Source organism: Streptomyces flavofungini (genome assembly GCF_030388665.1).
In the GTDB taxonomy this organism is placed as follows: Bacteria; Actinomycetota; Actinomycetes; order Streptomycetales; family Streptomycetaceae; genus Streptomyces; species Streptomyces flavofungini_A.
Window position 1 is genome coordinate 5,749,960 of the sequence record NZ_CP128846.1, and the last position, 57,671, is coordinate 5,807,630.

General features: G+C 72.3%; 45 protein-coding genes, 1 other RNA gene and 2 pseudogenes (2 of these 48 only partly in view). 33 read left to right on the forward strand and 15 right to left on the reverse strand.

Going from position 1 to position 57,671, the window contains the following annotated elements; all coding sequences use genetic code 11:
- The 8 genes and pseudogenes from QUY26_RS24350 to QUY26_RS41205 all read right to left on the reverse strand — a co-directional run.
- On the reverse strand, positions 1-1,150 hold the 5' end (the start) of the coding sequence (locus QUY26_RS24350; protein WP_289950149.1) for a stealth conserved region 3 domain-containing protein. 1,745 nt of this gene lie to the left of the window's left edge; only the first 1,150 of its 2,895 coding nucleotides appear in the window; it begins with the start codon at positions 1,148-1,150; the stop codon falls past the left edge of the window.
- A 46-nt stretch (positions 1,151-1,196) separates the two neighbouring features.
- On the reverse strand, positions 1,197-2,207 hold the full coding sequence (locus QUY26_RS24355; RefSeq protein ID WP_289950151.1) for a hypothetical protein: 1,011 nt from the start codon (positions 2,205-2,207) through the stop codon (positions 1,197-1,199).
- 173 nt (positions 2,208-2,380) lie between these two features.
- Complete coding sequence (locus QUY26_RS24360) at positions 2,381-3,352, reverse strand: class I SAM-dependent methyltransferase (RefSeq protein WP_289950152.1); 972 nt, start codon at positions 3,350-3,352, stop codon at positions 2,381-2,383.
- Between the two features lie 149 nt (positions 3,353-3,501).
- Positions 3,502-4,407, reverse strand: a complete 906-nt coding sequence (locus QUY26_RS24365) for a carbohydrate ABC transporter permease (RefSeq protein ID WP_289950156.1) — start codon at positions 4,405-4,407, stop codon at positions 3,502-3,504.
- Positions 4,404-5,786 (reverse strand): carbohydrate ABC transporter permease, encoded by a 1,383-nt coding sequence (locus QUY26_RS24370; RefSeq protein ID WP_289950158.1) that lies wholly within the window; start codon positions 5,784-5,786, stop codon positions 4,404-4,406. Before QUY26_RS24370 ends, QUY26_RS24365 begins: the two co-directional genes overlap by 4 nt.
- Before the next feature lie 7 nt (positions 5,787-5,793).
- Positions 5,794-7,206: an ABC transporter substrate-binding protein gene (locus QUY26_RS24375; protein WP_289950161.1), complete on the reverse strand. Its 1,413-nt coding sequence runs from the start codon at positions 7,204-7,206 to the stop codon at positions 5,794-5,796.
- A gap of 654 nt (positions 7,207-7,860) precedes the next feature.
- Entirely contained in the window at positions 7,861-11,121 is a 3,261-nt protein-coding gene (locus tag QUY26_RS24380; RefSeq protein WP_436840525.1) for an FtsK/SpoIIIE domain-containing protein, read from the reverse strand.
- Between the two features lie 831 nt (positions 11,122-11,952).
- Positions 11,953-12,471: pseudogene (locus QUY26_RS41205) on the reverse strand (FHA domain-containing protein); the annotation flags it as partial.
- Positions 12,472-13,087: 616 nt separating this feature from the next.
- On the opposite strand from QUY26_RS41205, the gene QUY26_RS24385 reads away from it, so the two are divergent.
- The 4 genes from QUY26_RS24385 to QUY26_RS24400 all read left to right on the forward strand — a co-directional run bounded on the left by QUY26_RS24385 (position 13,088) and on the right by QUY26_RS24400 (position 18,304).
- Positions 13,088-14,710: a serine/threonine-protein kinase gene (locus QUY26_RS24385; protein WP_289950167.1), complete on the forward strand. Its 1,623-nt coding sequence runs from the start codon at positions 13,088-13,090 to the stop codon at positions 14,708-14,710.
- Positions 14,711-14,869: 159 nt separating this feature from the next.
- A complete protein-coding gene (locus QUY26_RS24390) occupies positions 14,870-16,105 on the forward strand; it encodes a serine/threonine-protein kinase (protein WP_289950169.1) in 1,236 nt (411 codons plus the stop codon).
- Between the two features lie 55 nt (positions 16,106-16,160).
- A complete protein-coding gene (prfB, locus tag QUY26_RS24395) occupies positions 16,161-17,267 on the forward strand; it encodes a peptide chain release factor 2 (protein WP_289950170.1) in 1,107 nt (368 codons plus the stop codon).
- 359 nt (positions 17,268-17,626) lie between these two features.
- Entirely contained in the window at positions 17,627-18,304 is a 678-nt protein-coding gene (locus QUY26_RS24400; protein ID WP_289950171.1) for a hypothetical protein, read from the forward strand.
- 286 nt (positions 18,305-18,590) lie between these two features.
- On the opposite strand, the gene QUY26_RS24405 is transcribed toward QUY26_RS24400, so the two are convergent.
- The gene (locus tag QUY26_RS24405; RefSeq protein ID WP_030358418.1) at positions 18,591-18,782 is read right to left on the reverse strand and encodes a hypothetical protein; all 192 of its coding nucleotides are present in this window, start codon (positions 18,780-18,782) and stop codon (positions 18,591-18,593) included.
- Positions 18,783-19,068: 286 nt separating this feature from the next.
- Between QUY26_RS24405 and ftsE the strand changes: the two genes are divergently transcribed.
- From ftsE to dacB, 6 genes are all read left to right on the forward strand, one after another.
- Entirely contained in the window at positions 19,069-19,758 is a 690-nt protein-coding gene (ftsE, locus tag QUY26_RS24410) for a cell division ATP-binding protein FtsE (RefSeq protein ID WP_016644946.1), read from the forward strand.
- Between the two features lie 67 nt (positions 19,759-19,825).
- Complete coding sequence (gene ftsX, locus QUY26_RS24415; protein WP_289950181.1) at positions 19,826-20,743, forward strand: permease-like cell division protein FtsX; 918 nt, start codon at positions 19,826-19,828, stop codon at positions 20,741-20,743.
- Between the two features lie 100 nt (positions 20,744-20,843).
- Positions 20,844-22,052 carry a S41 family peptidase gene (locus tag QUY26_RS24420; RefSeq protein WP_289950183.1) on the forward strand — a complete coding sequence of 403 codons (1,209 nt, stop codon included), beginning with the start codon at positions 20,844-20,846 and terminating at the stop codon, positions 22,050-22,052.
- Positions 22,053-22,070: 18 nt separating this feature from the next.
- Positions 22,071-22,592 carry an SsrA-binding protein SmpB gene (gene smpB / locus QUY26_RS24425; RefSeq protein WP_289950185.1) on the forward strand — a complete coding sequence of 174 codons (522 nt, stop codon included), beginning with the start codon at positions 22,071-22,073 and terminating at the stop codon, positions 22,590-22,592.
- 135 nt (positions 22,593-22,727) lie between these two features.
- Positions 22,728-23,097, forward strand: a transfer-messenger RNA (tmRNA) gene (ssrA, locus tag QUY26_RS24430).
- Positions 23,098-23,288: 191 nt separating this feature from the next.
- Positions 23,289-24,890, forward strand: a complete 1,602-nt coding sequence (gene dacB / locus QUY26_RS24435; protein WP_436840395.1) for a D-alanyl-D-alanine carboxypeptidase/D-alanyl-D-alanine endopeptidase — start codon at positions 23,289-23,291, stop codon at positions 24,888-24,890.
- Here the strand turns inward: dacB and QUY26_RS24440 are convergent.
- Positions 24,814-26,226 (reverse strand): MFS transporter, encoded by a 1,413-nt coding sequence (locus tag QUY26_RS24440; RefSeq protein WP_289950188.1) that lies wholly within the window; start codon positions 26,224-26,226, stop codon positions 24,814-24,816. The genes dacB and QUY26_RS24440 overlap by 77 nt on opposite strands.
- Before the next feature lie 83 nt (positions 26,227-26,309).
- Here QUY26_RS24440 and QUY26_RS24445 point away from each other — a divergent pair, with 83 nt between their 5' ends.
- From QUY26_RS24445 to QUY26_RS24460, 4 genes are all read left to right on the forward strand, one after another.
- A complete protein-coding gene (locus tag QUY26_RS24445; RefSeq protein ID WP_289950191.1) occupies positions 26,310-27,311 on the forward strand; it encodes a LysR family transcriptional regulator in 1,002 nt (333 codons plus the stop codon).
- 485 nt (positions 27,312-27,796) lie between these two features.
- The gene (locus QUY26_RS24450) at positions 27,797-28,435 is read left to right on the forward strand and encodes a hypothetical protein (RefSeq protein ID WP_289950193.1); all 639 of its coding nucleotides are present in this window, start codon (positions 27,797-27,799) and stop codon (positions 28,433-28,435) included.
- A gap of 197 nt (positions 28,436-28,632) precedes the next feature.
- Positions 28,633-30,801: a polysaccharide deacetylase family protein gene (locus QUY26_RS24455; protein WP_289950195.1), complete on the forward strand. Its 2,169-nt coding sequence runs from the start codon at positions 28,633-28,635 to the stop codon at positions 30,799-30,801.
- 43 nt (positions 30,802-30,844) lie between these two features.
- Positions 30,845-31,705 carry a hypothetical protein gene (locus tag QUY26_RS24460; RefSeq protein WP_289950196.1) on the forward strand — a complete coding sequence of 287 codons (861 nt, stop codon included), beginning with the start codon at positions 30,845-30,847 and terminating at the stop codon, positions 31,703-31,705.
- 389 nt (positions 31,706-32,094) lie between these two features.
- On the opposite strand, the pseudogene QUY26_RS41210 reads toward QUY26_RS24460, so the two are convergent.
- A pseudogene (locus QUY26_RS41210) lies at positions 32,095-32,487 on the reverse strand (ATP-binding protein); the annotation flags it as partial.
- 361 nt (positions 32,488-32,848) lie between these two features.
- On the opposite strand from QUY26_RS41210, the gene QUY26_RS24470 reads away from it, so the two are divergent.
- The 4 genes from QUY26_RS24470 to QUY26_RS24485 all read left to right on the forward strand — a co-directional run bounded on the left by QUY26_RS24470 (position 32,849) and on the right by QUY26_RS24485 (position 36,689).
- The gene (locus tag QUY26_RS24470) at positions 32,849-33,502 is read left to right on the forward strand and encodes a hypothetical protein (RefSeq protein WP_289950199.1); all 654 of its coding nucleotides are present in this window, start codon (positions 32,849-32,851) and stop codon (positions 33,500-33,502) included.
- The gene (locus tag QUY26_RS24475; protein WP_289950201.1) at positions 33,499-34,542 is read left to right on the forward strand and encodes a hypothetical protein; all 1,044 of its coding nucleotides are present in this window, start codon (positions 33,499-33,501) and stop codon (positions 34,540-34,542) included. Before QUY26_RS24470 ends, QUY26_RS24475 begins: the two co-directional genes overlap by 4 nt.
- A gap of 73 nt (positions 34,543-34,615) precedes the next feature.
- Positions 34,616-35,399 (forward strand): IS5 family transposase gene (locus tag QUY26_RS24480; RefSeq protein ID WP_436840517.1). Its coding sequence is split into 2 segments (ribosomal slippage): positions 34,616-34,950 and positions 34,949-35,399, totalling 786 coding nucleotides; the frame shifts between segments, so codons are not numbered across the junction.
- Between the two features lie 576 nt (positions 35,400-35,975).
- Positions 35,976-36,689: a hypothetical protein gene (locus tag QUY26_RS24485; RefSeq protein ID WP_289950204.1), complete on the forward strand. Its 714-nt coding sequence runs from the start codon at positions 35,976-35,978 to the stop codon at positions 36,687-36,689.
- Between the two features lie 25 nt (positions 36,690-36,714).
- Here the strand turns inward: QUY26_RS24485 and QUY26_RS24490 are convergent, their stop codons facing one another.
- Positions 36,715-36,837, reverse strand: coding sequence for a hypothetical protein (locus QUY26_RS24490; protein ID WP_289950205.1), 123 nt, complete (start codon positions 36,835-36,837; stop codon positions 36,715-36,717).
- 446 nt (positions 36,838-37,283) lie between these two features.
- Between QUY26_RS24490 and QUY26_RS24500 the strand changes: the two genes are divergently transcribed.
- The 3 genes from QUY26_RS24500 (at position 37,284) to QUY26_RS24510 (ending at position 41,068) form a co-directional block, all read left to right on the forward strand.
- Positions 37,284-38,252 (forward strand): hypothetical protein, encoded by a 969-nt coding sequence (locus QUY26_RS24500; RefSeq protein WP_289950206.1) that lies wholly within the window; start codon positions 37,284-37,286, stop codon positions 38,250-38,252.
- Positions 38,253-38,408: 156 nt separating this feature from the next.
- The gene (locus QUY26_RS24505; RefSeq protein ID WP_289950207.1) at positions 38,409-39,788 is read left to right on the forward strand and encodes a nitrate/nitrite transporter; all 1,380 of its coding nucleotides are present in this window, start codon (positions 38,409-38,411) and stop codon (positions 39,786-39,788) included.
- 140 nt (positions 39,789-39,928) lie between these two features.
- Positions 39,929-41,068, forward strand: a complete 1,140-nt coding sequence (locus QUY26_RS24510) for a uroporphyrinogen-III synthase (protein WP_289950212.1) — start codon at positions 39,929-39,931, stop codon at positions 41,066-41,068.
- On the opposite strand, the gene QUY26_RS24515 is transcribed toward QUY26_RS24510, so the two are convergent.
- The gene (locus QUY26_RS24515; RefSeq protein WP_289950213.1) at positions 41,020-41,619 is read right to left on the reverse strand and encodes an anthrone oxygenase family protein; all 600 of its coding nucleotides are present in this window, start codon (positions 41,617-41,619) and stop codon (positions 41,020-41,022) included. The two genes, QUY26_RS24510 and QUY26_RS24515, sit on opposite strands and share 49 nt — an antisense overlap.
- Positions 41,620-41,785: 166 nt before the next feature.
- On the opposite strand from QUY26_RS24515, the gene QUY26_RS24520 reads away from it, so the two are divergent.
- The 6 genes from QUY26_RS24520 to QUY26_RS24545 all read left to right on the forward strand — a co-directional run bounded on the left by QUY26_RS24520 (position 41,786) and on the right by QUY26_RS24545 (position 49,265).
- Positions 41,786-42,400, forward strand: a complete 615-nt coding sequence (locus QUY26_RS24520; RefSeq protein ID WP_436840396.1) for a CGNR zinc finger domain-containing protein — start codon at positions 41,786-41,788, stop codon at positions 42,398-42,400.
- Between the two features lie 234 nt (positions 42,401-42,634).
- Complete coding sequence (locus QUY26_RS24525) at positions 42,635-43,252, forward strand: sigma-70 family RNA polymerase sigma factor (RefSeq protein ID WP_289950216.1); 618 nt, start codon at positions 42,635-42,637, stop codon at positions 43,250-43,252.
- On the forward strand, positions 43,249-44,181 hold the full coding sequence (locus QUY26_RS24530; protein ID WP_289950219.1) for an anti-sigma factor family protein: 933 nt from the start codon (positions 43,249-43,251) through the stop codon (positions 44,179-44,181). The genes QUY26_RS24525 and QUY26_RS24530 overlap by 4 nt, the downstream gene beginning before the upstream one ends.
- A gap of 111 nt (positions 44,182-44,292) precedes the next feature.
- Positions 44,293-46,728, forward strand: a complete 2,436-nt coding sequence (locus QUY26_RS24535) for a HelD family protein (protein WP_289950221.1) — start codon at positions 44,293-44,295, stop codon at positions 46,726-46,728.
- A 426-nt stretch (positions 46,729-47,154) separates the two neighbouring features.
- Entirely contained in the window at positions 47,155-48,585 is a 1,431-nt protein-coding gene (locus tag QUY26_RS24540) for an NAD-dependent malic enzyme (RefSeq protein ID WP_289950223.1), read from the forward strand.
- A gap of 398 nt (positions 48,586-48,983) precedes the next feature.
- Positions 48,984-49,265: an HU family DNA-binding protein gene (locus QUY26_RS24545; protein WP_016645140.1), complete on the forward strand. Its 282-nt coding sequence runs from the start codon at positions 48,984-48,986 to the stop codon at positions 49,263-49,265.
- Positions 49,266-49,387: 122 nt separating this feature from the next.
- On the opposite strand, the gene murA is transcribed toward QUY26_RS24545, so the two are convergent.
- Entirely contained in the window at positions 49,388-50,743 is a 1,356-nt protein-coding gene (gene murA / locus QUY26_RS24550) for a UDP-N-acetylglucosamine 1-carboxyvinyltransferase (RefSeq protein ID WP_289950236.1), read from the reverse strand.
- A gap of 253 nt (positions 50,744-50,996) precedes the next feature.
- Here murA and QUY26_RS24555 point away from each other — a divergent pair, with 253 nt between their 5' ends.
- The gene (locus QUY26_RS24555; RefSeq protein WP_190113989.1) at positions 50,997-51,557 is read left to right on the forward strand and encodes a YqgE/AlgH family protein; all 561 of its coding nucleotides are present in this window, start codon (positions 50,997-50,999) and stop codon (positions 51,555-51,557) included.
- Positions 51,558-51,755: 198 nt separating this feature from the next.
- Here QUY26_RS24555 and QUY26_RS24560 read toward each other — a convergent pair whose 3' ends face one another.
- On the reverse strand, positions 51,756-52,628 hold the full coding sequence (locus QUY26_RS24560) for a LysR family transcriptional regulator (protein WP_289950240.1): 873 nt from the start codon (positions 52,626-52,628) through the stop codon (positions 51,756-51,758).
- 116 nt (positions 52,629-52,744) lie between these two features.
- Between QUY26_RS24560 and QUY26_RS24565 the strand changes: the two genes are divergently transcribed.
- The 5 genes from QUY26_RS24565 to QUY26_RS24585 form a co-directional block, all read left to right on the forward strand.
- Entirely contained in the window at positions 52,745-53,962 is a 1,218-nt protein-coding gene (locus QUY26_RS24565) for an MFS transporter (RefSeq protein WP_289950242.1), read from the forward strand.
- Entirely contained in the window at positions 53,949-54,245 is a 297-nt protein-coding gene (locus QUY26_RS24570) for a DUF3039 domain-containing protein (protein ID WP_033263869.1), read from the forward strand. The genes QUY26_RS24565 and QUY26_RS24570 overlap by 14 nt, the downstream gene beginning before the upstream one ends.
- 185 nt (positions 54,246-54,430) lie before the next feature.
- Positions 54,431-56,056, forward strand: a complete 1,626-nt coding sequence (locus tag QUY26_RS24575; RefSeq protein ID WP_289950247.1) for a beta-N-acetylhexosaminidase — start codon at positions 54,431-54,433, stop codon at positions 56,054-56,056.
- 298 nt (positions 56,057-56,354) lie between these two features.
- A complete protein-coding gene (locus tag QUY26_RS24580) occupies positions 56,355-57,257 on the forward strand; it encodes an FAD binding domain-containing protein (RefSeq protein ID WP_289950249.1) in 903 nt (300 codons plus the stop codon).
- Positions 57,254-57,671: the 5' portion of a 2Fe-2S iron-sulfur cluster-binding protein gene (locus tag QUY26_RS24585; RefSeq protein ID WP_289950250.1), read on the forward strand. The gene runs 2,111 nt beyond the window's last position; 418 of the gene's 2,529 nt are visible here — the first part of the coding sequence; its start codon is at positions 57,254-57,256; the stop codon falls past the right edge of the window. Before QUY26_RS24580 ends, QUY26_RS24585 begins: the two co-directional genes overlap by 4 nt.

The window sequence follows — 57,671 nt, forward strand, 5'->3', positions numbered from 1 at the left end:
GCGTGTACAGCTCCTCCCACAGCGCCGTCACGCCGGCCGAGGAGAACCGCTCGTACACCCCTGCTCTCGCCGCCCGCGCACAGCGGCGCCGCAGCGCGTCGTCGGACATCAACTCATCCATGGCTGCGGCGAGTTCATCGATCTCGCCGGGCGGCACCAGGAGCCCGTCCACCCGGTGCCTGACGATCTCCGCGGGGCCCGTGAGCACGTCGTACGCCACCACCGGCACCCCGGCCGCGAGGGCTTCGAGGAGCACCAGCGGGAACGCCTCGTTGTGTCCGGCCGTCATCAGGGACAGGCCCGCCGTCGCCCACTCGGACGCCATGTCCTGGCAGGGGCCGAGGAGTTCCACCCGGTCCTGGAGCCCGAAGGCGTCCACCAGGCGGCGCAGGCTCTGCTCGCGGTGACCGCCGCCGAAGATCCGCAGGCTCCACTCCGGGTGCGCCTCCGCGACCCGCGCGAACGCCCGCACGGCGTGGTCGACGCGCTTCTCGCCGGTCAGCCGCGCCGCCATCACGATGACCTTGCTCTCGCCGTCGGCGCGCGGCCGGAACCCGTCGGGCACGGCGTTGGGGATCACGGCGAGTTCCGGCGCGGTCGCGCCCAGGGACTCCGCGATCCAGTCCCGGGTCCGCCCGGTCAGCGTCACCAGGGCGTCCAGGCGCGGCGCGTGCAGCAGCAGCGGCTCGCCGGAGCGGCCCCGGCGCTGGGTCGGGCGGTGCTCCGCGTGGACGGTCACCACGCGCGGCGGCACGAGGCCGACGGCGGCGGCGAGCAGCGCGGGCGTCGTCGTCACCAGGACGTCCGTGTCGAGGGTGCTGAGAGCCGCCGTCAGCTCGACGTCCGACAGGCGGTCGAACGCCGACTCCCAGGCGGGCTCGATGAGTTCGCTCGGCAGCGCGGCGAGCGTCCGGCACGCCGCCTCGTCGAGCCGGGAGCCGCGCACCGGCCGCTCCGGCGTCACCGTGCGGTCCACCAGATACCGCACGGGCAGCTGCCGCGCCTCGGGGAAGAACGGCTCGGGGCGGGTGCGGAAGACGGACACGACCTCGACGTCGTGCCGCTCGGCGAGGTGCAGCGCCTGGGTGTACGTGGCCAGCTCGGTGCCGCCCATCTCGTCGCCCCAGCCGAGCAGATAGGTGATCTTCAAGGGGTCTCCTCGCCGAGTCTCACGCGGTGGTGGCGGTGCGGGCGCTTCATGCGGTCTCCTTCGTGATGTCCAGGCAGGTCACGGCGAAGGCGCCGGACGCGGTCAGATGCGGGTGCGCGCGCACCAGGCGGCCTCCGGGCAGCGCGACCAGGCGGAACGGCGTGGGGAACGCCGCCGGCAGATCGCGTACGTCGGTCAGGCGCCGCCCGAGGCCGAGCTCGCCCACGCGGAACTCCCACACCCACTGGCCGGGGTCGGCGCCCGCCATCGCGTCGAGCGGCAGCGCGAAGCTGAACCGGTCGCCGTCCCAGGCGAGTTCGACGGGTGCGACGAGGCCGTCACGGCGCCGCACGGCCCGCGCGGCCCACCCCGCGAGGACCCGCTCCCGGGGCCCGGCGACGACCCGCCCGTACACCGTGATCCCGTCCCCGCGCGGCACGAACCGCACCAGCTCCGCCCGCGGCCGCGACCGTGTGACCTGCACGGCGGCCCGCCCGCCGCGGCAGCGCACGACCCGGATCAGGGTGCCGGTGCGGGGGTTGGGCGCGTGCGGCGCGGTGGGGCCCGGCGGCGGGGCGCCGCCTTCGGCGAGGGCGAGCCCACGACGGCGTACGCGGCCGTCGGCGCCGCTCGTCGCGACGGCGAGCCGCCAGACGCCCTCGCTCAGGAGGGGGGCGGGGGTGGCGGGGGCGCCCTGAGGGCCGGCCGCGGAGGGGGCTTCCAGGGCGTCGCGCAGGGTCACCGTCGCCGTCAGGAGCGGACGGCCGTCGGTGTCGCGCTCGACGGCGAGCGGGACGCGGAAGCGGCGGTGGCCGCGGCTGATCAGGAGCTCGGCCGCCCGCAGGTCGGGGACGGGCGCGGCGAGCGCGAGGTTGAGGGTGCGGCTGCCCCGCAGCGACAGGTGTGCGGGCGGGGGCAGCAGCGCCGTGGGCCCGGTGCCCCGCCCGGCGGTGGCCCGCTCCAGGCGGAAGCGGGCGGTGCGGGCGAGGGCGGTGAGGCGGCGGGCGTGCGGGGTGAGGGGGCCGAGGGCGGGTCGGCGTGCGGGGTGGTGGCGCATTGCCCCACTTTGCCGCTATTCACCCAGAATTCATCGGTACGGCACGCGTCGGGTGCCTGACCGGGGCCGTGCGGCGGGTCCGGGGCGCCCGGCACCCGTCGGGGTGAACGGCCGGGACCGGGTGCTCGCCCCGGCGCGTGGGCCGGGCCCGCGCACGGGAACCGGGCCGTGCGTCAGGACCGGCGGCTCAGGAACGAGACGAGGCCCCGGCCCTTGGGACGCCGGTTGTCGCCGCCGCGCCGGGCGGGCTTGCCCGGCGGCTCCTTGACGGCCGTGGCCTGCGCGGCGCCCTTGCCCTGCGCGGAGGTGGCCGACGCGGCTCCGGAGGCCTCTGCCGCCTGCCCCGGCACGGCCGCGGCGTGCCGTGACACCGGATGCGCGGGCATCCGCGCCTTCCCGCCGCTGATGCGGATCATCGGCTGCCCCGCGACCTCCTCGGCCCCGTGCCACATGTCGTCGCGGCCCTCCAGGAACGCCTTCAGTTCCCCGTGCACCTCGTCGTAGGCGCCCCACGTCCCGTAGAACTTGGTCGCCGTGATGCACAGCGGCTTGAGGCCGGTCGTGGCGACCGCGCCCCAGGTGGCGGCCGCGACGCCGGGGCAGTGCTCGGCGCGGAAGTCGTCCAGGACGACGATCCCGTCCCGGCGGAGCAGGCGCCGGGCGGCGGCGATGTCGGCGTGGACGTGCTCGTACAGGTGCGAGGCGTCGATGTGGACGAAGCGGCAGCTGTCCGCGCGGACGTGCGCGGTGATGGCGGACGACGGCGCCTGCACGACGGTGGGCAGCTCGTCGTGGAAGGAGCGGTAGTTGGCCTCGAAGGCGCGCCGGGTGAGCGTCGCGTACGAGCGGTTCATCTCCTTGGAGTTGGCGTCGTCGGGTGCGGGGGAGTCGAAGAGGTCACAGACCGTGAAGGTCTCGCCGGGGCGCAGGAAACCACCCATGAAGATCGCGCTCTTGCCGAGGTAGACCCCGAGTTCGAGCAGGTCACCGGGTTCCTCCCGGTCCCGCTGGCGATTCAGGAACCAGTCGAAGAGGACCTGGTCGGCGGGGTGGAACCAGCCCTTCACGGCGGAGAGGTCGGTCGGGAGCGGCAGGTCGTCCAATTCCTGGGCGGACGTCGGTACGGAAGCGGAGGCTTCGGGCATGTCAGGTCCTGGAGTCGGGGGCAGTGCGCCGCGCTCGACCGTAGTGGCCATGATCCGCCGGACACCACAACCGGCACGGCACGCCGCCGAAGCGGCACGACACGCCCCCGACTCCTTGGGTCCCCTTTCCCCCGGGCGTCACCCGCCCGTCATTTGACGGCACCCGCCATGACGCCGGAGACGAACTGACGCTGGAAGGCGAAGAACACCGCCAGCGGGATGACCATGGAGATGAACGCGCCCGGCGCCAGGATCTGCACGTTGTCGCCGAAGAACCGCACCTGCTGCTGCAGCGCCACCGTGATCGGCGGGTTGCCCGCGTCCGCGAAGATCAACGCGATCAGCATGTCGTTCCACACCCACAGGAACTGGAAGATGCCGAGCGAGGCGATCGCGGGCGCGCCGAGCGGCAGCACCACGCGCAGGAAGAGCCGCAGCTCACCGGCCCCGTCGAGCCGGGCCGCCTCCAGGAGCTCGCGCGGGATCTCCGCGAAGAAGTTCCGCAGCAGGAAGATCGCGAACGGCAGGCCGAAGGCGGTGTGGAAGAGCACCACACCCGTCGTCGACTCGAAGATCCCGATCTCGCCGAACAGCTTCGCCACCGGCAGCAGCGCCACCTGCACCGGCACCACGAGCAGGCCCACCACGCCGAGGAACCACCAGTCGCGGCCCGGGAACTCCATCCACGCGAACGCGTAGCCCGCGAGCGAGCCGATCACCACGACGAGCAGCGTCGCCGGCACCGTGATCGCCAGGCTCGTCAGGATCGAGTCGGTGATCGTCTCGTCCTTGAGCAGGTTGGAGTAGTTCTCGAAGGTCAGCTGCGAGGGCTTGGAGAAGACCTTCCACCAGCCGCTCTCGCTCATGTCCTGCGTCGTCCGCAGCGAGCCGAGCATGAGGCCGAGCGTCGGCACCAGCCAGAACAGGCCCACCACGACGAGGAAGACCCGCAGCACACCGCCGCTGACGACCGCGGCGATCCGCCCGCCGAGGGACTGCTCGGCCTTCACGACCTGGACGGGGGACGCCTTGGCCGTCTCACTGCTCGTGGTCATCGCCGCGCCTCCCGCCGCATCCTGCGCATGTTGAACAACATCACCGGAATCACCAGCAGGAACAGCAGCACTGCGATCGCGCTCGCCACGCCCGCGTCCCGGTCGCCGAACGCCGAGTTGTACAGCTGCACCGCGAGGACGTTCGCCTCGTCCTTCGACGAGCCCGGCGGGATCACGAAGACCAGGTCGAAGATCTTCATCACGTTGATCATCAGCGTGACCACGACGACCGCGAGCACCGGCGCGAGCAGCGGCACCGTCACACGACGGAACACCTGCCACTCATTGGCCCCGTCCACGCGCGCCGCCTCCAGGAGCTCACGCGGCACGCTCGCGAGCCCGGCCGCGATCAGGACCATCGCGAACCCGGCCCACATCCAGATGTAGCTGCCGATGATGGCGGGCGTGATCAGGGACGGGCCGAGCCAGTCCACGCCGTTGTACGGCTCACGGAAGTTCGACGCCGGATAGCGCAGTTGAGCCCCGTCGGCCTCCTTGGGCAGGCTGAACGTGCCGTCCGCCGCGGCCTTCGTCGAGGCCACCACCTCGCCGCCCTTGACCGCCTCGATCTTGATGCCGGGGTAGCCGAACTCCGTGGCGTCCGGCGCGTTCAGCTTCCCCCGGCCCTTGCCGCGGGTGAAGTCCTGCCAGGCCGTGCCGGTGACCTTGCCCGGGTCGGCCGCCGCGGCCTTCGCTGACTTGGCGTCGTCGGGCATCTGGTCCGGCGGCACACCGGTGAGCGGCAGCGCCACCGGCTCGCCCGCCCGCACCGGCTCCTTGGTGATGAAGGCGCCGCCGCCCGCCGGCTCCAGCGGGGAGCGGGCGCCGGGGTGGCCCCGGGGGAAGTTCGAGGACTCGGCGAACGTGTCGTGAACGCCCACCCACACGGCGTTCGCGACACCCCGGTCGGGGTCCGAGTCGTACACGAGCCGGAAGATGATGCCCGCCGCCAGCATCGAGATCACCATCGGCATGAAGATGATGAGCTTGAACGCCGTTCCCCAGCGCACCCGTTCGGTGAGGACCGCGAAGATCAGGCCGAGCGCCGTGGTCAGCGCCGGGGCCGCGACCAGCCAGATCGCGTTGTTCTTGACGGCGGTGCGGATCCCGTCGTCGGAGAACATCGTCTCGTAGTTGTCGAGACCGGTGAAGTCACCGGCCTTGTCGAAGAAGCTGCGCCCGACCGAGTAGCCGATCGGATAGAGCACGAGCGCGCCGAGCAGGACGAGGGCGGGCAGCAGGAAGAGGACCGCGACCGTCTTGCGGGTACCGGTGACGCTCCTGCGGGGACCGGCCGGGTGCCGGCCGGTCGTGGAGGTGTGCGGCGTCGCCTCGGCCGGGGGCACCGCCGCGGTGCCCCCGGCATCCGGGTTCGTCATCGCCCGGTCAGCTGTTCTTGTACGCCTTGGCCGCCGCGTCCTCCAGCGTCTGCTGGGTGCCCGCGACGTTCTTCGGGTTCTTCAGGAAGTCCTGCAGCGCCTTCCACTCGCCCTTGCCGGGCGTGCCGCCGAAGGACTGCGGGGCCTGGTCCGACATGTCGAAGCGGATGTCGTCGCCCGCCTTGATCAGGGCGTCGGCGATGCCGCGCTGCACGTCGTTCGGGTACGCCTTCAGGTCCAGGGCCTTGTTCGGCGACACGAAACCGCCCGCCTCGGCCCAGATCTTCGCGGCTTCGGGAGTGGCCAGGAACGTGAGCAGGGCCTGCGCGCCCTTGCTGTCCTTCAGCGCCACGGCCGCGTCACCGCCGACGACGGCCGGCGACTCGTCCCCGACCGCCGGGAACGGGAACACCTTCGCGTCCGTGCCCACCTCGGCCTTGGTCTCCGCGATCGACAGGGACACCATGTCGCCCTCGAAGACCATGCCCGCCTTCGGCTGGTCGCCGCCGGTGAAGGTCTGCTTCACGGACGCGGGGAACTCCGTCTGCAGGGCGCCGTCCGCGCCCCCGGCGATGAACCCCTTCTTGCCGAAGAGTTCACCGAGCGTCGTCAGGGCGGCCTTGACGGACGGATCCGTCCACTTGATCTTGTGCTGGGCGAGCTGGTCGTACTTCTCCGGACCCGCCTGCGAGAGGTAGATGTTCTCGAACCAGTCGGTCAGGGTCCACGCCTCCGCGCCGGCGACGGACATCGGCGTGACGCCCGAGTCGTACACCGTCTGCGACGTCTTCATGAACTCCTTCCAGGTCTTGGGCTCCTGGACGCCGGCGTTCTCGAAGACCTTGGTGTTGTACCAGACCAGCGACTTGTTGGCGGCCTTGAAGTACACGCCGTACTGCTTGCCGTCCACCGCCCCGAGGTCCTGCCAGCCCTGCGCGTAGTTCTTGTCGAGCTGCTTCTGCGCCTCCGGCCCGACCGGCTTGGCCCACTTGTTCGCCACGGCCTGCTCGATCGCGCCGACCTGCGGCAGCATCGCCACGTCCGGCGGCTGGCCGCCCGCCACCTTCGACTCCAGGAAGCTGATGATGGGGTCCTGAGCCGGTACGAACGACACCTCGGCGCCCGTACGCTTCTCGAACTCGTCCAGGACCTTGAGGAACACCTTCCGCTCGGCGCCGCCCCAGACCGCGGCCACCGACACCTTCTCGCCGTCCAGCTTGGGCAGTTGCACGGTGGCCGCGCTCTCCTTGCCGCCACCGCCTGCCTTGTCGTCATCCTTGTCCTTGTCGTCGCCCCCGCAGGCGCTGAGCCCCAGAGCGAGGGCGCCGACGGCGGCGGAGGCGACTATCTTTGCGGCCGCCCCACGCGTGCGACGAGCGCGACGTGTGTTCGGTGTGCGTGTACGAAGAGTGCTGCGCATCACTGCCCCGTTCTCTTCCCCGACAGGTCCCGTTGCGTCTGTCTACGCCCGCGCGGTCAGGGGCGGCAAGATGGTCTACGGCGTCAAGTCGGTGATCGTAATGGCGTTGTGACGTGCCGTCATCTGGCGTGGGCGCCCTTTCGGACGAGGCCCGCCGGGGCTTGCGCCCGCCTTTGCCCCGGCTGCTCCCGCCCGGCCGCCACACCTTCCGTCCCACCGCCACGGCGTGGGTTTCCCCACCCGCCTCGCCTGTGACTGCGGGGCGCGGCTTGCCCTGGCGGGTGGTGGGTGGCGGGGCCGCGTCGTCTGCGCGGCACGCGGGCCAGCGCCTGCCGCCCCGTCGCAGCACGGTGGCTCTCCCACCCGCCCGCCCGCGAGCGTGGGGCGCGGCGTGCCGCAACCGCTGTGGGCAATCGTTCCGCAGGGCGGAACGGGTGGGCACAGCCCCAGGCCGACGGCGCCCGCGACGCGAGGGGGTTCCTTGTCCGGCCCCGGCCCCATGGCCCGCCGTGGGGCCGTCGGGCCCTCCGGTGGGCGATGGGGGAGGGGCGCGGCCGGGCCGAGGGCGTCTGTGAGGTGGGGGCCTTGTCCGGCCCCCGGCCCGGTGGCTCCCTGCGTCGGCCCGGGTCGGCCTCACCGCAAGGAGGGTCGGCCTCACAGCAAGGAAGGGACCCGTTCCGCCGACACCGAGCGCGCCGCGCGCTCCAGCGCGCTGGCGAGCAGGGCCAGGTCCGTCGGCCCGTTCCCCAGCTCCCGCACGGGCCTCCGCGCCGGCGGATCCCCCATCCGCTCCCACTCGACCGGCACCACCGTGGGCCGCAGCGTCGCGGTCCGCGGAATCCGCCCGGTCACCCGCCCGGCCTGGAAGGCGGTCCCCCGCCCGTCCGGGCCCCGCAGCACGCCCCGCCCGGGAGCCGGATCGTCCGCCCCGCCCCCGACCGCGTCGAGCGTGACCAGGAGCCCGGCCCGCCGCCCCACCTCCGAGGCCCCGGCCCGCTCGCCCCGCGCCACCGCGACCAAGTGCACCCCGAGCCGCTCCCCGTCCCGGGCGACCGCCTCCAGGGCCCGCACCACGGACCCGGCTGCGGGCCGCCCCGGCGACCCGAGCGCGGGCGCGAGCAGCGCGTCGAAGTCGTCCACGAGTACGACGAGCCGCGCGAGCGGCGGTCCGGGCTCGGCCCGTCCCGCCGCGAGAGGCCGCAGCCGCATGGTGGCGCGCGTCGGGGCGTCGAGGTCCCCGGAGTCAGGGGTGCTCGTGCCGCGGGGGTCGCCCGACCCACCCGACCCACCCGACCCGCCCGGCCTGCCGGGGCCGTTGGGGCCACCGGAACTACTGGACCCGTCGGATCCGCCGATGTCACCGGACCTGTTGGATCCGCCGGAGCCACCGGGCCTGCTGGACCCGCTGGTTCCGCCGGAGCCACCGGGCCTGCTGGACCCGCTGGTTCCGCCGGGGCCACCGGGCCTGCTGGACCCGCCGAGGTCACCGGACCTACCGGACCTGCCGAGGCCACTGGGCCCACCGGACCCGCCAGACCTGCCGGGGCCACCGGCCCCACCGGCCCCGTCGGACGACTCGGCCCCACCAGACGACCCGGCCCCACCAGACCCGCCGAGGCTCCCCGCCCCCCGGAGGCCACCAGGTCCCCCGGGCGCGGCAGCGCCACCCGCGGCGCCGACCCCCTCGGCCCCGCTCGCTCCACCCGCACGCCCCGTCCCGAGCGACCCCCCGGCCTCCGCCCCGGAGGACCGCTGCGCGACCAGCCGCCCGGAGACCTCCCGCCGCGTGTGCCACTCGGCGAACCCGACCCGCCCCAGCAGCTCCGCCCGCCGCTTCAGCTCGGCCGTCAGGGACTGGGCGAACTCCCGCATCCGGACGGAGTCGTTGGCGGCGAGGTGCGTGGTGACGTGGGGCAGGTCCGTGCAGGCCCGCAGGCCGTCACCCGGACGCTCCCCGCCCCCGAATCCGACCGCGCTCCCGCCGCCCGTCCCGGAGCTGCCGCCCGGTCCGCCGTCGCGGCCGTCGATGAGGACGATCCCGAGCCGGTCGGGCCGTTCGGCCGCCGCGAGGGACGCCGCCACGGACCGCAGCAGCTCCGTGCGCCCGCTGCCCGTGGGCCCCTCGATCAGCAGGTGCGGGCCGTCCACGGCGAGGTCGGCGACCACCGGACCGCGCGCCCCCGCCCCGAGCACCGCCCAGGCCCGCCCGCCCAGCGCCTGCGCGTCGTCCGCGGCGTCCGCCCACCGCGCCATCAGCGACGCGGGCGTGGCCCGGGCAAGCCCCAACTCGTCCAGAAGGCGCGCCGATTGGGGCAGCGGCACGGCCACCCTGGCCTGCCCGCCACCCGCTCCCGCCCCGTCGGGCCGCAGCGGCGCCAGCGCCCGCGCGAACCGCTGCGCCCACGCCGCCGACACCGCGTCCACCACGGCCACCGTGCCCTGCCCCGCGGGCCGCCCGTCCACCGTGCGCAGCACCCGCAGCGCCGTCGCCACGTCCCCGCTGAGCAGCGCCACCGCCCCGCAGGCCCGGAACGCGGGCGACACCTCGCACGCCGCCTCGTACGTGTCCGTCACCGGCGACGTGGGCGACGCCGTCACCGTCTCCGCCAGGCACACCACATGGATCCCGGCCCTGGCTCCTTCGCGCGCGAGCCGCACGGCGGCCTCCCGCAGCCCGGCCGATCCCGGATCCCCGTCCACGACCACCACCGTGCGCGGCCCGGCCGGAAGCGCGCTCTCGGCGGGCCCGTCCGACTGGCCCCCGGAGGACCCCGGTCGGCCGGACGCCGCCCCGAACGCCGCCCCCGCCGCTTCTGCTGGTTCGTCGAGGCGCCGCAGCAACTCGCCCGTCCGGGCCGCCGCCTGGTCCCGGTCGTACGCGAGCAGCAGCCGGCAGTCCTGCCCGTGGCCCGGCCTGACGTGCGGCAGCCAGCCCAGCCAGGACCACTCGTCGGCCCGCTGCCTCGGCGTACGCGTACGGTCCGTGCTGATCAGGACGATCTCCAGGGTGCCGGGCGAGTGCAGCGCCGCCAATTGCGCGAGCACGGACCTCGCCAGACCCGCGAGCCGTCCCCGCGGCCCCGCGAGCCCCAGTGCCCCCGCCTCCCGCAGGCTCACCGTCACCGGCACCGCGGGCAGCAGCCCGTCCGCGCCCGGTGCGGCCCGGTCGACCGTGCCGAGCCGCACGGCCAGCGCCTCCGGGTGCCCGGGGCCGCGCTCCCAGAGCCGTGCCCCCGGGCCGAGCGCCGTCAGGAGCAGCGCCGCCGCGTCGGGCCACGCCTCGGGCACCCGCGCACCCGCGTCGGCCGCCCCCTCGGCGCGGGCCGCCTCCGTCCCGTCCGGCCACCCGTCCTCGTACGCCTCCGCGTTCCGGGGGCCGTCATACGTCTCGTCGTACGCGGCGTGCTCCCGCTCCGCCTCCTCGCCCCGCCCACCGGCCAGCCGCCGCGCCCATGCGGACAGCCCACCGCGCTTGCGCACCCCGCGCGGCACGGTCGTCCCCCGGGGCGGCGTACCGGCCCGGTGCCGCTCCATCTCCGGCACCCCGCCCTGGTGCGGCACCACGGGTGTCTCAGGAGGGGTGGGGGAGCCGGGGGAGCTGGGTGGGGTGGGGGAGGCGGGGGTGCCAGGGGAGGCCGGGGGCATCCCCGAGGCGGTGGGGGGCGTGGGACCCGTGGGGTGCGCGGGAGCTGTCGAGTGCGCTGCCTCCGCAGGATGCGCCGTGCGCGAGGGAGCTGCCGGGCGCGCGGGTGGCGTGGTGGGCACAGGTGTCCCTTGTGCCCCGGGCGTCCCCGGTGCCGCGGGCCCCGCCGGAGCGGCCGGGCTCCCTGGGGACGCAGGCGTGCCAGGCCTCCTGGGGGCCCCGGGAGCTCCAGGCACACCCGAGGTCGCAGAGGTCCCGTGAGCTCCGGGCATCGCAGAGGACCCGGGCACGCCAGAGGCCTCACCGGGCCCCGTCGTCCCCGTAGCCCCGGGCACAGCCTGGGCCCCGGCCACCCCTTGAATCCCAGGCACTCCTTGGGCCCCGGGCGCGGCTTGGGTTCCGGGCACTTCCTGGGCCCCAGGCACCCCAGAAGCCCGAGAAGCCCCAACGCCCCCCGGCGCGCCCAGGTGCCCGTTCTCACCCCCGGGCCCACCGCCAGGCCCGCCTCCGGACCCGTCCGCACTACCCCCAGCGGCCCCCCAGCCCGCTGCCCCGTACGCGTGCTGCGTCGAGCCGTCCCCCGCCCGCGCCTCCCCCGAGGCATCCCCTGGCTGAACATCTCCCGACCGGACATCCCCCGGCCGTACATCCCCCGGCCGTACATCCCCACGCCGCGCGCCCTCCGGCCAGGCACCCCCGGCCTCAGGACCAGGCTGCCGCCCGCCCCCAGCCCCGCCAGGGCCCTCGTGCTCCGAGCCCCGCGGCATGCCGCGTCCCGGGCCCCCTGCGCTCTGCCCAGGCCCCATCGCCCCGTACGCAGGAGCCACCGGCACCCCGTGCCCAGAGCCCGTCGCCCCATGTCCAGAGCCCACCGCGCCCTGCCCGGAGCCCACCGCGCCCTGCCCAGGGACCCCCGCACCCTGCCCAGAGGCACCCACCCCCTGCCCAGGGGCCCCCGCCGCATCCAACGCGGCAACCCGCACCCGCACATGGCCCTCCCCGTCCGAGGCCGTCGGCAGGGGAGCGTCCGCGGCGTCGCCCGCGGTGAGGCGCAGGACGGACTCGCCGACGCGCAGGAGGGAGCCGGAGGGCAGGCGGACCGGGCGGTCGGAGATGGCGCGGCCGTCCACCGTCGTGCCGTTCGTCGAGCCGAGGTCGGTGACCGTGACGCGGCCTTCCGGGTCCAGGGTGACCGCGCAGTGCAGCCGGGAGACGTCCGGGTCGTCGAGGGGGACGTCGGCCTGCGCGGAGCGGCCGAGGCGGATCTGGCCGCCGTGCAGCAGGTGCACACCGCCCGCGTCGGGGCCCGCGACCACGTGCAGCCGGGCGGTGGCCTCGGCCAGGTCGGGGCCCGGCTCGGCGGGGGTACCGACGGACAGCACGGCGCCGTCGACCAGGGGCGGCTCGCCGAGCGTGCAGCGCTGGAGGTCGAGGCGGTCCGACTCGGCGTACAGGACGGTGGGCCCATCGCCCGTGGTCACGGTCGCGGCCAGGCCGGAGGCGACCGCGGCCAGGGCGGTCCCGGCGGGGGCGGTGACCAGCACGTCGCAGGCCGCCGCGGGGCGTCCCCCCGGCTCGGTCTGGCCGCCACGCGGCCCGAGGACGGTCAGCCGGATCTGCATCGCCGTCAGCGGTCCCTTCCTGCGCTGGGCGCCCGGCACGGGGACTCGCGCTGTGATTCCCCCCACCGCACACGGGCACGTCGGCCAGTACGGACAGCATCCTCGCACCTGCCACTGACAACACGCCCGCCCCCCACCCGCATTTGATCTTGATTGGTCGCCTCTGCTCGGAAACGTGCCCGCAAAGTGCCTGCTCGGACCGATGTGGGCGGTGTCGACCACATGGCCGCGGAGCCCCCGGGGGATCGGAGCGGGATGCCAGCCGGGACGTGAGCCGAGGTCGGGGCCGGGGCGGGGCCCGCGCCGGGACCGCAGTCCGCTTCCCCGTCTCGCGGCAGCGCCGCGCACCTCATCGGCAACCAACCGCGCTGGTCGAGCGTCTTCCCTCCGAACAAAGGTCCGTCGCGGGTCCGATTCCGGCCGCCAGCAGGCGCAAGATCGTCGGACGGTGCCCCGTTCGGCGGCACTACAGTGGGTCGGAACGCTGTGCCGGACGACGGGGCGGCGAGGAGCACACCAGCACCGCGGGACAGCGGGACGGCGCCACCGCGAGAGCGGGGCGGCGCAGCCGCACCGCAGGACCACAGACCAGCCAGATCAGCAGGGAGCGCATGACGTGCGGCCGGTAGGCAGCAAGTACCTGCTCGAGGAGCCGCTCGGGCGCGGCGCCACGGGCACCGTCTGGCGAGCCCGCCAGCGGGAGACCGCGGGCGCCGAGGCGGCCGTTCCCGGCCAGCCCGGCGAGACCGTCGCGATCAAGGTCCTCAAGGAGGAGCTGGCCAACGACCCGGACGTGGTGATGCGCTTCCTGAGAGAGCGCTCCGTCCTGCTCAGGCTGACGCACCCGAACATCGTGCGGACCCGCGACCTGGTCGTCGAGGGCGATCTGCTCGCGCTGGTCATGGACCTCGTCGAGGGCCCCGACCTGCACAAGTACCTGCGTGAGAACGGCCCGTTCACGCCCGCCGCGGCCGCCCTGCTCACCGCCCAGATCGCCGACGCGCTCGCCGCGAGCCACGCCGACGGCGTCGTGCACCGCGACCTGAAGCCCGCGAACGTCCTGGTCAAGCAGGACGCCGGCGGAATGCACCCGATGCTCACGGACTTCGGCATCGCCCGCCTCGCCGACTCCCCGGGCCTGACCCGCACCCAGGAGTTCGTCGGCACGCCCGCGTACGTCGCGCCGGAGTCCGCCGAGGGCCGCCCGCAGACGAGCGCCGTCGACATCTACGGCGCGGGCATCCTGCTGTACGAGCTGGTCACGGGCCGGCCGCCGTTCGCCGGGGGCTCCGCCCTCGAAGTGCTGCACCAGCACCTGAGCGCCGAGCCGCGCCGCCCCTCGACCGTGCCCGACCCGCTGTGGACGGTCATCGAGCGCTGCCTCAGCAAGGACCCCGACCGCCGCCCCAGCGCCGAGAACCTGGCGCGCGGTCTGCGTGCCGTCGCCGACGGCATCGGGGTGCACGCCGGCGCCGCCCAGATCGCCGCCGCGGAGGGCGTGGCCGCCCTGCTCGCCCCGGACCCGTCGCCCGCCCCGGTGCCGGACACCCCGGGCGCGGCCGACCCCACCCAGGTGCTGCCGAGCACCGGGGGCGGATACGACCCGGCCGCCGCCACCAGCGCCCTGCCGCACACCGGCGGCCCCCAGGGCCCGAACGCCGACCCGACGGCCGTCATGCCGCCCGTGGGCCACAACCAGGGCGGCCACCCCGACGACCCGCACCCCTGGCAGAACCAGATGCGCGCGGCCCGCGACCGCAACGACCAGACGCAGGTGCAGTACCTGGACCCGAGCCAGGACCCGCTGCGCCGCCGTCCGCAGCGCCAGGTGGCCCGCCCGCAGCAGCCCCAGCAGCCCCAGCCGTACGCCCCGCAGCACCAGCCGCAGCCGTACCAGCCGCCGCAGCAGCCGCGCCAGATGCAGCCGCAGCCCCAGCCGTACGCTCCCCAGCCGCAGCCCTACCAGCCGCCGCCGCAGCAGCCCGCTCCGCCGCCGCAGCCCGCGGCCCCCGAGCCGCGCCGCCAGCGGCAGCCGAACCCGAACCGGACCCGGATCCCCGGCCTCGGCTGCCTCAAGGGCTGCCTGGTCGTGCTCGTGATCCTGTTCATCGCGAGCTGGCTGGTCTGGGAGCTGAGCCCGCTCCAGGACTGGATCGGCACGACGAAGAGCTACTGGGACCAGATCAAGGACGTCTACAACACGGTGTCCGACTGGTCGAGCAAGATCAACGGGAACTGAGCGGGAGCGAGCGGCAGCTGAGAGTCGGCCTGGTTCGGGAGCCGAACCGGGCCGACTCTGTTGATTTGTCGACTCCTGCGGGGTGATTTCCCGTGCGGATGTGATGGTTGGTGCCCTGGCCGCGTAGTTTTGGGCCAACACACATCCGTAGGAGCAGTCTTGGGACGGAAGATCGGCAGCCGGTACACGGCCCACCAGATTCTGGGACGGGGCAGCGCCGGCACGGTGTGGCTCGGCGAGGGGCCCGAAGGTCCTGTCGCCATCAAGCTGCTGCGCGAGGACCTGGCGTCCGACCAGGAGCTCGTCGGCCGCTTCGTCCAGGAGCGCACGGCGCTGCTCAGCCTCGACCACGCGCGCGTGGTGGGCGTCCACGACCTGGTGGTCGACGGCAACGACCTGGCCCTGGTGATGGACCTCGTACGGGGCACGGATCTGCGCACGCGCCTGGAGCGCGAGCGCAGGCTCGCCCCCGAGGCCGCCGTCGCGATCGTCGCGGACGTCGCCGACGCGCTCGCCGCGGCGCACGCGGCGGGCATCGTGCACCGCGACGTGAAGCCCGAGAACGTCCTCCTCGACATGCAGGGCCCCCTCGGCCCCGGTGGGTCGCACCCGGCCCTCCTCACCGACTTCGGCGTCGCCAAGCTCATCGACTCGCCGCGCCGCACCCGCGCCACGAAGATCATCGGCACGCCGGACTACCTGGCCCCCGAGATCATCGAGGGCCTGCCCCCGCGCGCGGCCGTCGACATCTACGCCCTCGCCACCGTCCTGTACGAGCTGCTCGCGGGCTTCACCCCGTTCGGCGGCGGCCACCCCGGGGCCGTCCTGCGCCGCCACGTCACCGAGACCGTGGTCCCGCTGCCCGGCATCCCCGACGAGCTCTGGCAGCTCATGGTCCAGTGCCTGGCCAAGGCCCCCGCCTCCCGCCTGCGCGCGTCCGAGCTGGGCGCCCGGCTGCGCGAGCAGCTGCCCCTGCTCGCGGGCATGCCGCCCCTGGACGTCGACGAGCCCGAGGCGGAGCCCGCCGACGAGCCGTACGAGGAGACGTCCCCGGAACCGCACGAGAAGCCCCCGCGGCGCGGAGCCGTCCCCCTGGTCCCCGGCGCGGCACCCCCGGACGCCAACCGCGACACGCACACCTCCATGCGCGTCCCCGCCCCCGACGAGCTGGCCGGCGGCGCCCGCGGCACGGCCCGCGCCCCCCGCGCCACGGGCACCGTCCGCCCCGGCTCGGCCCGCCACCGCGCCTCGGCGAGGCGCCGCCGGATCACGCTCGGCGTGGCGGGCGTCGTCCTCGCCGCGGCGGTCGGCGGGGGAGCCTGGTACGCCACATCGGGGGACGACAGCGACCCCGCGACCCCCGACAACAGCAACTCGGCGCCGCCGGTCCCGTAGGCTCCCGGCCCGCCGCCGGGGGAAGACCGCTTGCCGTAGCCGTTACGCTGGTGTGGTGGCAGTCGTCGACGTATCCGAAGAGCTCAAGTCCCTCTCCTCGACCATGGAGTCGATCGAGGCCGTCCTGGACCTCGACAAGCTGAGGGCAGACATCGCCGTGCTCGAGGAGCAGGCGGCCGCGCCGTCCCTCTGGGACGACCCGGACGAGGCGCAGAAGATCACCAGCAAGCTGAGCCACCTCCAGGCGGAGGTGCGCAAGGCCGAGTCGCTGCGCGGGCGTATCGACGACCTGGGCGTGCTCTTCGAGATGGCCGAGGAGGAGGACGACCCGGACACGCGCGCGGAGGCCGAGTCGGAGCTCGCCGCGGTCAAGAAGGCGCTGGACGAGATGGAGGTCCGCACCCTCCTGTCCGGGGAGTACGACGCCCGTGAGGCGGTCGTCACCATCCGCGCGGAGGCCGGCGGCGTCGACGCCTCCGACTTCGCCGAGAAGCTCCAGCGGATGTACCTGCGCTGGGCGGAGCGCCTCGGCTACAAGACCGAGCTGTACGAGACGTCGTACGCGGAAGAGGCCGGCATCAAGTCGACCACCTTCGCCGTGCAGGCTCCGTACGCCTACGGCACGCTCTCCGTGGAGCAGGGCACGCACCGCCTGGTGCGCATCTCGCCGTTCGACAACCAGGGCCGTCGCCAGACGTCCTTCGCGGGCGTCGAGGTCCTCCCGGTGGTCGAGCAGACGGACCACATCGAGATCGACGAGAGCGAGCTGCGCGTCGACGTGTACCGCTCCTCGGGCCCCGGCGGCCAGGGCGTGAACACGACCGACTCCGCGGTCCGCCTGACCCACCTGCCGACCGGCATCGTCGTCTCCTGTCAGAACGAGCGCTCGCAGATCCAGAACAAGGCGACCGCGATGAACGTCCTCCAGGCGAAGCTCCTCGAGCGCCGCCGCCAGGAGGAGCAGGCCAAGATGAACGCCCTGAAGGGCGACGGCGGCAACTCCTGGGGCAACCAGATGCGTTCCTACGTCCTGCACCCGTACCAAATGGTGAAGGACCTGCGCACGGAGTTCGAAGTCGGCAATCCCGAGGCCGTGTTCAACGGCGAGATCGACGGCTTCCTGGAGGCCGGAATTCGCTGGCGCAAGCAGCAGGAGAAGTAATTTCGGCGCTTTGTCGACATAACCAGCCGCATTGAGGCGGCCGGGCGTCGAGGCGAGAGCAAAGGCAACTGCGTCCCCCTGGGCCGCGGTTGCCTTTGTTTATGGGCCTCCAGTCGTTTCCTGTGGGGTTCTTGAGCCTTTTACGTCACAGTCACATGTCCGTACGCCGGTCAACTGTCCCCATAACGGGCATCGCGCCCGCAACGACCTTGACGGTGCTTCGAAAACTGGAAAGGCTAGCGAGCGGCATGCGTATCTCCGGTGCGCGTGTGATCCGGGGGGCCGAAGGTGAGTCACCCCGCGACCGCGATCCGGGGCGCTGCCTCACTGACGATTCAGCTACTGGGGGTAGCAGCCAGATGACGAAGAAGACGCGGATCCGCGTCGCGCGGATAGCCGCCGGCGCAGTGATCGCCGCGGGCGCCTCGCTGACCGCCGCCGGCGCCGCATCGGCCCTGGACGTCGGCGTCGAGCTCGGCGGGACCGGCGCCAGCGCCTCCGCCGACGAGAACGGCATCGGCGTCGACGTCGACCTGCCGGGCGACGACGAGGACCCGGACGAGCCGACGGACCCGCCCACGGAGCCGACGGACCCGCCGACCGAGCCGACGGACCCGCCGACCGAGCCGACGGACCCGCCCACGGAGCCGACGGACCCGCCGACCGAGCCGACGGACCCGCCCACGGAGCCGACGGACCCGCCCACCGAGCCCACGGACCCGCCCACCCAGCCCACCGACCCGGGTGACAACGGCACGGGCGGCGGCACCGGTGGCAACGGCGGCAACGACACCGACCCCGCCGGCGGTGGCTCCAACCCCGCCGAGCAGGGCGGCAAGGACAGCCTGACCGACGCCGGCTCCAAGCCGGTCGAGCGGGTCTCCGACACCGGCAGCGGCAAGAACGACGGCGAGCTCGCCGAGACGGGCGCCACCGAGACCACCTTCCTGATCATCGGTGCCGCCACCATGATCGCCGGTGGCATCGGCTTCCGCTTCCTGCCGCGCCTGGCCGGCAACCGCGGCGCCGCCGCCTGATCGGGCGAGGTGCCTTGGAGGGAAATGTGCGTGACGCGGCGCGTACGGAGACGTACGCGCCGTAGCGGATGCCCCTCGGGAGCCGACTGAACACGCGGAAGGGCCCGGAGCCGATGTGGCTCCGGGCCCTTCCGCGTCGTGCGTGTCCGACGTACGTCTTCGGTGTGTGCGGCCTCACTGTCCGTGTGCCGCTTCGTGCCGCTTCGTGCCGCTTCGTGCCGCCGTCCCCGGCGATCACCCGGCCCCGGGCCGGGCGGTCCGCCCGGCCAGGATCAGAGCCCAACGGCTACGCGGTCTGGTGCGCCAGCAGGGCCATCGCCGTGATCAGCACCACAAGGAGCCCTATCAGGGCCGCGGGGCTGAGGCCGCCGAAGGGGCCCTCGTGCTGCATCCGCTCCCGGTTCGCCCGGCACACGGGGCAGCGGCCCTCGCTCACAGGCGCCGCGCAGTTCGCGCACACCAACCTGTCATAGGTCATGCGCTTCTCCTCCCGCACAGTCTCAGCCTGCCCAACGCTCGGGGAACCTCAACCGTTCCCCCTACCACTGTGCCAGCTTCCGCGGAATTCGGCGCGGCCCGTCGTCCCGCCCCGGTTGACGCCCGCACCGCCCCGGCCGCGGGAGGCCGCCCCCGCGGCCCCGGGCGCCCCATTTGTTCCTGGTCGGATCCGCAACAAACCGCGCAACTCAGGACGCCGACTGCGCGGCCCCTTCCGCTTCGCGTATGGTCACGCTCACCTACCCCCGGCTACCCGTGGTGCATCCGTGATCCGATTCGACAATGTGTCCAAGGCCTATCCGAAGCAGAACCGCCCGGCCCTCCGCGATGTGTCGCTGGAGATCGAGAAGGGCGAGTTCGTCTTCCTGGTGGGGTCATCCGGCTCCGGAAAGTCGACCTTCCTGCGGCTGATCCTCCGCGAGGAGCGCACCAGCCACGGCCAGGTGCACGTCCTGGGCAAGGACCTGGCCCGGCTCTCCAACTGGAAGGTGCCGCACATGCGCCGCCAGCTGGGCACCGTCTTCCAGGACTTCCGCCTCCTGCCGAACAAGACCGTCGCCGAGAACGTGGCCTTCGCCCAGGAGGTCATCGGCAAGTCGCGCGGCGAGATCCGCAAGTCCGTGCCCCAGGTCCTCGACCTCGTCGGCCTCGGCGGCAAGGAGGACCGGATGCCCGGTGAGCTCTCCGGCGGTGAGCAGCAGCGCGTGGCCATCGCCCGCGCCTTCGTCAACCGGCCGAAGCTCCTGATCGCCGACGAGCCCACGGGCAACCTCGACCCGCAGACCTCGGTCGGCATCATGAAGCTCCTCGACCGCATCAACCGGACCGGCACCACCGTCGTGATGGCCACCCACGATCAGCAGATCGTGGACCAGATGCGCAAGCGCGTCATCGAGCTGGAGAAGGGCCGCCTGGTCCGCGACCAGTCCCGCGGCGTCTACGGCTACCAGCACTGACCCGGCCGTCGGCGCGCACGCCGCCGCTCCTGCCGTACCGCTCCCCCTGATCCATTGAAAGGCCGCCATGCGCGCCCAGTTCGTCCTGTCGGAGATCGGCGTCGGTCTCCGCCGCAATCTCACGATGACCTTCGCGGTCGTCGTCTCCGTAGCGCTCTCGCTCGCCCTCTTCGGCGGCTCGCTGCTCATGCGCGACCAGGTGAGCACGATGAAGGGCTACTGGTACGACAAGGTCAACGTCTCGATCTTCCTGTGCAACAAGGCGGACGCCGAGCAGGACCCCAAGTGCGCCAAGGGCGCCGTCACGAACGAGCAGAAGGACCGGATCCTCACCGACCTGAAGAAGATGCCGGTCGTCGACACGGTCCAGCACGAGACGGCGGACCAGGCGTACAAGCACTACAAGGAGCAGTTCGGCGACTCCCCGCTGTCCAGCTCGCTGACGCCGGACCAGATGCAGGAGTCGTACCGCATCAAGCTGAAGGACCCGGAGAAGTACCAGGTGGTCGCGACCGCCTTCTCCGGAAGGGACGGCGTGCAGTCCGTGGAGGACCAGAAGGGCGTCCTCGACAACCTCTTCGAGCTGCTCAACGGCATGAACTGGGCGGCGCTCGCGGTGATGGCGCTGATGCTCGTCGTCGCGCTGATGCTGATCGTCAACACGGTGCGCGTATCGGCGTTCAGCCGTCGCCGTGAAACCGGGATCATGCGGCTCGTCGGCGCGTCCAGCTTCTACATCCAGATGCCGTTCATCCTGGAGGCGGCGGTCGCCGGACTGATCGGCGGCGCGCTCGCGTGCGGATTCCTGCTCCTCGGCCGCTACTTCATCATCGACCACGGCCTGGAGCTGTCCGAGAAGCTCAACCTGATCAACTTCATCGGCTGGGACGCGGTGCTCGCGAAGCTGCCGCTGGTGCTGGCCATCGGCCTGTTGATGCCGGCCCTTGCCGCTTTCTTCGCCCTGCGCAAGTACCTGAAGGTGTGAGACAGCAGGTATCTCGCGCGCCTTTGAGTGTGAGGAGTGCCTCGTGCGCCGTGCGGTCAACCGGCCGTACGGCGCACGTCGTTGTCCTAGACTCACCGACATGTCAGGCCTTGATTGGCACGCCGAGCCCCGCCGTATCCGCCGCGGGGCGGCCCTGACGTTGGTCTTCGCGAGCGTCCTCGCCACCGGAGCGGCCACCGGATCCTGGTCCGAGGGCGCGGAGGAAGGCCGGAACCAGGCAGCTCCCTCGACCCGCTCGATCTCCGCCACCCGGGACGCGCGGGGCTCCGGCCCTGTCGATCCCGCCGACCGGGACCCCGCCGACGAGGCCGCCGACGCCGCCGCCGAGGCGATGGCCGACGGCAAGTCCGGCAAGAAGGCCGCCGAGGACGTGGTCAGCCGCAGCGGCGACCGCTGGGCGTCGGTCTACTCCCAGGGGGAGTACCGCGAGTTCGAGCAGTCCCTCGGCGGCGCCTACACCGGCGTCGGCCTGTGGGCCCGGCGTGAGGCCGACGGCAGGATCGAGGTGTCCCGGGTGCAGCGCGGGGGGCCCGCCGACCGGGCCGGCATCCGCGAGGGCGACAAGCTCACCGCCATCGACGGCAAGGACGTCACCGGCCGCCCCGTCACCGACGTCGTGTCCCTGCTGCGCGGCACCCGCGCGAACACCCCCGTCACCCTCGGCCTCGAGCGCGGCACCCGCGCGTGGACCGAGACCCTGCGCCGCGCCCGCCTCTCCACGGACTCCGTGACCGTCACCCGGCTCCCCGGCGGCGCCGTGATGATCAAGGTCGCGGCCTTCACGAAGGGCTCCGGCGAGGCCGTGCGGAAGGCGGTGCGCGAGGCCCCCGCGGGCGCCGGGATCCTCCTGGACCTGCGCGGCAACTCCGGCGGCCTGGTCTCCGAGGCCGCCACGGCTTCCTCCGCGGTCCTGGACGGCGGCCTCGTCGCGACGTACGACGTCCGGGGCAAGCAGCGCGCGCTCCACGCCGAGCAGGGCGGGGACACCACCAGACCCGTGGTCGCGCTCGTCGACGGCGGCACGATGAGCGCGGCCGAACTGCTCACCGGGGCCCTCCAGGACCGCGGCCGCGCGGTCGTCGTGGGCTCCAGGACGTTCGGCAAGGGCTCGGTGCAGCAGCCGAGCAGGCTGCCGGACGGCTCCGTCGCCGAGCTGACCGTCGGGCACTACCGCACCCCCTCGGGGAAGGCGGTCGACGGCCGGGGCATCACGCCTGACCTGGAGGTCGAGGCCGGTGCCCAGGAGCGGGCCGAGAAAGTATTGACTGGCCTCGGGCCCCCCTCGTAGTGCGAAAATGGCGGGACTATGGCGAAGGAAAAGGTAAAGCGCAAGGCCGCCAAGGCCAACGAGAAGGCCCCCGCCCGGAAGATGATCGCGCAGAACAAGAAGGCGCGGCACGACTACCACATCCTGGACACCTACGAGTGCGGCCTGGTCCTGACGGGCACCGAGGTCAAGTCCCTGCGCCTCGGCCGGGCCTCCCTGGTGGACGGATTCGTGCACATCGACCACGGCGAGGCGTGGCTGCACAACATCCACGTCCCCGAGTACGTGCAGGGCACCTGGACCAACCACTCCGCCACGCGCAAGCGCAAGCTGCTGCTGCACCGCGCCGAGATCGACAAGCTGGAGTCGAAGTCCCAGGAGACGGGCCACACGATCGTGCCCCTCGCCCTGTACTTCAAGGACAGCCGGGTCAAGGTCGAGATCGCGCTCGCCAAGGGCAAGAAGGAGTACGACAAGCGGCAGACGCTGCGCGAGAAGCAGGACACCCGCGAGACGAACCGGGCGATCTCGGCGGCCAGGCGGCGGCAGGGGATCGGATAGCCGGGCTCAGGTACGGGACCGGCTGCTCCACGGCCGCGGAATGGGCTGGCACGGGTCAGCGTTGGTCACGTACGATGGTTCATGCCCCGCAGGTGACGGGGCGCCCCCTCCTCGGAGGGTTTGAAAAATCAACATGGGGATGATCGGTTTCGACAGCGGATGTCGAAGCAGGGGAAGCGTGTCGAGGAAGCGGCAATGATCTCGTTAACCATATGTCGCAACCAATAATCGCCAACACCAAGCGCGATTCCTTCGCCCTCGCTGCCTAAGTAGCGACTTGCGAAGTGTCAGCCCGGGGCTGTTCCCGACCCGGATCCTGGCATCAGCTAGGGAACTAAACTTCTAGACCCGGTCACGGGGTCCAGGAGGAAATCAAACAGTGACTGAGCCCGTCGGAGACTTGTCCACGAGATCTCCGGGGCCGAGAAAATCGCAGTGGACTGCACACGGAGAAGCCCTGGTTCCGCACCGTTGGACGCGGGTTCGATTCCCGCCATCTCCACGAAGTCGACAGGCGACGTGTGCCCGCGAACAGCGCGGGCCACGTCGCCTTCGTCGTTTCTGCGTGGCTGTGCCGCGCGTTGCGGGGGCTTCGCCACCCGCACCCCCTCGTCGTGGGTGCGGCTGGGCCACGCGGCATACGTGACCGGTGTGGGGTCTGTCGCCGCGCGGTGGCTTCGGGGATGCTCCAGGGTCATGAGAAGACCCGTGAGACGCGTCAACCACCGCATGCGCCACTGGATCTGGCCCGGAGTGCTCGGCCTCGCCGTGGCCACGCTCTCTTTCAGCCCCCTCACTGCCCCGGCCGGAGCGGACTCCGACCGGAGCGGGCTGCCCGAAGCCATCGACACCATCCTCAGCGACCCCCGGATGGAGGGCGGCGCCGCCAGCGTCGTGGTCGCCGACGCCGAGACCGGCAAGACCCTCTACCAGCACCTGCCCAGCGGGCGCCTCATGCCCGCGTCCAACACCAAGATGCTGACCTCCGCCGCCGCCCTGGAACTGCTCGGACCCGACCACCGCTTCCGCACCGACGTGCTCGCCGCGGGCGACCGGCACGGGCCCGTCCTCAAGGGCGACCTGTACCTGCGCGGCACCGGCGACCCGACGACGCTCGCGAAGGACTACGACAAGCTCGCCGCGGACATCGCCGCCAAGGGCATCAAGCGCGTCTCCGGGCGGCTCGTCGCCGACGACACCCGCTTCGACGACCGGCGCCAGGGCGACACCTGGGGCGCCGACGACGAGTCCTCGTACTACGCCGCGCAGATCTCCGCGCTGAGCGTCGCCCCCGACACCGACTACGACACGGGCACCGTCATCGTCGAGGTGGCGCCCGGCGCCGCAGCCGGGGACAAGCCGCGCGTCACCGTCACCCCGAAGACCGACTACGTAGACATCGATCTGCGCGCCAAGACGGTCGCGGCGGGCGGCAGCGACACCATCGCCGTCGAGCGGCAGCACGGCAAGAACACGATCACCGTCACCGGCAACGTCCCCGTCGGCGGCTCCACCACCAAGGAGTGGATCACCGTCTGGGAGCCGACCCGGTACGCCGCCGCGATCTTCCGGGACGCGCTGGCCGCCCACGGCGTGAAGGTGAGCGGACCGACCCGGGCCGGGATCGCGACCCCGGCGGGGGCGCGCGAGCTGGCCTCGCACGACTCCATGGAACTCAGGGACCTGCTGATCCCGTTCATGAAGCTGTCCAACAACATGCACGCCGAGTCCCTGACGAAGGCCATGGGACACAAGGCGACCGGGCGGCCCGGCAACTGGAGCGACGGCATCGCGGCGATCAGCGGCTACCTGAAGACCGCCGGCGTCGACCCGGGCAAGCTGCGCCAGGTCGACGGATCCGGGCTGTCCCGCAAGAACAACGTCGCCGCCGACCAGTTCATCGAGCTGCTCCGCTCGGCCAAGGGCGAGCCGTGGTTCGCCGACTGGTACCGGTCCCTGCCGGTGGCGTGCGACCCGGACAAGCTCGACGGCGGTACGTTGCGCACGCGTATGTGCGGGACGCCCGCGGCGCTCAACGCGCACGCCAAGACCGGGTCGCTGACCGGGGCGTCCGCGCTCTCCGGGTACGTGACCGACGCCGGCGGCCGCGAGCTGGTGTTCAGCATCGTCCTCAACAACTACCTGCCCTCGTCGGTCAAGGCCCTGGAGGACGCGATCGTCGTCACCCTCGCCAAGTCCGACGAGGACAAGGCCGTCCTGGTCAGGCCCCGTACGGAGCGCGCGGGCGACCGGAGCGGCGAGGTCGAGTGCTCGTGGCGCAAGCCCGCGCGGTGCTGAGAAGCAGCGCGCACAGCGCCGCGGCGACCGGCACGGCATAGGCGGCGGCGGGGCCCATGTGCTCCGCCGTCCAGCCACCGGCCGCCGCGCCGCCCGCGATGCCCCCGAGGAGACCGGTCACGGCGAGCGTCATGGCCTCGTTCAACTGGCCCTCGGGGGCGTACCGCTGCACCAGCGTCATGCCCGTCACCATCGTCGGCGCGGTCGCCATCCCGGCCACCAGGAGCGCCCCGGCGAGCACGACGAGCGAACCCGTCGCCGTCACGGCGAGCAGCGGCAGCGCCATCAGGACCGCCATCGCCACCCCGCACAGGACGTGCCGCCGGTCCGGGGAGCCGCTCGGCCGCAGCGCTCCGTAGACGAGCCCCGCCACGCACGAGCCCGCGGCCTGCAGGGCCAGGACGACGCCCGCGGCCGCCTTGTGGCCCCGCTCGTCCGCGTACGCGATGGTCGCGACCTCCATGGCGCCGAAGACGGCTCCGGTCGCGAGGAACACGACCAGGAGAGCGGGCATCCCGCGGGTGCGCAGCGGCGACTTGGCCCTCGGCGTCCCGGCCGCGCGCTTTCGGACCGGGGGCTCCGTCGTGCGCTGCGCGGCGAAGAGCAGGACGCCGGTCAGCAGCAGGACGGCGCCCACGAGGGTGCCCGCCTGCGGGAAGAGCGCCCCGCACAGGAACGCCGCGAGCACCGGGCCGAGCATGAAGCACAGCTCGTCCGCCGCCTGCTCGAAGGAGTTGGCGGTGTGCAGCGCGTCCGGCTCGCCCCGCAGCAGATGCGACCAGCGCGCCCGCGACATGCCCCCGGTGTTCGGGGTCGTGGCCGTCGCCGCGTACGAGGCGAACAGCGTCCAGTCGGGCGCCCCGAAGCGCACGCACAGGAGCAGCGACAGCGAGCCGAGCACGGCGAGGGCCGTGGCGGGCACGGCGATCCGCGCCTGCCCGTACCGGTCGACCATGCGGGCCGTCCAGGGCGCCACGACCGCGGTCGCGGCGAGCCCGGTCGCGGTGACGGCACCCGCGAGGGCGTAGGAGTCGCGGGCCCCCGCGATCATGATGACGGCGCTCACGCTGAACATGCCCATGGGCAGCCGGGCGATGAGGTTGCCGACGGTGAAGGCGGTGGCGCCGGGTATCGCGAAGAGACGGGCGTAGGGGTTGCGGGGGCGGCGGGTACGCGCGCGTGGGGGGTGTTGCGGCGGGGTGGCGGGCGAGGAGGGCTCCGGGGTGGCGGGTGTCTTGGGTGGGGTGGGTGTGGCAGAAGTTGTGGGCACGACAGGCGTGGTGGGCGTGGTGGGCGTGGTGGACGTGGTGGGGAAGTCGGCGGGGGCCTCTGGCATTGCTTGAGCCTCGCTGCCGCGCGCGGGTGTGGTCCAACACCTTCTGGGGGGCGATTCACGCGCCTGCGTTGTAAATTCGCGAGATGACCGGACCGCCGCCCGCCGCCCCCCGTGACGTGGACCCCCGCCTCCTGCGCGCCTTCCTCGCCGTGGCCGAGGAACTGCACTTCACTCGGGCCGCCGCTCGCCTGTACGTGGCCCAGCAGGCCCTGAGCCGGGACGTGCGGCGGCTCGAACGGGAGCTGGCGGCGGACCTGTTCACGCGGTCGACGCGACAGGTGACGCTGACGGCCGACGGCGAGCGGCTGCTGCCGTACGCGCGGCGGGTCCTCGCGGCGCACGACGAACTGGCGGCCGCCTTCGCGCGCGGCGGCGTGACCAGGGCGCCCCGGCCGCTGCTCGTCGACCTCAACAGCCCCGGCCTGGTCTTCGGCCGGATCCTGGACCGGGCCCGGGAACTGGCGCCGCAGTGCGAGCTGATGGCCCGCTTCGAGAGCGGTCTGACCGGCGCCGCCGCCGAGATCGCGGCGGGGCGTCTCGACGCGTCGTTCGGCCGCTTCGCCGGACTGCCCGAGACCGTACGCGCCGGACTCGACCAACAGCCCGTGCGGTACGAGCCGATGGCGGTGCTGCTCCCCGTCGACCACCCACTGACGGAGCTCGACGCGGTGCCGCTCGACCGGCTCGCGGGGGAGCGCGTCTACGCGGGCGCGGGCAACGAACGCACCCCGGAGTGGACCGACCTGGCCCGCCGCCTCTTCGACGGCCGAGGCATCGAGATCGCACCGCCCGCCCCGCTCGCCGTCGGCCCCGAGGAGTTCGCGCGGATCATGGCGAAGCACCGGAACCCCGTGCTCGCCGTCGTCGGCTTCCCCGAGCTGCCCGGCTGTGTGCTGCGGCCGCTGGTCGACCCCGTACCGCTGTCGCCGGTGTCGCTCGTGTGGCGCCGGGGTCTGCGCCACCCCGGTCTTGACGCGCTCCGCCGTGCCGCGGCCGAACTCGCGGCGGAGGAAGACTGGCTCAACCGACCAGCGGAAGGATGGATTCCGGCCACCGATGCACTCATCATGATGATTCAGGACTGACGTAAAACCACGGTTGTCACCGGGGTGCGCTACATTCGGCTTCCGGGTGCGATGTGATAGAGGGGGGCGCCTGGATCGGGTGGGGGCCCGGTCCGGACGACGAGTGCCCGGCGAGTCGTACGCGCCCGCATCATGACCCGTGGGGGGTGTGCGTACGCATGGAGAACTGGCGAGAAAACGGCTCATCGAGGCCCACCGAAGGTCATTTCGGGCCCGATGGCGGACTGCCGGAGTGGTCGGGCGGGCTGCCCGCGCCGACGCACGACCCGAATGAGGTCACCGTCCAGATCGACGGCGTCGGCCGGTGCCTGGCGGGGGAGCGCGGCGGCTCGACGACGGGTGGCACCCGCGTCATGCAGGGGTTTTCGGACACCCGGAGCGTGGCTGATACACCGGTGTTCGTCGACGAGACGGGTCGCAGGAGCAGACGGTATCGCCGGATAGGCGCGGTCGTCGGCCTTCTCTGTGCGGGGTACGCCGTGGTCATGGCCGGCACGCTCGTCTCGGGCAACTCAAGCGCGCCCTGGCTGCCGGTGCCCGACCCCAAGGACGAGCAGCCCGCGAGCCAGGTCGACACCCCTGAGCTGCCGACGGAGTCGGCTGCCGGGCCGACGGCGCCCGCATCCGGTGATGCCGAGCCGAAGTCGCCTTCCGATTCCGCTTCTGGTTCCGCTTCTGATTCTGGTTCCGCTTCTGATTCCACGGGTACGTCCATGGACTCGCGGGCCGGTGAGGACGGGGCGCCGGGGGCGGGCGGTGGGTCGGGGCGCTCCATACCGTCGTCGCGGGACGGCGAAGCGGCGGGCGGGTCCGAGGGTTCCTCGGGGGCACGGGCGCCCGAAAGCGGCGGCGAGCCCGGCCTGCAGCCGACCGGGGGCGGTGGCACGAACGGCTCGACGGCGCCCGGCGACGACGCCACGCCTCCCGGCGCGGACCCGGGCCCCGGTCCCACCGGGGAGACCGGCTCGCCCGCGGCCCCGCCCGCGCGGACGCCGGACGGCGGCGGCAGTGGCGGCGACGCCGAGGACGGCGGTGGCGCGGGAACGGACGCGGGGTCCGAGGCGCGGACCGTGTCCGACGGGCGGGGCCAGGGGGACGCGGCTCCAGGGGGCGTACGACCATGAACTTCCGCTCCGGCGGGCCCGGGTCGGCCGACGGGGCCGCAGCCCCTGCCCCCGCTTCAGCCTCCACTCCCACTCCCGCTTCCACTCCTGCTCCCACTCCCGCTTCCGCCCCCGGAGAAGGGCGAGGCCCCGCGCGCCACCGCGGGCGCGGGCGCGGACGCACCCCCGCGCGCCCGCACCTGCGCCCCCGCCTCCCGATGCGCTACCTCCTGCCCGCACTCCTCCTCGTGGCCCTGAGCGCGATGCTGATGCTGCGCGGTTACGTCCACAGCGAGATCCAGGCCGACCACCGGGTGCGGCCCCCGGCGGCCACGGACCAGGTGCCGAAGGAGATCCTTCAGGGCGGCCCGGTCATCGACACGCGCGACGGGCGGACCCAGTCGCTGAGCGTCCCCGACCACCGCGTGGTGCTGACCTTCGACGACGGTCCCGACCCGAAGTGGACCCCCAAGGTCCTCGACGTACTGGCCGAACACGACGCGCACGCCGTCTTCTTCGTCACCGGCACGATGGCCTCGCGCCACCCCGACCTGGTGCGCCGCATGGTCGACGAGGGCCACGAGGTGGGCCTGCACACCTTCAACCACCCGGACCTGTCCTACCAGTCGAAGGACCGCGTCGACCGGGAGCTGTCGCAGAGCCAGCTGGCGCTCGCGGGCGCGGCGGGCATCCGTACGTCCCTGTTCCGGCCGCCGTACTCGTCCTTCGCCGACGCCATGGACAACAACTCCTGGCCGGTCGCCCGGCACATCGGCAGCCGCGGCTACCTCACGGTGGTCACCGACACCGACAGCGAGGACTGGAAGCGCCCCGGCGCCGACGAGATCGCCCGCCGCGCCACGCCCGCCGACGGCAAGGGCGCCGTCGTCCTGATGCACGACTCGGGCGGCGACCGCTCCCAGACCGTCGCCGCGCTCGACCGCCTCATCCCCCGACTCACCCAGCAGGGCTACGAGTTCACCAACCTCACCGAGGCCCTGGGAGCGGGCACGACCGGCGCGCACGCGCGCGTGGAGGGCTTCGAGCTGTGGCGCGGCAAGGCCTGGGTGCTCCTCGTCGGCGCGGCGGAACACACCACCGACGTCCTGGTCATCGGCCTGGCCGTGGTCGGCGTCCTGGTCATCGCCCGCTTCGGCCTGATGCTGCTCCTGTCTGCGGTGCACGCCCGGCGGGTCCGTAGGCGCGGCTTCCGCTGGGGCGATTCCCGCGGAAGTGATTCCCGCAGGTCCGGGGGACCGGTGACGGAGCCGGTCTCGGTCCTCGTGCCCGCGTACAACGAGGCCAAGTGCATTGAGAACACCGTCCGCTCCCTCACGGCCAGTGACCACCCCATCGAGGTCATCGTCATCGACGACGGCTCCACGGACGGCACGGCCCGCACGGTCGAGGGCCTCGGCCTGCCGAACGTACGCGTCGTACGGCAGCACAACGCGGGCAAGCCCGCCGCCCTCAACCGAGGTCTGGCCAACGCCCGGCACGACCTCGTCGTCATGATGGACGGCGACACGGTCTTCGAGGCGGCCACCGTGCGCGAACTGGTCCAGCCGTTCGCCGACCCGCGCGTGGGCGCCGTCGCCGGCAACGCCAAGGTGGGCAACAGGAACTCCCTCATCGGGTCCTGGCAGCACATCGAGTACGTGATGGGCTTCAACCTCGACCGCCGCATGTACGACGTGCTGCGCTGCATGCCGACCATCCCCGGCGCGGTGGGCGCCTTCCGGCGCACCGCTCTGGAGCGCGTCGGCGGCATGAGCGACGACACGCTCGCCGAGGACACCGACGTCACGATGGCGCTGCACCGCGACGGCTGGCGGGTCGTGTACGCGGAGCGGGCGCGCGCGTGGACCGAGGCGCCGGAGACCGTGCGGCAGCTGTGGTCCCAGCGCTACCGGTGGTCGTACGGCACGATGCAGGCGATCTGGAAGCACCGGAGCGCGGCGGTCGAACGCGGCCCGTCGGGCCGGTTCGGCCGCGTGGGCCTGCCCTTGGTGTCGTTGTTCATGGTCCTGGCCCCACTCCTCGCCCCCCTGATCGACGTCTTCCTCCTCTACGGCCTCGTCTTCGGCCCCACCCAGCAGACCGCCGCGGCCTGGCTCGGCGTGCTCGCCGTCCAGGCGGTGTGCGCGGCGTACGCCTTCCACCTCGACCGCGAGCCGATGACCCACCTCGTCTCGCTGCCCGTCCAGCAGATCCTCTATCGGCAGTTGATGTACGTGGTGCTGCTGCAGTCCTGGATCACGGCGCTGACCGGGGGGCGGCTGCGGTGGCAGAAGCTGCGGCGGACGGGCGCGGTGGGGGCGGCGCCGGTCTCGTCGTCCCCGCGGGCGCGGGCGGGCGGCGGCGTGGAGCGGAGCCCAGTGGCATGACGTATCCGACCGCCGCCCGTCCTGGTCGGTGACCGGGGGTCGCGTGCGCCGCCTCCTGCCGCCCCTGTGGCTGTTCAGCGCGGCGGCCCTGTGCCTGCTGTTCGCCGGTGGCTGGAACCCAGCGCCGGTTTTCAGCCGACAGCCGTTATGGTCACATGAGTCTTGCTCGATTACTCGATTGCTCGGTTACTCGTCGACTGCGGAGACAGGGCTGGTGTTTGGCAAGAACAGGCAGGTCAGTGACCCTCCCGTGCCATCCGTCCCGTGGGCTGATGTGTGGGAATTCGCCATCGGCAACGAGGAGCGGCCCGCCGGTGGGCAGCGCAAGAGTCCCGTTCTCGGGCTTCGTGCCATCAGAGTCCCGCACGGTTCGGGGGCGCAACGTGTCTTGGCTCCCTGTGCCTACGTGCCGCCGGAGGCGCCGTCCGCCTCGGCGCCGGACGCTGCCCTGCGCCTGTACGAGGACGCCGAGGGCCGACAACTGCTGTGTTCTCTCGACAGCCCTGAGGACGTAAAAGGCGAACGTCGTTATCCCGTGCGTTGCGGGCAAGGCGAACTCATCGGAACGATTCGGCGCATCTCTCCGCTCAAGCACGCACTGAAACCGACCTGGCGCATTGAACAGCCTGGCCACCCTGAAATCACGAACAGTGCGGAGTGGGCCAAGGGCGGTCCCAAGGAGATCGTCCAGCGAGGCACCGGTAAGTTGCTGCTCGGCGCCCTTCAGGCTGTGGCCGACATGGGCGCTGACGGTGGTGACCAGCCCGCGAAGTCGCGTGTCCTCGAATGGAAGGCCGACGGCGAGCTGGTGATGACGTCCGAGGGCCACCACCGGTTCCTGATCCGGGCGGCGTGGCTCGACCGCCGTCTTGCGTTCGCGTACGCACTTCTGCGCGACAGTTGAGCGTAACCTCCGCGCGACAGTTGAGTCACCGAGAGACGCGCAAACACAAGACGCGTGCACAGTGGATACGGCTTACGGCTACAGGGCGGCCGTGCGGCAGCAAAAGTGCCTTAGGGGGATGAAGCGTGTGGACGATCGCGTAATTCCCCACGGCTGCGGTCACGTAATTCCCCAGGTGCTGGCGTCTTCTATCTGTCGATGATGACGGCCAGAGAGCGACCATGAGAACTGGTCAGCCATGTTTCCAGCTGCCCGGCATCGATTCGCTCCCGAAGCACCGCCAGCGCCGCTGCGGGCGACGCTGGGACGGTGCCGTCGCTGAAGATCCAGGACTCGGCCATGCGGATGACCTTCTCATATGCCGCGAGCGACCTGTCCCAGCTGGTCGACGGATGGGCAGCAGGAGTCCTGGGTCGCTTGTTGGGGCGGTAGCTGGGGCCGTTCATGATCACCTGATGGCTGGTGTTGATGAGCCGGTCCAGGAGGGACTCGGCGACGACGGGGTTGGGGAAGAGGGGATACCAGTCGCTGGGCGCCCGGTTGCTGGTGATGATCAGTGAGCGTCCCTGCCGCTCGGAGACGAATTCGTAGAGGTCGTCGGCCTGGGCCGCGGACAGCTGTCGCATGGCGAAGTCGTCGAGGATGAGGACGTCGGGGCGGACGAGTTCGCGGATCCGTTTCTCCCAGGTGCGGTCCGCGTGGCCGCCGGCGAGGATGCGGCTGGTCTTGGCGAAGCGGACGTGCGCGCCCTGGCGGACGGCAAGGTGGCCGCGGGCCTGGGCGGGGCGGGCGTCGAGCGTTTCCAGCACCTCCAGCCCTGGATCACGACCCTCATCGGCGGCCGCCTGCGCTGGCAGAAACTACGGCGTACGGGGGCGGTGGGTGGGGGGCGCCGCCCGGCGCGCAGCCCCGTACGCGCGGGGCGTAAAGAGCAAGGCCCCGACCGACACAGGCCGGTAATCATCGCTCTGCGTTGTGCGACTGTTCGGCAACAACGTCCCGCACAGAGCTTCGATATGCCCATATCTGTCCCCGTGCTGGGTAAACCTCACTCTCGCTTCGCGCAGTGCCCCTGGATAGCGTGGGTTCACTCAAGTGAACCCACTGACCTCTACTGAACCCACGTCCCATCGGGAGCTGACTGTGAACCGCCGACCTGCCTTGCTCGCGGTGGCCGCGCTGACGACTGCCGCGGCTCTGTCGCTCTCCGCCTGCGGTGGCGGAGACGGCGACTCCAAGAGTGACGACAAGATCGAGGGTGCCGGGAACAGCGAGACGAAGTCGCCGTCCCCGAAGGGTTCCGAGGACGCGATCGAACGTCCGGAGATCAAGCTGCCCAAAGGCGTGAAGAACGTGTTCGAGGGCGGGGAGACCGGAGAGCCGGAAAAGGACGCGGTCCTCGCGGACAGCGAGCGCCGCATCAACTCGCTGGACGAGGCGGTCACCGTCGACGCGAAGGAGCACCCGGCGCTGAAGTTCTATTCGTCGGGTGAGGCACTGGTGTCGGCGGCGACGTACATCAAGAGCTTCTATGACGAGGACAGGTCCTTCGTAGGTACGTCGCGCTACTACAACCGCAACGTCACCATCCTGAAGAAGGGAACCGCCGCGGTGACCTACTGCATGGACTCGAGCAAGACCTATCCCATGAACCGGAAGACCAAGAAGGTCGACCGGTCCATTCCGGCCTCGGACAAGGACTACACGTTCTTCAACACCAGGCTGGAGAAGAACGCCAAGGGCGTCTGGCAGACGACATCGGTCACATCCATCGAGGCGGCGAAGCAGTGCAGGTGACGCAGCGGTTCGTACGGTACGTCGTGGCTCCGATGGCCGGGCTGTCCCTGGTGGCCGTGCCCGGCGTCGCGCAGGCGAGCGGCGGCAAGGGCGGTGGCAAGCCCGTCGAGGGCAGCGGCAAGGGTGACATGAAGGGTGGTGTCATCTACGCCGAGACCCGGGTGACCACGTCGGGCAACGGGACCAACAGACAGGGCAAGACCGGCACGCTCACCGCGGGCGACCACGACTGGACGCCGCCCGCCTGCTGGTACGAGCCCGCCTTCTCGCCGAAGGAGATCGAGGCGCAGGTCAAGATGTGGCGCGGGCTCGACCTGCCATTCCTCGGCGGGATCGGTGACTTCGTGGGCGACGTGCTGGACAGCCGCTACAAGGACGGCAAGCCGTACAAGGACTACAACCTGGACAAGCAGGGCAAGGGGATGTTCTGGGCGGCGGTGAAGAACCCCGAGCGTCCGGACGACCCCGCGGCGAACGCCTGCAACAGGCAGCCGTTCTGGGTCGATGAGGGCGAGGACTCCGGCGAGCCTCTCGCCGTCAGCCCGAAGGTTCTCGCGGAATACGCCTACGACGCACTTGAGATCCCCAGCACCAAGGTCACCCTCGCGCCCGAGGGCGAGACGAAGGTCAACCTCCCCACGTGGGCGTGGCTCGACAAGGCCAAGTTCAAGAAGCTCTCGGTGACGGCGACCCTGCCCCACACGAACCTGTCGGCCACGACGACCGCCACCCCCGAGTCGCTGCGGATCGAGCCCGGAACGAAGGACGCCGAGACGTACCCGGCCGGTGGCGTGTGCAAGATCGGCAAGGACGGACGCATCGGCGAGCCCTACGCCAAGGGCAACGCGAAGAAGACGCCCCCGTGCGGCGTGAAGTACCTGCGGTCGTCCGGCGACGGGTCGTACGACCTGAAGGCCACCATCACCTGGAAGGTCAGCTGGACGAGCACGACCGAACCGGGTAATCACCCGCTGCCCGACGGTGAGTTCGGCGCCGACCAGAACGTCGTCGTCAAGGAGATCCAGTCCATCAACCGTTGATGACTAAGACGCCATTTCGTTTGGTGTGATCTTGCGGCAGCCTGGGACGGTGACTTCTTCGCTTGTTGAGCGAATGGCTCCAGATGATCTGTGGGAGCTGTTCGAGCGGGTGGTGCCGCCGGCGCCGGAGCGTCCGCAGGGCGGCGGTCGCCGTCGGCATGGGGACCGGGAGGTGCTGGCCGCGATCATCTTCGTCGCCACCTCGGGCTGCACGTGGAACCAACTGCCGCCGGGCTTCGGCCCTTCGGGAGTGACCGCTTTCCGCCGGTTCACCGAGTGGTCCGAGGCGAGGGTGTGGGCCAAGCTCCATCGCCTTGTCCTCGATGAGCTCGGCTCCCGCGGTGAGCTGGACTGGTCGCGCTGTGCGATCGACTCAGTCAGCGTCCGCGCCCTCAAAGGGGCGGCTGACGGGACCGAATCCGACCGACCGCGGCAAGAGCGGATCGAAAATCCACCTGATCGTCGACCGTCACGGCCTGCCTCTCTCGCTCGGAATCTCCGCCGCCAACCTCCACGACAGCCAGGCCCTCATCCCGCTGGTCCGCGGTATCCCGCCCGTCCGCTCCCGCCGCGGCCCCAGGCGTCGGCGGCCCGCCAAGCTCCACGGCGACAAGGGGTACGACTACCCCCACCTGCGACGCTGGCTCTCTTTACGGCAGATCACCCACCGCATCGCACGCAAGGGCACTGAGTCTTCCCAGCGCCTGGGTCGGCACCGCTGGGTCGTGGAACGGACGGTGTCCTGGCTGTCGGGCTGCCGCCGACTCCACCGCCGATACGAACGCAAGCCCGAGCACTTCCTCGCCTTCACCGCCATCGCGGCAACCCTCATATGCCATCGCAGAATCGCCAAATGAAATGACGTCTAAGGCATGAGTGACCTCATGAGCCGCCCCGGCTGCGCGTGTGCCGGGGCGGTCGTCTTGGCGAAGGGGTAGCGAGGCCACATGACTGATGAAGGCTCGGCGGTCTACGAAGAGCACTCCACGCGCACTCCGCTTCAGCTGCTTGCCGGCGTGGGATGGAAGCGGCTGACGGCGTTTCGAGTGGATGGTGATGGCGCGCTCCCCGGCGGAGGATCGCTCAGTACGAGAAGCACACGGCCTTTGTGTCGTGGGAAGACATCACAGCGCTGGTCGTGTGGCGGCTGCGCACAACTGGCCAAGGACTCGACTGCATCGGAGTCCGCCGCCGGCCCGGCGCTCCCGGCCTCCCGGGGCCGAACAGCGAGATGACACCGCTGCAGGCCGAGCGCGTTGCCCCGCACGTCGAGTACGAACTCCTTCTCACGAGCCGCCCCATCAGCTGGTGGCGGCTCCGCCCGGAAGAGCTCATAGGCGCTACGGATGCATGTGCGCCCAAGATTCCTGCCCTTATGTACGAGCAGTCCTTCCCGAAATGACACGGGGCGGCTCTGCCGGAGGAGAGAAGACATGATGTTCGGGAGGGGCGGGGCGCGGAGACGAGGCCCCGAGCCGGTCGAAGAGGAGCCCGTACCGGCTGTCGAGTGGGCCGGGGTGCGGACGTTCACGATCGGCACGGTGGAGCGTCCGGTCACGAAGGAGCGTCCTCTTCCTGCACGCGGCCCGCGAGCGATCCGCGTTCCCGGGGGCGCGGGCGAATCGAAGGTGTTCGCCCCGTGTGCGTACGTCGCCCGGACGGCGTCTGCCGCACCGGCGTCCGCGATGGAGGCCTGCTTGTATGAGGATTCCGAATCGCAATGCCTGCTGTGCTACCTCGTCGTCGAGGAGCGGGAGGGCGGGGAGCGCTGCCATCGGGTGTACGGCGCCCAGGGCGAGGAAATCGGAGCCGTCCGCCGCATTCCCCCGTCCAACAAGCTGGTCAAGCACACGTGGCGCATGGACCAGCCCGGGCACCCGGAAATCGTCGGACGCCATGAATGGGTGAGCGGCGGCGCCAAGCACCTCGCTGAGCGGGCAGCGCTCAAAGTCGTGACGGAAACGGTGGAAACCGTGCTCACTCTGGGTACGTACTCAGGTGCTTCCAAGAGCCCCAGCCGAACGCTGGAGTGGTGGTCCGGCGGCGAGTTGGTGATGGTCTCCCAGAGCATCACCACACTCACGATCAAGGCGAATTGGCTGGACCGCCGTCTCGCCTTCGCCTACGCCTTCCTCGGTGACAGCTGAGATCCGAGAGTCGAGACCCGCGGGCTCAGGTCTTGCGACGGAGCCACTGCCCCGGTGTGCGGCGTGGCGGGCGCGCCACGATGTCGCCGCCGGTCGACTTGCCGGTCAGGACGGTGCGTAGGCGTACGGGGACCTCCGGGCCGGTCACCGGGGCGATCTTGATTCCGCCGCGGATGTACGTGATGTCATCGGCGTCGTCCGGGGCGCCGGGGCGCCGGGGTGCTGCTGGGCCAGGCGTACGAGGTAGTCGGTGCTGACCCCGGCCAGCTCGGCGACCTCCTCGCGGCGCAGGCCGGGGGCGCGCCGGGCCCGTCGGCGTGCGGGCAGGGCGAAGTCGTCGGGGTCCAGGCGTTCGCGCCTGCTGCGCAGGAACGCGGCCAGTTCCTGGGCCGGGTCCGGTTCCGGGTGCGGGTCCGGGTCCAGGTGCGGGTGCGGGTCCGAGGCCGGAGCGCGGGTCGTCTCGGTCCCTTCGACAGGTGGGGTGGGACGGGCATTCCTGGAAGCCCTTGGTCCAGGGGCCCGCCCCCGCGATGTGACGCAGTCGTTCGGTTTACGGATGTGACGCCCGCCCCCCGGCGATTACGCTCACCCGCTATGACGCAGCCTCCCGGCCAGCCGCCCCAGGATGGATTCGGCGCCCCGCAGCCCCAGCCGAACCAGCCCCCACCCCCCTTCCCCGGCCAGCCGCCGGCCGCCCCGCCGCAGCCCCCGGGGCAGCCCGGCTACGGCTATCCGCAGCAGCCCCCTGCCCCGCACGGAGCCCCGCCCCCGGCCCCGCACGGAGCCCCGCCCGCAGGACCGTACGGCCAGCCCCAGAGCCAGGACCCGTACGGTCAGCCGCAGGACCCCTACGGGAACTCCCAGGGCCAGACCCAGGCCATGCCCCCGTACGGGCAGCAGCCCCCGTACGGGCAGCCCCAGTTCGGCGCCTACCCGCCGCCGCCCCCGGGTGGCGGTGACACGAAGAAGCGGAACATGATCATCGCGGTCGCCGTGGCCGCCGTGCTCGTCATCGGAGGCGGCGCCTTCTTCCTCGTCAGCGACGGTGACGACGACAAGGACGACAAGAACAAGAAGCCGCAGGCGGACAAGAGCGCGTCCGGCGAGGTGACGCCGGGTGCGCCCGCCGAGTCGGCCGGGCCCTCCGAGGACGCGGGTGACGAGACCCCGTCCCTGCCGTCCACCGAACCCACCACCGGGATACCCAGCACTCCGGGCGGCGGCATCGGCGGTGATGACGACGACGGGCCCGCGCCCGCCACCGGGTACAAGGGGCAGTGGCAGAACGAGAAGCTGAAGACCCTCACCATCGCCGACAAGCAGACCACCGGGCAGGCCGCGGGCAAGCACATCGTGTCCTACCTCGACCCCGGCGGCGTGGGCATGTGCACCGGCCTCGGGCAGGACCGGGCCGGGGGCGAGTTCCGGCTCGCCCTCAAGTGCGGCAGCGGGACCAACGAGAAGTTCATCGGCGCCGATCTGTCCCGCTCCGGCGACTCCGTCGTCATGGACTGGGACAAGGGCGGCTCCGACACCCTCAAGTGGGCCGGGGGTCTCGGCTGACCCAGGTCCAGCGCCAGGGGGCCGAGGGCCAGCGCCTCACCCCCCACCCCACCCCACCGTGAGTTCGAAGTTCCCCGCCGGTCACTCACCGGCACAGGGCTGAAACGCGCCGTCCCTACCTTCGGGATCATCAGCCGCTTGCCGGGGAGGCGTGGGATGGGTACCGAGGGCAGCAGGACGCAGCAGCGCGGGTCGTCGTGGATTTCGCGGTGGGATCCCGAGGACGAGGAGTTCTGGGAGCGGGAAGGAGCCCGCGTCGCCCGGCGCAACCTCGTCTTCTCGATCCTGTCCGAACACATCGGGTTCTCCGTCTGGACCCTGTGGTCGGTCATGGTGCTCTTCATGGGGCCGGAGTACGGGATCGACCCGGCGGGGAAGTTCTTCCTGGTGTCGATGGCGACCCTCGTGGGCGCCGTCGTCCGGGTCCCGTACACCTTCGCCGTGGCCCGCTTCGGCGGGCGCAACTGGACCGTCGTGGCCGCCTCGATGCTCCTGCTGCCGACCGTCGCGGCCTTCGTCGTCATGGAGCCCGGCACCTCGTACTCGACCTTCATGGTGTGCGCGCTGCTCACCGGCGTCGGCGGCGGCAACTTCGCCTCCTCCATGACCAACATCAACTCCTTCTTCCCGCTGCGGAAGAAGGGCTGGGCCCTCGGCCTCAACGCCGGCGGCGGCAACATCGGCGTCCCGGTCATCCAGCTCATGGCGCTCGCCGTGATCGGGGCCAGTGGTGGGCCACGGCTGCTCCTGGGGATCTATATCCCCCTCGTCGTGGTCTCCGCCGTCTGCGCCGCGCTCTTCATGGACAACATCGCGGCCGTCAAGAACGACACCGGGGCCGCCCGAGAGGCCCTGCGCGACCCGCACACCTGGATCATGTCCCTGTTGTACGTGGGGACGTTCGGGTCGTTCATCGGGTACAGCTTCGCCTTCGGGCTCGTCCTGCAGACGCAGTTCGGGCGCACGCCCCTGGAAGCCGCCCAGATCACCTTCCTCGGACCGCTGCTCGGCTCGCTGATCCGGCCCGTCGGCGGACGGCTCGCCGACCGGTTCGGCGGGGCCCGCATCACGCTGTGGAACTTCGTCGGGATGGCGGCGGCGACGGGCGTCGTCGTGCTCGCGTCCGTGCGGGAGTCGCTCGCGCTCTTCACCGGCGCGTTCGTGGTCCTCTTCGTGCTCACCGGGCTCGGCAACGGCTCCACGTACAAGATGATCCCGGGGATCTTCCACGCCAAGGCGGTCCGCGCGGGGCTCGCGGGGGAGGAGGCCGCGCGCTACGGACGGCGGCTCTCCGGGGCCTCCATGGGGCTCATCGGGGCCGTCGGCGCGCTCGGCGGCCTCGGGATCAACCTCGCCTTCCGGCAGTCCTTCCAGACGGCGGGCACGGGCACGGGCGCCTTCGTCGCCTTCCTCCTCTGCTACGCGGTCTGCTTCGCCGTCACCTGGGCCGTATACCTTCGCCGCCCCGCCGCACCGGCCGCCCGGACCGAGCCGACGCCGGGCAGCGAGCCGCAGCGCGTGTACGCCGAGGTGTGAGACGTACGCCTGAGCGAGACGAGCCACAGGTCACGTACGCAGGGAAGCGACGTAACACGGCGGACATCGGCGTGATCCGCGACCGTCACCCGGCGTTGGCAGGCTCGGGGACTCGGACAGCCGGGGAGAGGAGGGAAACGATGGACGACGACCAGCGGCACGGACCCCTCTCCGGGTTCACCGTCGGCGTCACCGCCGCCCGCCGCGCCGACGAACTGGGCGCCCTGCTCCAGCGGCGCGGCGCCACCGTCCTGCACGCCCCCGCCCTGCGCATCGTGCCGCTCGCGGACGACAGCGAACTCCTCACGGCGACCAAGGAACTGATCGTCGACGCCCCCGACGTGGTGGTCGCCACCACCGCCATCGGGTTCCGCGGCTGGGTCGAGGCCGCCGACGGCTGGGGGCACGGGGAGGCGCTGCTCGAACGGCTGCGGGGCGTCGAACTGCTCGCCCGGGGGCCGAAGGTGAAGGGCGCCGTGCGGGCCGCGGGGCTCACCGAGGACTGGTCGCCGTCCTCGGAGTCCATGGCGGAGGTGCTCGACCGGCTCCTCGGCGAAGGCGTCGCCGGACGGCGCATCGCCCTGCAACTGCACGGGGAGCCCCTGCCCGGTTTCGTGGAGGCCCTGCGCGCGGGCGGCGCCGACGTCGTCCTCGTCCCCGTCTACCGCTGGCTGCCGCCCGCCGACCTCACCCCGGTCGACCGGCTCCTCGACGCCGCCGTGAGCCGCGGCCTGGACGCGCTGACCTTCACGTCCGCGCCCGCCGCCGCCTCGCTGTTCGCACGGGCCGAGGAGCGGGGGATGGCGGCCGAGCTGACCGCCGCGCTCCGCCACGACGTGCTGCCCGCCTGCGTCGGCCCGGTCACCGCGCTGCCGCTGCAGAGCCGCGGCCTGGACACCGTGCAGCCCGAACGCTTCCGGCTCGGCCCGCTCGTCCAACTGCTCTGCCAGGAGCTGCCGGGGCGGGCCAGGTCGCTGCCGATCGCGGGGCACCGGGTGGAGATCCGCGGCCACGCGGTGGTCGTCGACGGGGAGCTGCGGGCCGTGCCGCCCGCCGGGATGGCGCTCCTGCGGGCCCTTGTGCGGCGGCCCGGCTGGGTCGTGGCCCGTGCCGAACTCCTGCGGGCGCTGCCGGGCGCGGGCCGCGACGAGCACGCCGTCGAGACGGCGATGGCCCGGCTGCGGACGGCGCTCGGCGCGCCGAAGCTCATCCAGACCGTCGTCAAGCGCGGCTACCGGCTCGCGCTCGACCCGGCGGCCGGGTCCAAGTACGCCGACTGAGCCCCGCCCGCGCCGTCCCCGCGCCCCCGCCCGAACACCACGAGCGCCCGCACGAGGAACCCGAGGGCGAGGGTGCTCAGGAGTGCCCGCACCACGTTCCACGCCACCCACGTGTCCTCGAAGTCCGCGCGCACCGCGGCCGGATCGGCGATCTTCGCGGGGTCGCCCGCGTCCGCCAGCTCGTCGTTCAGGGGCACGTTCACCGTGACCGTGAGGACGAACGTGAGGAAGTACGCGAGCAGCGCCGCGAGCACCCACCAGCGCACCGGGCCGCGCCGCAGCATCCAGGCCGCGACCCCCGTGAGCAGCAGCGCGCCCATGAAGCTCGCGAAGAACACCGCGTTCTCGAACGCCGCGTTGACGTCCTGCATGACCTCGATGTACGCGCGGTCCGAACTGCGCGCGAGGCCCGGCATCACGCCGCACGCGAAGATGTAGAAGGTCCCGGAGATCAGGCCCATGGCCACGGTCGCGGCGCCCAGGACGAGTCCGGTGCCGCGGCTGCCGCGTGCCGCCGTCGTGTTGCGTGCTGTCGCCACGTTTTCGCTCATGCCCCGAGTCAAGCGCGCCGTGCGGGCACGGACCATGGTTCAGAAGCGCGGCGGCATACGCGGGCGTCTGCAGCACCCCCGGTGGCAGGGGTTCCGGTGGCGCCCACGGGCGGGCACTGTAGGGGTACGGCACTCACCGGCACACCCCAAGGGCGGTGAAAGGCGCATGGTGTTGGGTGCGACTACCAAGTCCGCGACCCCTGCGTACCACTCCACGTTCCACGAACTCCGCTTCGACGCCGGCCGGCCCTGCCTCGACCTCGTCGCCACCGCCCACCCGGTGGAGCGCATCGGCGACGTCAGGCGGCTGCGGGCCTGGCTGGCGGGCGCGGGCCTGATCCCGCAGGGCACGCCGCTGCCCGGGGCCGACGTGACCTGGCTCGCCGCCTTCCGGGAGCTGCGCGGCCACATCGCCCAGCTGGTCCGCGCCGAGCTGGCCGGACGGCCCGCCGACGCCGCGCTGGCCCGCGTCAACGCCCTCGCCGCCGCGGCCCCGCCCGCCCCGCGCGCCGTCCGGCACCCCGACGGCACCCTGACCCGGGCCCTGCACGGCGCCCCCGGCCGCACGGCCCTGCTCGCCGCCGTCGCCAGGGACGCCGTCGAACTGCTCACCGACCCGGTGGCCCGGTCGTTGCTGCGCCAGTGCGCGGGCGACAACTGCGCCATCGTCTACCTGGACACCTCGCGCGGACGCCGCCGCCGCTGGTGCTCCAGCGAGGTGTGCGGCAACCGGGAGCGGGTGGCCAGGCACCGGCGGCGCGCGGCGCTGGCGCGGGCCTGACCGCTCACCCGAACCGCCCGGCGGGACGCTCACCCGAACCGCCCGGCGGGACGCCCGCCCGAACCGCCCGGCGGGACGCCCGCCTGGCTCGGACCGGGAACTTTCACCCCCACACCGGGACATCCCGTGCCCCCGCCCGGAATTCCTCGCCTCCCGTTGAACGGACGCGGCCCCCGGTCCGTACGTCCAGGGTGACCAGCCGACAGGGCCGACCACGCGGAGAGCACGGCCGACATGGGCAGCCGAGACGAACAGCGGACAGCGGAGGCAGACGTGCGCAAGGATTCCGCCGTGGCCGATGAACGCCCGCACCGACGACATCGACTGACGCCGACTTCCGTGCCGGGGCCGGACGAGGAACTCATGCGCGCGCTGTACCGGGAGCACGCGGGACCGCTTCTCGCCTATGTGCTCCGGCTTGTGGCGGGGGACCGGCAGCGCGCGGAAGATGTCGTACAGGAAACGCTCATCCGTGCCTGGAAGAACGCCGGTCAGCTCAACCGAGCTACCGGTTCGGTACGCCCCTGGCTGGTGACGGTCGCGCGCCGCATCGTCATCGACGGCCACCGCAGCCGGCAGGCCCGGCCGCAGGAGGTCGACCCGTCGCCGCTGGAGGTCATCCCCGCGGAGGACGAGATCGATAAGGCGCTGTGGCTGATGACGCTGTCGGACGCGCTGGAGGACCTGACTCCCGCGCATCGGGAGGTACTTGTCGAGACCTACTTCAAAGGGCGTACGGTCAATGAGGCGGCCGAGACACTGGGCATACCCAGCGGGACAGTGCGCTCGCGGGTCTTCTACGCGCTGCGCTCGATGAAGCTTGCGCTCGAGGAGCGGGGGGTGACGGCATGAGCACGCCGTACGACGCACACGGCCAGGGTCCCTGGGGCCCCGGCTCCGGCTTCGGCGGCGGATCCGGATCGGGCTCCGGTCCGGGCGACGTGCACGAGACCGTCGGTGCCTACGCGCTCGGGATCCTCGACGACGCCGAGGCCACCGAGTTCGAGGCGCACCTCGCGGGCTGCGACTTCTGCGCGCACCAGCTGGAGGAGTTCTCCGGCATGGCACCGATGCTGGCTGCCCTCGCGGACTTCCCCGGTGCCGATGGCGGTGCCGGTGGCGGGACGGGCGGCCCCGGTGTCGTCGGCGCGGTGCCGTCCCAGGCGCCCGCCGCGCACGGGCTCCTGCGCGGCGTCCCGCAGATCGGCGAACAGCTCGCCACCCGGCCGAGCCCGAGGCTCGCGGACCGCCTGGTGGACGAGGTCGCGGTCAAGCGCGCCCAGCGGCGCAGGCGCGGCATGTACCTGGTCGCGGCGGCGGCCGCGCTGATCATCGGCGGTCCGCTCGCGGTCTTCGCGGTCAGTGACGACGACGGCGGTACGAAGGAGGTGGCGGGCGCCGATCCGCACCCCACCTCGCCCGCCGAGGACGCCTTCTTCAACCACATGGACGACAAGATCGCCGCCACCGACCCCAAGACCAAGGTCACCGCGACGGTCGGCACGGAGAAGAAGGCCTGGGGCACGCACACGGTCCTTGAGCTGAAGAACGTCAAGGGCCCGCTGAAGTGCTCGCTGATCGCGGTCGGCAAGGACGGCAAGAAGGAGACCGTGACGACCTGGTCGGTGCCCCAGTGGGGCTACGGCATCAAGGACAGTCCGCACCAGGCCTCGCGGAACCCGCTGTACGTGCACGGCGGCGCCGCGTTCGACCGCGACGACATCGACCACTTCGAGGTGCGCACGTTCGACGGCGAGCGGCTGGTCGAGGTGGACGTCTGACCACGGGCGGCAAGGCGGCGCACGGTCCGACGACTGCACAACCGGGGTTCCTTTCGCGTACGGTGGACGGCTGCTCAATACGGGCAGCAGCACGTCAGGAAAGGGGCCCCGGTGGCCGACGTACGCGAGCGCGAGATCAGTGTCGAACAGGACCACCTCGACCAGGTCTACCGCCGCCTCGAAGAGAAGATCCACGAGGCCGAGTTCCTGATGAACGACGCGGCCAAGCGCGGCCAGGTCGGCACGCCGGGCGCGCTGGCCGAGCGGGACGCGCAGGTCTTCCGCGCGGGCGTCCATCTCAACCGGCTGAACAACGAGTTCGAGGACTTCCTCTTCGGCCGTATCGACCTGTTGCTCGGCAAGGACGGCAAGAAGGGCCCGGACGGCGCGTACACGGCCGTGGAACCGGCCGAGGGCGCGGTGCGCACCGAGGAGTCCGGCAGTTACGCCGACATCGCGGAGACCCTGCACATCGGCCGCATCGGCGTCCTGGACGCGGACTACTCGCCGCTGGTCATCGACTGGCGCGCGCCCGCCGCCGCGCCGTTCTACCGCTCGACCCCGGTCGACCCCGGCCGGGTGGTGCGCCGCCGCGTCATCCGCTCCAAGGGCCGCAAGGTGCTCGGCGTCGAGGACGACCTGATGCGCCCGGAGCTGACGGCGTTCCTGAACGGCGAGGAGCTGCCCGTCGTCGGTGACGGCGCCCTCATGGCCGCGCTCGGGCAGGCCCGCAGCCACTCCATGCGGGACATCGTGGCGTCCATCCAGGCCGAGCAGGACCTGGTGATCCGGGCCCCGGCCGCTTCGGTGACGTACGTGGAGGGCGGCCCCGGCACCGGCAAGACGGCCGTCGCCCTGCACCGCGCCGCGTACCTCCTCTACCAGGACCGCCGCCGCTACGCGGGCGGCATCCTCATCGTCTCCCCGACCCCTCTCCTCGTGGCCTACACCGAGGGCGTCCTGCCCTCACTCGGCGAAGAGGGCCAGGTCGCCATCCGCGCGGTCGGCTCCCTGGTCGACGGCATCGAAGCCACGGTCTACGACACGCCGGCAGTGGCTCGTGTCAAGGGTTCGTCGCGGATGCTGAAGGTGCTGCGCAGGGCGGCGCGGGGGGCACTCGAATCCCCGCCCCCCGCTGGGGGCGGCCGGTCCGTCCGGAGAGCGGAACGCGCGGGCACAGCCGACGGGCAGCCGGCGAACACCCACCAACTCGCCTTCGGTGAGGAAGCCCCCGAAGCCGAAGGCGAGGCGGGCGGGCGACCGGCCACCCCCACCCGCCTGCGCGTGGTCGCCTTCGGCCGCCGCCTGGAGCTGGAAGCCGACCAGCTGAACCGCATCCGGCAGACGGCCCTCGGCGGAACCGCCCCCGTCAACCTCCTCCGCCCCCGAGCGAGAAAGCTCCTCCTGGACGCCCTCTGGGAGCAGTCCGGCGCAGCCGGACGGCACGACGACCCCGAACTCGCCGCCGAACTCCGCTCGTCCTTCGACGACGACATCACCTCCGAGGACGACTTCCTCGCGTTCCTCGAAGCCTGGTGGCCCGAACTCACCCCGCGCGCCGTCCTCACCGCGATGAGCGACGAACGCGCCCTGAACCGCTGGGCCCGCCGGATCCTGAACCCCGGCGAGGTCCGCAAGGTCGCCCGCTCCCTGAGACGCGACGCCCTGTCCGTGCACGACGTGGCGCTGCTCGACGAGCTCCAGGCGATCCTCGGCACCCCCCAGCGGCCCCGCAAGAAGAAGGACCTGGACCCGCTCGACCTGCTCACCGGCCTGGACGAGCTGATGCCGCAGCGCGAGGAGTCCCAGCGCGAGCGCGCCGAGCGCCTGGCGGCGGAGCGCACCGAGTACGCGCACGTCATCGTGGACGAGGCCCAGGACCTCACCCCCATGCAATGGCGCATGGTGGGCCGCAGGGGCCGGCACGCCACCTGGACGGTCGTGGGCGACCCGGCGCAGTCCTCCTGGTCCGACCCGGACGAGGCGGCCGCGGCCCGCGACGAGGCCCTCGGCACCCGCCCGCGCCGCCGCTTCACGCTCACCGTCAACTACCGCAACCCGGCCGAGATCGCCGACCTGGCCGCGAAGGTCCTCGCCCTCGCCATGCCGGGCTCGACGGCGCCCACGGCGGTCCGCTCCACCGGCGTCGAGCCGCGTTTCGCGACCGTGGGCACGACGGGCGAGGGCCAGGGCGCCGACGGGCGCGGCCAGGACCTCGGCGGGGCGGTGCGCGAGGAGGCGGCGCGGCTGCTCGACCGGGTCGAGGGCACTGTCGGCGTCGTGGTGGCCATGAGCCGCCGCGAGCAGGCGGCCCGCTGGCTCGCCGGGCTGGGGGAGCGCGTGGTGGCGCTCGGCAGCCTGGAGGCCAAGGGCCTGGAGTACGACGCGACGCTGGTCGTGTCGCCCGCCGAGATCGCCGACGAGTCCCCGGCGGGCCTGCGCGTCCTGTACGTGGCGCTGACCCGGGCCACGCAGCAGCTCACGATCCTTTCGGGCGAACGCGACGAGCCGGACGGGCAGGGCGTGCCGGACCTGCTGCGGGAGTGAGAGTCACGGCGGCGCGCCGTGGGCCGACGGGGATGGTGCGGGACGGGAATTGCCTTACGGGGATCGTTTGTTACCGTTGATGTGGCACCGGCCCGATCCAAGCCCCCGGGCCCAACCTTCGTCGCTACGAGCGACCACTTGCCGCGAGGCGAGCATGGCGGGTCGGTGTCATGAACGTACGAGAGAGGCCCACGTCACCAGTGACGTGGGCCTCTCTCTGTTTCCCGCGGACGGTTCTCACGGGCGTTTGCCCGGCCCCCCTTCCCGCGACCCCCTACTTCTCGTATGGTGGAAGTCGTTTTCCGAAAGTGCGGCACCAGGTCCGTGAACAAAACGTCCGCAATCCGGGGCGGCTACCACGTACTCAGTGGTAGGTGCGACGATCGGACGGCAACAGCTACAAGGTGAAAGCAGAGGAAGTCCGCCATGGCAACGGCGCCCAGCGTCTCCTACTCGATGACGGTCAGGCTGGAGGTGCCCGCGAGCGGAACCGCGGTCTCCCAGCTCACCACGGCCGTGGAGTCCTCCGGCGGCTCGGTCACCGGCCTCGACGTCACGGCGTCCGGTCACGAGAAGCTCCGCATCGACGTCACGATCGCCGCGACCTCCACCGCGCACGCCGACGAGATCGTCGAGGAGCTGCGCGGCATCGAGGGCGTCACCCTCGGCAAGGTCTCCGACCGTACGTTCCTGATGCACCTCGGCGGCAAGATCGAGATGCAGTCGAAGCACCCCATCCGCAACCGCGACGACCTGTCCATGGTCTACACCCCGGGCGTCGCCCGCGTGTGCATGGCGATCGCCGAGAACCCCGAGGACGCGCGCCGCCTCACCATCAAGCGCAATTCCGTTGCGGTCGTGACGGACGGCTCCGCGGTGCTCGGCCTCGGCAACATCGGACCGAAGGCCGCGCTGCCCGTGATGGAGGGCAAGGCGGCCCTCTTCAAGCGCTTCGCCGGCATCGACGCCTGGCCGCTGTGCCTGGACACCCAGGACACCGACGCGATCGTCGAGATCGTCAAGGCCATCGCCCCCGGCTTCGCGGGCATCAACCTGGAGGACATCTCCGCGCCGCGCTGCTTCGAGATCGAGGCCCGCCTGCGCGAGGCCCTCGACATCCCCGTCTTCCACGACGACCAGCACGGCACCGCGATCGTCGTGCTCGCCGCCCTGACCAACGCGCTGCGCGTGGTGGGCAAGGGGATCGGCGACGTGCGCGTGGTCATGTCCGGCGCCGGCGCGGCCGGTACGGCCATCCTCAAGCTGCTGCTCGCCGCGGGCGTCAAGCACGCCGTCGTCGCCGACATCCACGGCGTCGTGCACGCGGGCCGTGAGGACCTGGTGGCCGCCGCGGCCGACTCGCCGCTGCGCTGGATCGCCGACAACACCAACCCCGAGGGCGTCACCGGCACCCTCAAGGAGGCCGTCGCCGGCGCCGATGTGTTCATCGGTGTATCGGCCCCGAACGTGCTCGGCGGCGGCGACGTGGCGGCCATGGCGGACGACGCCATTGTGTTCGCGCTCGCGAATCCGGACCCCGAAGTCGACCCCGCAATCGCCCGCCAGACGGCGGCAGTTGTGGCCACCGGGCGGTCGGACTTCCCCAACCAGATCAACAACGTCCTGGTGTTCCCGGGCGTCTTCCGCGGCCTGCTCGACGCCCAGTCGCGCACGGTCAACACGGAGATGATGCTGGCCGCGGCCACCGCCCTCGCCGACGTGGTCACCGAGGACGAGCTGAACCCGAACTACATCATCCCGAGCGTCTTCAACGACAAGGTCGCGGGCGCGGTCGCCGGAGCGGTGCGCAGCGCCGCCAAGGCCGCCGGGGTGGCTGTGACGGGCACCACGGCCTGACCGCACGGCGCGTCGCGGAACGCGGCGCCGACAGCGGCCCTCTAGGGTGGCGGGACGCGGGCCGCAGGGCCCGCGCGGCCCGACCGCCCCCTTCAGGGGCCCTGCGCCGGCCCACGCCGGTCCGTCAGGGCACGCGGTCCGGCACCGGGAGCGGACGGAGCGTCACCATTTCGAGGCAACCGCCGAGAAACGGCGCTTTTCGTGTGACTCCCACGGGTGCCGGATTGGCTTTCCCGCCGCAGGTGGGGGCAGGATGCGTCTCTGGGCGCGAGGGTCTGACGTCGGACCCGGGTCCGGGGCCCGCCTGAGGACCCTGGCAGCATCGGCTTCGCTGTGCCCGATATGCGGCTCCGCCGCGAGGCACGCCTCAACAGCAAGAAGAACACGGGAGTACAAACATGAACCGCAGTGAGCTGGTGGCCGCGCTGGCCGACCGCGCCGAGGTGACCCGCAAGGACGCCGACGCCGTGCTGGCCGCGTTCGCCGAGACCGTCGGCGAGATCGTTGCCAAGGGCGATGAGAAGGTCACCATCCCCGGCTTCCTGACCTTCGAGCGCACCCACCGTGCCGCTCGCACCGCCCGCAACCCGCAGACCGGCGAGCCGATCAACATCCCGGCCGGCTACAGCGTCAAGGTTTCGGCGGGCTCCAAGCTGAAGGAAGCGGCTAAGGGCAAGTAGCCTCAAGCAGCGACAAAGGGCGGCCACCCCGTGTGGGGTGGCCGCCCTTCGCGTTGCTTCTTGTCCGCGGCGGCGCTGTGGCTGGTCGCGCGGTTCCCCGCGCCCCTGCGGGGCGCGGCCCCCTACGGTTGCGCCTGTGCCACCTTGCCCGGCAGTTCCACCTTCGCGCCGAGTTCGACGAGCTTGTCCATGAAGTTCTCGTAGCCGCGGTTGATCAGGTCGATGCCGTGGACGCGGGAGGTGCCCTGGGCCGCGAGGGCGGCGATCAGGTACGAGAAGCCGCCCCGGAGGTCCGGGATGACCAGGTCGGCGCCCTGGAGCTTGGTGGGGCCGCTCACGACCGCGGAGTGCAGGAAGTTGCGCTGGCCGAAGCGGCAGTCGGAGCCGCCGAGGCACTCGCGGTAGAGCTGGATGTGGGCGCCCATCTGGTTCAGCGCGGAGGTGAAGCCGAGCCGGGACTCGTAGACCGTCTCGTGGACGATGGACAGGCCCGTGGCCTGCGTCAGGGCGACCACCAGGGGCTGCTGCCAGTCGGTCTGGAAACCGGGGTGGACGTCGGTCTCCAGGGCGATGGACTTCAGCTGGCCGCCCGGGTGCCAGAAGCGGATGCCCTCGTCGTCGATCTCGAAGGCACCGCCCACCTTCCGGTACGTGTTCAGGAACGTCATCATCGAGCGCTGCTGGGCGCCGCGGATGTAGATGTTGCCCTCGGTCGCGAGCGCCGCGGACGCCCACGAGGCGGCCTCCAGGCGGTCCGGCAGCGCCGCGTGGTTGTAGCCGCCGAGCTTGTCGACACCGGTGATCCGGATGGTCCGGTCGGTGTCCATGGCGATGATCGCGCCCATTTTCTGCAGGACGCAGATCAGGTCCTCGATCTCGGGCTCCACCGCGGCGTTGGAGAGTTCCGTCACGCCCTCGGCGAGCACGGCGGTGAGCAGGACCTGCTCGGTGGCGCCCACCGACGGGTAGGGCAGCCGGATCTTGGTGCCGCGCAGGCGCTGCGGGGCCTCCAGGTACTGGCCGTCGGCGCGCTTCTCGATGGTCGCGCCGAACTGCCGGAGCACCTCGAAGTGGAAGTCGATCGGACGGCCGCCGATGTCGCAGCCGCCGAGGCCCGGGATGAAGGCGTGCCCGAGGCGGTGCAGGAGCGGCCCGCAGAACAGGATCGGAATGCGGGACGAGCCCGCGTGCGCGTCGATGTCGGCGACGTTCGCGCTCTCCACGTGCGACGGGTCGAGCAGCAGCTCACCCGGCTCCTCACCGGGGCGGACCGTCACACCGTGCAGTTGCAGCAGGCCGCGTACGACGCGGACGTCGCGGATGTCCGGGACATTGCGCAGCCGGCTCGGAGCGCTTCCGAGCAGGGCGGCGACCATGGCCTTGGGCACGAGGTTCTTCGCGCCGCGGACGCGGATCTCACCCTCCAGCGGGGTTCCGCCATGGACAAGCAGTACGTCTTGGGTGCCGGTGACGGTCATGAATCTCGCGTTCCGATGAGGTGGACGGGGGACCAAAGGGCCAAGCGTAATGGCCGCGTACCCCCCTGAAGTAAGCCCGAGGGGGCCCCAGACACGTCATGACTCCGCAACAACACGAACCGTGCGGAACCGGACGCTCACGGTCACGGGGGTGAGCAGCCGTTCCTCCGGCCCCGGCAGCCGCTGAGCTGCGTTCCCTTCCGTCGGTCGATTGGCTCCCCGCGAGGGCCCGGGATGCGGGATCATGTCTGGCATGACCGAGGTGTCCTCGCTCACAGGGCGGCTGCTCGTGGCCACGCCGGCCCTGTCGGACCCCAATTTCGACCGCGCGGTCGTGCTGCTCCTCGACCACGACGAGGAGGGCTCCCTGGGCGTCGTCCTCAACCGCCCGACGCCGGTGGACGTCGCGGACATCCTCGACGGCTGGGGCGACCTCGCGGGCGCGCCCGGCGTCGTCTTCCAGGGCGGCCCGGTCTCCCTCGACTCCGCCCTCGGTGTCGCCGTCATCCCCGGCGAGGAGGGCCCCCTCGGCTGGCGCCGGGTGCACGGCGCGATCGGCCTCGTCGACCTGGAGGCCCCGCCGGAACTCCTCGCCTCCGCCCTCGGCAGCCTGCGCATCTTCGCCGGGTACGCGGGCTGGGGCCCGGGCCAGCTGGAGGACGAACTGGTCGAGGGCGCCTGGTACGTGGTCGAGTCCGAGCCGGGCGACGTGTCGTCCCCGGACCCCGAACGCCTCTGGCGAGCGGTGCTGCGCCGCCAGCGCAGCGAGCTCGCCATGGTGGCGACCTATCCGGACGACCCGTCGCTGAACTGAGCGCCCTGCCGGGGGCTCCCCAATCCCGCCCCTTCCCGAAACCGGGGGCTGCGCCCCCGGGCCCCCGCTATCGGCGCTCCGCGCCTCGTCCTCAATCGCCGGACGGGCTATGAATAGCCCCTCCGGCGTTTGAGGAGCGGGGTCTGGGGCGGAGCCCCAGTTTCGGGAAGGGGCGGGATTGGGGAAAGCCCCGCAGGGCTAACCGGCCCGCACCTGCAAATACCGCTCGGCCAGCGGATGCGCGTCCCGAGCGGGCACAGCCAGTCGCACGGCAACCGGCGGAGCATTCTTGAGCCGGACATACCGCAGCCCCGGATGCGAGTGCCGCCGGGCGACCGGCTCCGGCGCGACCCCGACCCCGTGCCCCGCGACCACCGCCTCCATCCACTCGTCGAAGTTGTCGGCGGTGCAGGCGAGCCGCGGCCGCCGCCCGACGGGCCACAGATCGGGCCGGGTCGTGCCGGTGACGGTGTTCACGACCAGAGGCACCGCCGCCAACTCGGCCCAGTCGACGACCCGGCGGTGCGCCAGGTCGGCCGAGCCACGGGCGACGACGGCGATGCGCGGCTCGTACAGGAGCACCCGGCTGCGGACCGCCATGCCCGACGGAATCTCACCGCGTACGACCGCGATGTCGCACACCCCCGACGCGAGCCCGGCCAGCGGCTCGGAGCGCCGCACCAGCCGCACACCCGCCCCGGTCGCCGCCCTGAACGCGGCGGTGAGCGGCCCGCAGGCCTCCGGAAGGAGCGAGGTGAAGCCGAGCCGGAGCAGCGGAGGCCCGCCCCGGGCGGCGCCGAGCGTCGCGTCCAGGCGGGAGAGCAGCGGTCCCAGCTCGTCGCGCAGGCGACGGCCCGCGTCGGTGAGGTCGACGCTGCGGGTCGTGCGGTCCAGGAGCCGCACGCCCAGGGCCTCCTCCAGGGCGCGCACCGTGCGCGTCAGCGCGGGCTGGCCGACGCGCAGGACGGCGGCGGCGTGCGTGAAGCTCAGCTCGTCGGCGACGACGAGGAAGGCCCGCAGGTGGCGCAGCTCGACCCCGTCGAGGGTGGTCCCGGAGTCCGTCACATTCATGCCTCCGGAGCATAAACGCACCTCCGTGGGCATTTCCCCGAAGAACCGGAGACTGCCTACGTTTCCGTTCGGCGGCGCGAGTCCGTGCCGCGGAACGGACGAAGGGAGTGGGTGCGGTGCGCCGCATAGGGCTGCTGATGCTGGGGGCCTTCACCTTGGGGCTCGACGCCTACGTGATGGCGGGGCTGCTGCCCGTGGTCGCGGACGACCTGGGGACGACCGTGTCCCTCACCGGGCAGATGGTCACGGTCTTCACGCTCGCGTACGCGGTGAGCGCGCCGCTCGTCACGGGCCTCCTGGCGGGCGTGCGCCCCCGCGTGCTCCTCGTCGCCTCGCTCGCCGTCTTCACCCTCGGTAACGGCGCGACCGCGCTCGCGCCGAACCTCGCCGTGCTGCTCGCCGCACGCGTCGTGGCCGGTGCGGGCGCCGGGGTCCACTCGGCGCTCTCCACGGCCGCCGCCGCGTCCCTCGCCGGTCCTGAGCGGCGCGGGCGGGCCCTCGCCCTGATCATGGGCGGCATGAGCTCGGGCACGGTCCTCGGGGTGCCGCTCGGGGTGCTGCTCGCCGACCACACCTCCTGGCGCTCGACCATGTGGCTGGTCACCGGGCTCGGCGCGGTGGCCCTCGTGGGGCTCGCCGTCGGCCTGCCGCAGGTGCCCGCCGCACCGCCGGTGCCGGTGCGGGCGCGGCTCGGGGCGCTCGCCGACCGGGCCGTCCTGCCGGTCGTCGGCGTCTCCTTCCTGGGCGCGGTGTCGAGCCTCGGCCTCTACACGTACCTCGCGCCGGTCCTGGACGCCGGCGGCGGTGTGGGCGAGGGCGACATGGCGTCCTACCTCTGGGCCTGGGGGATCGGCGGGGTGCTCGGCAGTGTCCTCGCGGGGCCGCTCGTGGACCGGTGGGGCAGGCCGTACGCGCTGGTCGCGGGCCTGATGGCGGCGCTGGTGGCGGCGGAGCTCGCCCTGCCGCCGCTCGGCGCGGCGGCCTTCCCCGCGCTCGTGCTCTGGGGCGCGGTGGGCTGGGCCCTGCAAGTGCCGCAGCAGCACCGGCTGTTGGCGGTGTCCGCCGAGCGCGGCACGGTGGCGCTCGCGCTGAACAACTCCGCGCTCTACCTCGGCAGCGCCGTCGGCTCCGGCGCCGCGGGGCTCGCCCTGTCGGCGGGACTGGGGGCGGACGCGCTGCCGTGGGCGGCGGCCGGGGTGGCCGCGCTGGGGCTCGTGCTGCACGCGGTGGCGGCGCGTGCGCGGCGCACGGGGCCGCAGCCGGACGGCTCGGACGGCAGCCGCTGCCAGGACGCGCCCGGCGTGAGTACCCTTGGCACCTATGAGCACTCTTGAGCCCGAGCCCGAGCGCGGGGCAGGTACGGGGACCCTCGTAGAGCCGACGCCGCAGGTGTCGCACGGTGACGGCGACCACGAGCGCTACGCGCACTACGTCCAGAAGGACAAGATCATGGCGAGCGCGCTCGACGGTACGCCCGTCGTGGCGCTGTGCGGCAAGGTGTGGGTCCCCGGCCGCGATCCGAAGAAGTATCCCGTCTGTCCCATGTGCAAGGAGATCTACGAGTCCATGGGGGCGGGCGGCGACAAGGACAAGGGCGGCAAGGACGGCAAGAAGTAGCCGGCGGGGGCTCCCTCGGCGTCGTTCGTCCGGGGCTTCGCCCCTTTTCCCTCACGGCGCTTCGCGCCTCGTCCTCAAACGCCGGACGGGCCGGATACGGCTCGTCCGGCGTTTGACGTCCGAGGGTCGTTGCATGCCCCGCAACGGCCCTTTTGTGCCGTGCAATCGCGTGGCAGCCTCAGTCCATGACCTTTGAGCAACTGATCCCGGCGCCCGCACGCGCCGAGGGGCACAGTGGTGGCGGATTCGTTCTCGACGGGGCGACCACGCTCTGGGCGGGAGCCGGTACCGAGGGCACGGAGCGGTGGTTGCGGGGCACTCTGGGGGGTGCGTTGGGGCTGCCGTTGGCGCCCGGGGCGGAAGGTGCGCCGGGGAGCGTCTCGCTGCGCGTCGACGGAGAGCTGGCGGCCGAGGGGTACCGGCTGACCGTCGCCGCGGACGGGGTGGAGATCAGGGGCGGGAGCGCCGCCGGGGTGTTCTGGGGCGCGCAGACGCTGCGCCAACTGGTCGGTGCGGACGCCTTCCGGCGGGCGCCCGTCAGGCCGGAGCAGGAGATCGTCGTGGCGCCGGGAGTCGTGGAGGACGCCCCCCGCTTCGGCTGGCGCGGCATGATGCTCGACGTGGCCCGGCACTTCATGCCGAAGGAAGGCGTGCTGCGGTATCTGGACCTGCTCGCCGCGCACAAGCTGAACGTCTTCCACTTCCATCTGACGGACGACCAGGGCTGGCGCGTCGAGATCAAGCGGTATCCGAAGCTCACCGAGGTCGCGTCCTGGCGGTCGCGGACCAAGTGGGGGCACCGGGCGTCGGAGTTGTGGGACGAGAAGCCGCACGGCGGGTACTACACGCAGGACGACATCCGCGAAATCGTCGCGTACGCCGACGCCTTGCACATCACCGTCGTGCCGGAGATCGACGTACCGGGCCACTCGCAGGCGGCCATCGCCGCCTACCCCGAGCTGGGCAACACCGACGTCGTCGACACGGCCGCCCTCGGCGTCTGGGACTCCTGGGGTGTCACGGCCAACGTGCTCGCGCCCTCCGACACCACCCTGCGGTTCTACGAGGGGGTCTTCGAGGAGATCCTCGAACTGTTCCCCTCGACCTTCATCCACGTCGGCGGCGACGAGTGCCCCAAGGAGCAGTGGAAGGACTCGGCGGCCGTCCAGGAGCGCATCGAGGAGCTGGGGCTCAGCAACGAGGACGAGTTGCAGAGCTGGTTCATCCGGCACTTCGACAAGTGGCTGTCCGCGCGCGGGCGTCGGCTCATCGGCTGGGACGAGATCCTGGAGGGCGGGCTCGCCGAGGGCGCGGCGGTGTCGTCCTGGCGCGGCTACGGCGGCGGCATCGCGGCGGCCCAGGCGGGCCACGACGTGGTGATGTGCCCCGAGCAGCATGTCTACCTGGACCACCGGCAGCACGGCGGCCCCGACGAGCCGGTGCCGATCGGGTTCGTGCGCACCCTGGAGGACGTCTACCGCTTCGAGCCGGTGCCGGGGCGGCTGAGCGAGGAGGAGGCGCGGCACGTGCTCGGGACGCAGGCCAACGTGTGGACCGAGGTGATGGAATACCACGGCCGCGTGGACTACCAGGTCTTCCCGAGGCTCGCGGCGCTCGCGGAGGTCGCCTGGCGCACGCTCCCCGCGCCCGCCGAGCGCGACTTCGCCGATTTCGAACGGCGAATGACCGCCCACTACGCCCGACTTGACGCCCTCGGCGTCGACTACCGCCCGCCGGGCGGCCCGTTGCCGTGGCAGAAGCGTCCCGGAGTGCTCGGACGCCCGATCGAGGGGGCGCCCCCAAACGTGTGAGGTGACGCCCCGAGCGCGTGCTCCCGGTGGCCCGCGGTGCGACCGTGGGCCACCAGGAGGAAGCCGTACAAGGATCACCGAAGGGTGGCAATTCCCCCTGACCGGCGAGGGAGTGCGAAAACGGCATATCCCCCAGGTCTGCGGACGAACGTCTCCTAGCGGACCCCCGCGCCGGGGCCCGGTGAAGATGTGCCAGAGTTGCCACGTCCGGGTTGTGAGCACGTACCGTACGGCGGAACAGGCGTAACGGTGAGAACGGCGCGCAAGCTGCCGGGCCATCGGGAAGGGGCAGCCGGTTTTGACCACGCACGCACCGCGGGCGGCGCAGGGGGCGCAGTCTGTGACGCTGCCTGTCACGCTCGACGAGGCCGTCGCGGCGCTCGCCGCCGTGCCCGCAGCCGTGCCCGTCGCGGGCGGCACGGACCTGATGTCGTCGGTCAACGCAGGCCAGCTCCGCCCCGCGGCCCTCGTCGGCCTCGGCCGCATCAGCGAGATCCGCGGCTGGCAGTACCAGGACGGGCACGCGCTCCTCGGCGCCGGACTGACGCACGCCCGCATGGGCCGACCCGACTTCGCCGCGCTCATCCCGGCGCTCGCCGCCGCCGCGCGCGCCGCGGGGCCGCCGCAGATCCGCAACGCGGGCACCCTCGGCGGCAACATCGCCTCCGCCGCGCCCGCCGGTGACTCGCTGCCCGTACTCGCCGCGCTGGAAGCCGTGTTGATCATCGCGGGCCCGGGCGGCACCCGCCGCGAGATCCCGGTCTCGCACCTGCTCGCCGGTATGGAGATGCTGGCGCCCGGTGAATTGATCGGATATGTCCGGGTGCCGCTGCTGCACGCCCCGCAGGTCTTCCTCAAGGCGACAGGGCGCACCGGACCCGGCCGGGCGACCGCTTCGGTCGCCCTGGTGCTCGACCCGGCGCGCAGGGGCGTGCGATGCGCCGTCGGCGCCATCGCGCCCATGCCGCTCAGGCCCCTGGAGGCCGAGCAGTGGGTGGCCGGACTCATCGACTGGGACGGCGAGCGCGGTCTGGTGCCGGAGGCCCTGACGGCCTTCGGTGAGTACGTCGCCGCGGCGTGCATCCCCGACCACCCGCCCGCCGAGGACGGCACCGTCCAGCCGCTGCCGCCCGCTGTACTGCACCTGCGGCGCACCGTCGCCGCGCTGGCCCGACGAGCACTGGGGAGGGCGCTGTCGTGACCGACGGTCAGAGGAACGGCGGCTGGCAGCCGCACCCGCAGGGCGAGTACGACGCGGACGCCACCGCGTTCGTGCAGCTCCCCGAGGGCGCGGCCGACGCCGTGAGCACCCCGCTCGCCGCCCCCGGGCACGGCTACGTACCGCCGCAGATAACGGTCACGCCAACGGCCCCCGACGCCACCGACCCGGCCGCCACGGGCGCCTGGGTGCTGCCGCCCGAGGTGACCGGTGTCACGCACGCCGCGGGGGCGACGCAGGCCGTGAGCTGGCCGGACCCCGGCACGCAGCTGGGCACCCACCAGGACCAGCCGTTCCCGGCCGAGCCGGGGGCCCAGGGCGCGTACGACCCGCGCGCCACCGGCCAGTGGACGTTCCCGGACGCCGTCACGCCCCCGGAACAGAACGGCGCCCAGG

Coding starts and splice junctions, on each gene's coding strand:
- smpB (WP_289950185.1), top strand. CDS start 22,071: ATGGCGAAGGAAAAGGTAAAGCGCAAGGCCGCCAAGGCCAACGAGAAG.
- QUY26_RS24575 (WP_289950247.1), top strand. CDS start 54,431: ATGACCTTTGAGCAACTGATCCCGGCGCCCGCACGCGCCGAGGGGCAC.
- QUY26_RS24420 (WP_289950183.1), top strand. CDS start 20,844: ATGTCAGGCCTTGATTGGCACGCCGAGCCCCGCCGTATCCGCCGCGGG.
- QUY26_RS24555 (WP_190113989.1), top strand. CDS start 50,997: ATGACCGAGGTGTCCTCGCTCACAGGGCGGCTGCTCGTGGCCACGCCG.
- QUY26_RS24360 (WP_289950152.1), bottom strand. CDS start 3,352: ATGCCCGAAGCCTCCGCTTCCGTACCGACGTCCGCCCAGGAATTGGAC.
- QUY26_RS24445 (WP_289950191.1), top strand. CDS start 26,310: ATGACCGGACCGCCGCCCGCCGCCCCCCGTGACGTGGACCCCCGCCTC.
- QUY26_RS24545 (WP_016645140.1), top strand. CDS start 48,984: ATGAACCGCAGTGAGCTGGTGGCCGCGCTGGCCGACCGCGCCGAGGTG.
- QUY26_RS24380 (WP_436840525.1), bottom strand. CDS start 11,121: ATGCCCGGAGCTCACGGGACCTCTGCGACCTCGGGTGTGCCTGGAGCT.
- QUY26_RS24455 (WP_289950195.1), top strand. CDS start 28,633: ATGCGCTACCTCCTGCCCGCACTCCTCCTCGTGGCCCTGAGCGCGATG.
- QUY26_RS24525 (WP_289950216.1), top strand. CDS start 42,635: ATGGGCAGCCGAGACGAACAGCGGACAGCGGAGGCAGACGTGCGCAAG.
- QUY26_RS24355 (WP_289950151.1), bottom strand. CDS start 2,207: ATGCGCCACCACCCCGCACGCCGACCCGCCCTCGGCCCCCTCACCCCG.
- QUY26_RS24365 (WP_289950156.1), bottom strand. CDS start 4,407: ATGACCACGAGCAGTGAGACGGCCAAGGCGTCCCCCGTCCAGGTCGTG.
- murA (WP_289950236.1), bottom strand. CDS start 50,743: ATGACCGTCACCGGCACCCAAGACGTACTGCTTGTCCATGGCGGAACC.
- QUY26_RS24505 (WP_289950207.1), top strand. CDS start 38,409: ATGGGTACCGAGGGCAGCAGGACGCAGCAGCGCGGGTCGTCGTGGATT.
- QUY26_RS24440 (WP_289950188.1), bottom strand. CDS start 26,226: ATGCCAGAGGCCCCCGCCGACTTCCCCACCACGTCCACCACGCCCACC.
- QUY26_RS24560 (WP_289950240.1), bottom strand. CDS start 52,628: ATGAATGTGACGGACTCCGGGACCACCCTCGACGGGGTCGAGCTGCGC.
- QUY26_RS24450 (WP_289950193.1), top strand. CDS start 27,797: ATGGCCGGCACGCTCGTCTCGGGCAACTCAAGCGCGCCCTGGCTGCCG.
- QUY26_RS24530 (WP_289950219.1), top strand. CDS start 43,249: ATGAGCACGCCGTACGACGCACACGGCCAGGGTCCCTGGGGCCCCGGC.
- QUY26_RS24485 (WP_289950204.1), top strand. CDS start 35,976: ATGATGTTCGGGAGGGGCGGGGCGCGGAGACGAGGCCCCGAGCCGGTC.
- QUY26_RS24570 (WP_033263869.1), top strand. CDS start 53,949: ATGAGCACTCTTGAGCCCGAGCCCGAGCGCGGGGCAGGTACGGGGACC.
- QUY26_RS24370 (WP_289950158.1), bottom strand. CDS start 5,786: ATGACGAACCCGGATGCCGGGGGCACCGCGGCGGTGCCCCCGGCCGAG.
- dacB (WP_436840395.1), top strand. CDS start 23,289: ATGAGAAGACCCGTGAGACGCGTCAACCACCGCATGCGCCACTGGATC.
- QUY26_RS24375 (WP_289950161.1), bottom strand. CDS start 7,206: ATGCGCAGCACTCTTCGTACACGCACACCGAACACACGTCGCGCTCGT.
- QUY26_RS24510 (WP_289950212.1), top strand. CDS start 39,929: ATGGACGACGACCAGCGGCACGGACCCCTCTCCGGGTTCACCGTCGGC.
- QUY26_RS24405 (WP_030358418.1), bottom strand. CDS start 18,782: ATGACCTATGACAGGTTGGTGTGCGCGAACTGCGCGGCGCCTGTGAGC.
- QUY26_RS24520 (WP_436840396.1), top strand. CDS start 41,786: ATGGTGTTGGGTGCGACTACCAAGTCCGCGACCCCTGCGTACCACTCC.
- QUY26_RS24400 (WP_289950171.1), top strand. CDS start 17,627: ATGACGAAGAAGACGCGGATCCGCGTCGCGCGGATAGCCGCCGGCGCA.
- QUY26_RS24540 (WP_289950223.1), top strand. CDS start 47,155: ATGGCAACGGCGCCCAGCGTCTCCTACTCGATGACGGTCAGGCTGGAG.
- QUY26_RS24500 (WP_289950206.1), top strand. CDS start 37,284: ATGACGCAGCCTCCCGGCCAGCCGCCCCAGGATGGATTCGGCGCCCCG.
- QUY26_RS24515 (WP_289950213.1), bottom strand. CDS start 41,619: ATGAGCGAAAACGTGGCGACAGCACGCAACACGACGGCGGCACGCGGC.
- ftsX (WP_289950181.1), top strand. CDS start 19,826: ATGCGCGCCCAGTTCGTCCTGTCGGAGATCGGCGTCGGTCTCCGCCGC.